This is a genomic window from Pseudomonas sp. GD03842 (assembly GCF_029841165.1).
Classification (GTDB): domain Bacteria; phylum Pseudomonadota; class Gammaproteobacteria; order Pseudomonadales; family Pseudomonadaceae; genus Aquipseudomonas.
The window spans coordinates 1-57,671 of record NZ_JAOCEA010000017.1 but is presented as its reverse complement, the minus strand read 5'-3'; the positions used below and the strand labels follow the sequence as shown (position 1 = coordinate 57,671).

At 60.1% G+C, this 57,671-nt stretch carries 41 protein-coding genes and 1 pseudogene (1 of these 42 running past the window's edge); 20 read left to right on the top strand and 22 right to left on the bottom strand.

Annotated features, from left to right (window positions below):
• Positions 1 to 9,098, bottom strand: the 5' portion of a protein-coding gene (locus tag N5D61_RS21720; RefSeq protein ID WP_279894197.1) for a retention module-containing protein. It extends 7,276 nt beyond the left edge of the window; the window shows 9,098 of its 16,374 coding nt (coding positions 1-9,098); the start codon lies at positions 9,096 to 9,098; its stop codon lies off the left edge, out of view.
• Between the two features lie 403 nt (positions 9,099 to 9,501).
• Between N5D61_RS21720 and N5D61_RS21715 the strand changes: the two genes are divergently transcribed.
• The 3 genes from N5D61_RS21715 (at position 9,502) to N5D61_RS21705 (ending at position 14,435) form a co-directional block, all read left to right on the top strand.
• Positions 9,502 to 10,851, top strand: a complete 1,350-nt coding sequence (locus N5D61_RS21715; protein ID WP_108239926.1) for a TolC family outer membrane protein — start codon at positions 9,502 to 9,504, stop codon at positions 10,849 to 10,851.
• A gap of 67 nt (positions 10,852 to 10,918) precedes the next feature.
• Positions 10,919 to 13,072 carry a type I secretion system permease/ATPase gene (locus N5D61_RS21710; RefSeq protein WP_279894196.1) on the top strand — a complete coding sequence of 718 codons (2,154 nt, stop codon included), beginning with the start codon at positions 10,919 to 10,921 and terminating at the stop codon, positions 13,070 to 13,072.
• Complete coding sequence (locus N5D61_RS21705; RefSeq protein ID WP_108239924.1) at positions 13,062 to 14,435, top strand: HlyD family type I secretion periplasmic adaptor subunit; 1,374 nt, start codon at positions 13,062 to 13,064, stop codon at positions 14,433 to 14,435. The genes N5D61_RS21710 and N5D61_RS21705 overlap by 11 nt, the downstream gene beginning before the upstream one ends.
• 513 nt (positions 14,436 to 14,948) lie before the next feature.
• Here N5D61_RS21705 and N5D61_RS21700 read toward each other — a convergent pair.
• The 3 genes from N5D61_RS21700 to N5D61_RS21690 form a co-directional block, all read right to left on the bottom strand.
• Positions 14,949 to 15,239 (bottom strand): DUF2845 domain-containing protein, encoded by a 291-nt coding sequence (locus N5D61_RS21700; protein WP_256602036.1) that lies wholly within the window; start codon positions 15,237 to 15,239, stop codon positions 14,949 to 14,951.
• A 21-nt stretch (positions 15,240 to 15,260) separates the two neighbouring features.
• On the bottom strand, positions 15,261 to 18,212 hold the full coding sequence (locus tag N5D61_RS21695) for a DUF748 domain-containing protein (protein WP_279894194.1): 2,952 nt from the start codon (positions 18,210 to 18,212) through the stop codon (positions 15,261 to 15,263).
• A 114-nt stretch (positions 18,213 to 18,326) separates the two neighbouring features.
• A complete protein-coding gene (locus tag N5D61_RS21690; protein WP_279894193.1) occupies positions 18,327 to 19,343 on the bottom strand; it encodes a class I SAM-dependent methyltransferase in 1,017 nt (338 codons plus the stop codon).
• Positions 19,344 to 19,921: 578 nt separating this feature from the next.
• Between N5D61_RS21690 and mgtA the strand changes: the two genes are divergently transcribed.
• Positions 19,922 to 22,633: a magnesium-translocating P-type ATPase gene (gene mgtA, locus N5D61_RS21685; RefSeq protein ID WP_279894239.1), complete on the top strand. Its 2,712-nt coding sequence runs from the start codon at positions 19,922 to 19,924 to the stop codon at positions 22,631 to 22,633.
• A gap of 183 nt (positions 22,634 to 22,816) precedes the next feature.
• Here mgtA and N5D61_RS21680 read toward each other — a convergent pair whose 3' ends face one another.
• From N5D61_RS21680 to dksA, 12 genes are all read right to left on the bottom strand, one after another.
• Entirely contained in the window at positions 22,817 to 23,995 is a 1,179-nt protein-coding gene (locus N5D61_RS21680; RefSeq protein ID WP_279894192.1) for an acetyl-CoA C-acetyltransferase, read from the bottom strand.
• A 254-nt stretch (positions 23,996 to 24,249) separates the two neighbouring features.
• Positions 24,250 to 25,914: a glucose-6-phosphate isomerase gene (gene pgi, locus N5D61_RS21675; RefSeq protein WP_279894191.1), complete on the bottom strand. Its 1,665-nt coding sequence runs from the start codon at positions 25,912 to 25,914 to the stop codon at positions 24,250 to 24,252.
• Between the two features lie 306 nt (positions 25,915 to 26,220).
• The gene (gene panC, locus N5D61_RS21670; protein ID WP_279894190.1) at positions 26,221 to 27,081 is read right to left on the bottom strand and encodes a pantoate--beta-alanine ligase; all 861 of its coding nucleotides are present in this window, start codon (positions 27,079 to 27,081) and stop codon (positions 26,221 to 26,223) included.
• The gene (gene panB / locus N5D61_RS21665) at positions 27,078 to 27,878 is read right to left on the bottom strand and encodes a 3-methyl-2-oxobutanoate hydroxymethyltransferase (protein WP_108239917.1); all 801 of its coding nucleotides are present in this window, start codon (positions 27,876 to 27,878) and stop codon (positions 27,078 to 27,080) included. The genes panC and panB overlap by 4 nt, the downstream gene beginning before the upstream one ends.
• A 293-nt stretch (positions 27,879 to 28,171) precedes the next feature.
• A complete protein-coding gene (folK, locus tag N5D61_RS21660; RefSeq protein WP_279894189.1) occupies positions 28,172 to 28,654 on the bottom strand; it encodes a 2-amino-4-hydroxy-6-hydroxymethyldihydropteridine diphosphokinase in 483 nt (160 codons plus the stop codon).
• On the bottom strand, positions 28,654 to 30,048 hold the full coding sequence (locus tag N5D61_RS21655; protein ID WP_177411123.1) for a polynucleotide adenylyltransferase PcnB: 1,395 nt from the start codon (positions 30,046 to 30,048) through the stop codon (positions 28,654 to 28,656). Before N5D61_RS21655 ends, folK begins: the two co-directional genes overlap by 1 nt.
• A gap of 259 nt (positions 30,049 to 30,307) precedes the next feature.
• Positions 30,308 to 30,628, bottom strand: a complete 321-nt coding sequence (locus N5D61_RS21650; protein WP_279894187.1) for a hypothetical protein — start codon at positions 30,626 to 30,628, stop codon at positions 30,308 to 30,310.
• Positions 30,629 to 30,822: 194 nt separating this feature from the next.
• The gene (locus tag N5D61_RS21645; RefSeq protein ID WP_279894186.1) at positions 30,823 to 32,259 is read right to left on the bottom strand and encodes a sigma-54 dependent transcriptional regulator; all 1,437 of its coding nucleotides are present in this window, start codon (positions 32,257 to 32,259) and stop codon (positions 30,823 to 30,825) included.
• Between the two features lie 22 nt (positions 32,260 to 32,281).
• Complete coding sequence (locus N5D61_RS21640) at positions 32,282 to 35,236, bottom strand: sensor histidine kinase (protein WP_177411124.1); 2,955 nt, start codon at positions 35,234 to 35,236, stop codon at positions 32,282 to 32,284.
• Positions 35,220 to 35,396, bottom strand: a complete 177-nt coding sequence (locus N5D61_RS21635) for a hypothetical protein (protein WP_002552060.1) — start codon at positions 35,394 to 35,396, stop codon at positions 35,220 to 35,222. Before N5D61_RS21635 ends, N5D61_RS21640 begins: the two co-directional genes overlap by 17 nt.
• A 126-nt stretch (positions 35,397 to 35,522) precedes the next feature.
• Positions 35,523 to 36,410 carry a tRNA glutamyl-Q(34) synthetase GluQRS gene (gene gluQRS / locus N5D61_RS21630; RefSeq protein WP_279894185.1) on the bottom strand — a complete coding sequence of 296 codons (888 nt, stop codon included), beginning with the start codon at positions 36,408 to 36,410 and terminating at the stop codon, positions 35,523 to 35,525.
• A 209-nt stretch (positions 36,411 to 36,619) separates the two neighbouring features.
• On the bottom strand, positions 36,620 to 37,063 hold the full coding sequence (gene dksA / locus N5D61_RS21625; RefSeq protein ID WP_108239911.1) for an RNA polymerase-binding protein DksA: 444 nt from the start codon (positions 37,061 to 37,063) through the stop codon (positions 36,620 to 36,622).
• Positions 37,064 to 37,404: 341 nt separating this feature from the next.
• Between dksA and N5D61_RS21620 the strand changes: the two genes are divergently transcribed.
• Together N5D61_RS21620 and sfsA are read left to right on the top strand one after the other, a co-directional pair.
• Positions 37,405 to 38,577, top strand: a complete 1,173-nt coding sequence (locus N5D61_RS21620; protein WP_279894184.1) for a pyridoxal phosphate-dependent aminotransferase — start codon at positions 37,405 to 37,407, stop codon at positions 38,575 to 38,577.
• On the top strand, positions 38,577 to 39,305 hold the full coding sequence (gene sfsA / locus N5D61_RS21615) for a DNA/RNA nuclease SfsA (RefSeq protein WP_108239909.1): 729 nt from the start codon (positions 38,577 to 38,579) through the stop codon (positions 39,303 to 39,305). The genes N5D61_RS21620 and sfsA overlap by 1 nt, the downstream gene beginning before the upstream one ends.
• Here the strand turns inward: sfsA and N5D61_RS21610 are convergent.
• Entirely contained in the window at positions 39,295 to 39,612 is a 318-nt protein-coding gene (locus N5D61_RS21610; RefSeq protein WP_108239931.1) for a Rieske 2Fe-2S domain-containing protein, read from the bottom strand. The two genes, sfsA and N5D61_RS21610, sit on opposite strands and share 11 nt — an antisense overlap.
• Before the next feature lie 156 nt (positions 39,613 to 39,768).
• Here N5D61_RS21610 and N5D61_RS21605 point away from each other — a divergent pair, with 156 nt between their 5' ends.
• The 5 genes from N5D61_RS21605 to deoC all read left to right on the top strand — a co-directional run bounded on the left by N5D61_RS21605 (position 39,769) and on the right by deoC (position 44,259).
• A complete protein-coding gene (locus N5D61_RS21605) occupies positions 39,769 to 40,647 on the top strand; it encodes an ABC transporter substrate-binding protein (protein ID WP_108239908.1) in 879 nt (292 codons plus the stop codon).
• Between the two features lie 50 nt (positions 40,648 to 40,697).
• A complete protein-coding gene (locus N5D61_RS21600; protein WP_177411125.1) occupies positions 40,698 to 41,681 on the top strand; it encodes an iron chelate uptake ABC transporter family permease subunit in 984 nt (327 codons plus the stop codon).
• A complete protein-coding gene (locus N5D61_RS21595; protein ID WP_279894183.1) occupies positions 41,681 to 42,448 on the top strand; it encodes a heme ABC transporter ATP-binding protein in 768 nt (255 codons plus the stop codon). Before N5D61_RS21600 ends, N5D61_RS21595 begins: the two co-directional genes overlap by 1 nt.
• A gap of 126 nt (positions 42,449 to 42,574) precedes the next feature.
• A complete protein-coding gene (locus N5D61_RS21590) occupies positions 42,575 to 43,351 on the top strand; it encodes a ChaN family lipoprotein (protein WP_279894182.1) in 777 nt (258 codons plus the stop codon).
• 146 nt (positions 43,352 to 43,497) lie between these two features.
• Positions 43,498 to 44,259, top strand: a complete 762-nt coding sequence (gene deoC, locus N5D61_RS21585) for a deoxyribose-phosphate aldolase (RefSeq protein ID WP_108239904.1) — start codon at positions 43,498 to 43,500, stop codon at positions 44,257 to 44,259.
• A gap of 182 nt (positions 44,260 to 44,441) precedes the next feature.
• On the opposite strand, the gene N5D61_RS21580 is transcribed toward deoC, so the two are convergent.
• The 3 genes from N5D61_RS21580 to N5D61_RS21570 form a co-directional block, all read right to left on the bottom strand.
• Complete coding sequence (locus N5D61_RS21580) at positions 44,442 to 44,738, bottom strand: TfoX/Sxy family protein (protein WP_279894180.1); 297 nt, start codon at positions 44,736 to 44,738, stop codon at positions 44,442 to 44,444.
• A gap of 184 nt (positions 44,739 to 44,922) precedes the next feature.
• The gene (locus N5D61_RS21575) at positions 44,923 to 45,267 is read right to left on the bottom strand and encodes a pentapeptide repeat-containing protein (RefSeq protein ID WP_279894179.1); all 345 of its coding nucleotides are present in this window, start codon (positions 45,265 to 45,267) and stop codon (positions 44,923 to 44,925) included.
• 102 nt (positions 45,268 to 45,369) lie between these two features.
• The gene (locus N5D61_RS21570) at positions 45,370 to 46,905 is read right to left on the bottom strand and encodes a bifunctional aminoglycoside phosphotransferase/ATP-binding protein (RefSeq protein WP_279894178.1); all 1,536 of its coding nucleotides are present in this window, start codon (positions 46,903 to 46,905) and stop codon (positions 45,370 to 45,372) included.
• Between the two features lie 134 nt (positions 46,906 to 47,039).
• On the opposite strand from N5D61_RS21570, the gene mrcB reads away from it, so the two are divergent.
• From mrcB to N5D61_RS21555, 3 genes are read left to right on the top strand one after another with little or no spacing between them, the layout of a single operon-like run.
• Entirely contained in the window at positions 47,040 to 49,361 is a 2,322-nt protein-coding gene (gene mrcB, locus N5D61_RS21565; protein ID WP_279894177.1) for a penicillin-binding protein 1B, read from the top strand.
• A gap of 15 nt (positions 49,362 to 49,376) precedes the next feature.
• Entirely contained in the window at positions 49,377 to 50,126 is a 750-nt protein-coding gene (locus N5D61_RS21560) for a tetratricopeptide repeat protein (protein ID WP_279894176.1), read from the top strand.
• Positions 50,119 to 50,448, top strand: a complete 330-nt coding sequence (locus tag N5D61_RS21555; RefSeq protein ID WP_279894175.1) for a YqcC family protein — start codon at positions 50,119 to 50,121, stop codon at positions 50,446 to 50,448. Before N5D61_RS21560 ends, N5D61_RS21555 begins: the two co-directional genes overlap by 8 nt.
• Positions 50,449 to 50,451: 3 nt before the next feature.
• Here the strand turns inward: N5D61_RS21555 and N5D61_RS21550 are convergent, their stop codons facing one another.
• Positions 50,452 to 50,877, bottom strand: a complete 426-nt coding sequence (locus tag N5D61_RS21550) for a DUF4124 domain-containing protein (protein ID WP_108239897.1) — start codon at positions 50,875 to 50,877, stop codon at positions 50,452 to 50,454.
• 408 nt (positions 50,878 to 51,285) lie between these two features.
• On the opposite strand from N5D61_RS21550, the gene N5D61_RS21545 reads away from it, so the two are divergent.
• The 6 genes from N5D61_RS21545 (at position 51,286) to msrQ (ending at position 57,278) form a co-directional block, all read left to right on the top strand.
• A complete protein-coding gene (locus N5D61_RS21545; protein WP_108239930.1) occupies positions 51,286 to 53,010 on the top strand; it encodes an acetolactate synthase 3 large subunit in 1,725 nt (574 codons plus the stop codon).
• 1 nt (position 53,011) lies between these two features.
• On the top strand, positions 53,012 to 53,503 hold the full coding sequence (gene ilvN / locus N5D61_RS21540; protein ID WP_093469284.1) for an acetolactate synthase small subunit: 492 nt from the start codon (positions 53,012 to 53,014) through the stop codon (positions 53,501 to 53,503).
• 51 nt (positions 53,504 to 53,554) lie between these two features.
• The gene (gene ilvC / locus N5D61_RS21535; protein ID WP_108239896.1) at positions 53,555 to 54,571 is read left to right on the top strand and encodes a ketol-acid reductoisomerase; all 1,017 of its coding nucleotides are present in this window, start codon (positions 53,555 to 53,557) and stop codon (positions 54,569 to 54,571) included.
• Positions 54,572 to 54,722: 151 nt separating this feature from the next.
• Positions 54,723 to 55,571, top strand: coding sequence for a CDP-diacylglycerol--serine O-phosphatidyltransferase (pssA, locus tag N5D61_RS21530; protein ID WP_108239895.1), 849 nt, complete (start codon positions 54,723 to 54,725; stop codon positions 55,569 to 55,571).
• A gap of 73 nt (positions 55,572 to 55,644) precedes the next feature.
• Entirely contained in the window at positions 55,645 to 56,658 is a 1,014-nt protein-coding gene (gene msrP, locus N5D61_RS21525; protein ID WP_279894174.1) for a protein-methionine-sulfoxide reductase catalytic subunit MsrP, read from the top strand.
• Positions 56,658 to 57,278, top strand: a complete 621-nt coding sequence (msrQ, locus tag N5D61_RS21520; protein WP_279894173.1) for a protein-methionine-sulfoxide reductase heme-binding subunit MsrQ — start codon at positions 56,658 to 56,660, stop codon at positions 57,276 to 57,278. The genes msrP and msrQ overlap by 1 nt, the downstream gene beginning before the upstream one ends.
• A gap of 141 nt (positions 57,279 to 57,419) precedes the next feature.
• On the opposite strand, the pseudogene N5D61_RS21515 reads toward msrQ, so the two are convergent.
• Positions 57,420 to 57,671: pseudogene (locus N5D61_RS21515) on the bottom strand (hypothetical protein); the annotation flags it as partial.

Below are 57,671 nucleotides of genomic sequence, written 5' to 3'. Positions count from 1 at the left end.
TGCAGGGTCTGGGTGGTGTCCTCGTCCCCGGTGCTGCTGCCGCCGGTGGCGGTCGGAGCGTCGTTGACCGGAGTGACATTGACTGTCAGCGGCAGCGTCGTGGAAGCGTGGTTGCCGTTGCTCGATTCAGTCGCCGTGGCGATGATGCTCAGCTGAATAGGCGCCGTCGCGTCCTTGGGCGGTGTGATCGTCAGGTTGTTCAGGTCCCAGCCCGTGACGATGACAGCGCCATCGCCGCCCGGAATCGAGGTGTAGCTGTTGTGACCATCGGTCACCACTGCGCCCAGCGGAATACCCGCCACCGTCAGAGTCAGGGTTTCCGAACCGTCGGTGTCGACCAGCGCCCCTGCGATGTCCAGCTTGATGGCGCTGTCTTCGTTGCCGCCATCGGTATGCACGGTCAGGGTCGGGGCGTCCGCGACTGCGATGACCGTTACGTCGAATTTCAGCGACGTGCTCTCAGGCGCTGCGGCGCCATCTTTGGCGGTGGCTGTCAGTTCCAGCCCAACGGTGCCACTGTAGTTCAGCGGTGCCTGGAATTTCAGGCCGCTCAGGTTCCAGTCGCTGACATCCACCGAGGCGTTGTTATCGCCGGCGGTGAAGACGTGATTCGGATTGCCATCGGTAATGACCGAACCTTTCGGCAGACCGCCGAGCGTCAGGGTCAGGCTTTCCGAACCATCGCGGTCGGTGCTGGCGGCGTGAATCGGTGACAGCAGGATAGGTTGATCTTCATAACCCGTGTTGACGTTCTGGATCACCGAAATGTTGTCCAGAATGCCGCCGGTGGAGTTGCTGTCCGCGGCTTTGAATTCCAAGTGCGCAGTGCCGTCCGCGGTGACCGGAACCTGGAAAGCGTAAGTCTTGAGGCCCACTTCGTTGGCGTTCAGCGTGCCGATCAGGGTCGTACCCCAGAAGACGTTGATCGTCGAATTGTCCAGTGCACCGGCCCGTGGCGAATAATCGACGGTCACGGTGTAGGTCTGGCCGGCCTTGGCCGAGAATTCGGTCCACAGGTTGCTGGCGTCGCCAGGGTTGCGCTCAAGCTCGATGACGTGGTTACCAGACGCCTGTTTCGGGTCGTTCACGCCATAGGTGCCGGCGGTGTTGATTTCCACCGCATTGCCGGCGTTATCGGTGTGCCATACGCCGCCGCTGAACTGCCCGACAGCGACGTTGGTGCCGGTCCCGGACCCTTGGAAGTCGATGCCACGGCTGAAACCGCCATCCATGGTCAGCGATGGGATATCGGTGACCGGATTCACGGTAACGCTGCCATTCACGACAGGCGAACTCAACACGTCCTTACCGGACAGGCCATTGTCCACGGCTTTGTAGGTGAAGTCGTTGGTGCCGCTCCAGTCCGCGTCGGGTACGAAGTAGATGGTCGCGCTGTTGGCGGAGGCGGGGATATCCGTGCTGGTGTTGATGGCGATCGTGTGGGCTGCATCGGCATAGAACGTGCCGTGCGCACCCAGATCGACCAAGTTGAAGTGGTCGATCTGACCGTCTACATCGCTGCCGCTGAGGGTGATGGCGATGCCTGGGTTGGTCTGCCCGTCGTCTTCATTGCCGCTGCCCTGAGCGGCATTGGCCGTCGGTGCATCGTTGACCGGAGTGACGTTGATCACCACGCTGGACGCATTGCCCAGGCTCGCGCCGCCGTCGCTCGGCTGGAAGCCGATGGTCGCGTAGTTATTGCCGTTGGCGTCGTCGGCAGGCTTGAAGGTCAGCTTGTCGCCGTCGATGTCGGCCTTGCTGATCAACTGGCCTTGCGCAACGGCCAGGCCATTGAGCAGCAAGGTGCCGTTGGCTGGCAGGCCGGTGATGACCACGCCCAGCGAGCTGGCGGGAGAGTCGACGTCGGAAACGCCGAAGTTGCTCCAGTGCAGGGTCTGGGTGGTGTCTTCGTCACCAGTGCTGCTGCCGCCAGTGGCCGTCGGTGCATCGTTGACCGCAACCACGGAGATTTCCCCGTGGGCCAGGAACGACTCCTTGCCGTTCACGCCGTTACCTTTGGCGCCGGAGTCGGTGACGGTAATGTCGACGCCACGTGTGCCCTCGGTCGGGTTGTCGCCCGGTGCCTGGAACTTGATCGATTCGATCAGCGCCTTGTACTGCTCGATGGTAGCGATGCCGGAAAGGGTAAAGCCGGTAACCTGGCCCGCCGCGTTCTTCACTTCGGTCACAGTGACGCCGTCAGGCTTGGTGCCGGTGAAGGTCAGCAGCTCGCCAGCCTTCATGTCGCTGACACTGACCACGGCCTTGCTGAGGGTGGTGTTGTCCAGATCGTTCAGTTGCAGGTTCTTCACCACCGAAACGGCGTTGTCGTTCTCGGTGAAGGTGACCTTGTCGGTGCCCACGGTCGGCGCATCGTTGACGGTGGTGATCCGGATGGTCGAAACCGTCGTCGCGATGTTGTTCACATCGCCGCCGTCATCGATGGTGATGTTGATGATGCGGTTTTCAGTGCTCGGGTTATGCGACGAGCTGTCGAAGGTAATCGACTGGATTGCCGTCTGGTACTGCGCAGGGGTGCCTGGCCCGAACGTGATGGTTTTGCCGGTCACCACGCCCTGAGCGTTGACCACATCGCTAACGGTGTAGGTCAGGCCTGCGCTCTTGACCACATTCAGGATGTCGCCATCGTGATAGTTGGTCAGGGTGATGGTCGCCGACTTCATGGTGGCGCTGTCCGAATCACTCAGGGTGAAGTCACGCGCGATCTTGCCAGGACCTTTGCCACTGCCCGACGGCGTGCCGTCAGCCAGAGATTCGTTCCAGGTGTTGCCAAACTCGGTACCGGTGCCTGTATGGCCGATGACGGGTGCGTCGTTGACCGGGATGACCGTCACCTGGCTGTTGTGGACCACGGTCTGGTTGTCGGTGCCGTGAGCGTCGACATCGGTGACCGCCACACTCACCCCGCGGGTGGCGGTGCTCGGGTTTTCGCTGCTGTTTTGATAGGTGATCGAGTTGATCAGCTCTTTATAGGTATCGATCGACGCTTTGCCGGACAGCTCGATGACAATGTTGCCGTTGCTGTCGTTACTCAGCTTGTAGCTGATACCCAGATCGGTGGTGCCTTCGGTTCCGCCCTTGTAGTACTTGGAAACGATCACGTCTTCGGCGAGGAAGCCGGTCAGGGTGATCTTTGCGCCGCTCAGTTCGGTGCTGTCGACGTCAGTGACGGTGACGTCCTTCACCAGAGGCGTCGCTGCGCCGTTTTCGGTGTACTCGACGCTGCCGAAGTTGACGACAGGTGCATCGTTCTTCGCATCGATGGCGATTTCGCCCTTCGCCACTACCGACATTTCCGCGCCCACGCCGTCGCCTTTCAGGCCGGTGTCGGTCACGCTGATTTCAACGCCACGCGGCGTGACGTTCGGGTTGTCTTCAGGGGTCGCGAATTTGATCGACTGGATCAGCGCCTGATAGTCAGCCACGCTGGCCTGGCCGGTCAGGGTGATGACCAGCGTGCCGTTGGCCGCCGAACCCTGAACGGTGTAGGTCACGCCCGGAATCGACGTGGTGCCGTCGGCGTTGGCCAGGTTCGAACCGAAGATGTCGGTCGCTTGCAGGTGGGTCAGCGTGATGGTCGCGCCTTGCAAGGTCGAGTTGTCGACATCGCTCAGTTGTACATCTTTAGCGATGGCAACCGGCTCGCCGTTCTCGGTGTACGTGTTGTTGCTGAAGCCGACTTGCGGCGCATCGTTGACCGCGATGACGTTGATGGTCGAGGTCGTGGTGTTCGACGTTCCGTTGATCAGGTGTCCGTCGCTGACGGTCACAGTGATGTTGCGCGGTACCGTGCTCGGGTCATCGCTGGTGTTGCTGTAAGTGATGGCCGCGATGGCTTTCTGATAAGTCTCGGCACTTGCGCTGCCGGTCAGGGTGACGGTGATCTTGTTCTGCGCGAGGTCGTTGTCGATCTTCACGGTCAGGCCGAACTGGTCGGCGATCGACAGCACATCGCCTTTTTGGGCGTTGTTCAGAGTGACGGTTGCGCTCTGCACGCGCGCGTCATCCGGGTCGGTGATGCTGACTTTGCCCGCGATGCTGACGCCTTGCTGGTTTTCGGTGTAGTCGGCGGTGTAACCCGCCGAACCGTTGCCCAGGTCGATGAACGGGGCGTCGTTGACCGGGATGACGGTGACGACGGCCGTGCCTGCCGACGAATTCAACTCGCCGTCGTTGACGGTCACGCTGATCAGGCGAATGCCGCCAACCGGGTCTTCACCCGTGCTGACGAAGGTCGCGGACTTGAGCACCGCTTCGTACTGAGCTTGGGTGGCGCTGCCGGTCAGGGTGTAGACCAACTGGCCATTGACGGTCTGCGTGGTGACCACGATGCCCGTGTTGCCGGTGTCGAAAGCCAGCGCGTCGCCTGGCTTGGCGTTGGTGATGGAGACTTTGGCGCTCTGCAGGTTCGGACTGTCCGGATCGTTGAGCGTAATGCCCGACATCAGTTTGACCGGCGCTGCGTTTTCAATGTACGGCGCGGCGAACGAGATGTTGCCAAAGCCGTGCATGTCCACGGTCGGCGCATCGTTCACGGCCGTCACCTTGATGGTGCTGGTCGCGACGTTGGAGAGGTTGTTCTCCGACTGGCCGTCGTTCACCTGCACAGTGACCTGGCGATCCACGGTGCTCGGGTTATCGCTGGTGTTGCGGTAGGTGATCGACTCGATCATCGCCTCGTACTGGGCTTTGGTCGCCTCGCCAGTCAAGTTGACGGTGATCGTCTTGTTGCCGTTGGCATCGGTGCCGTTGACGATCTGCACGGAGATGCCGAATTTGCTGTTGGCGGCCAGCACGTCGCCGGCTTGCGCGTTGCTCAGGACGACCGTTGCGCTCTTGATCGTGGCGTTGTCGACATCGGTGATCGAGACATTCTTGCCTGCGATGCTGATGCCATTGCCGTTCTCGGTGTAGCTCAGGGTATAGCCGGTTTCGGTCGCGCCATCGGTGGAGTTCAGATCCAGGACCGGAGCGTCGTTGACCGGCGTGACAGTGACAGGCAGCGGCTGAGTGGTGGTCGCGGTCTGGCCATTGCTGGCCTCGGTCGAGGTCGCGGTCACCACCAGATTGATTTGGCCGTTGAAGTCTTTCGGCGGCGTGAGGGTCAGCTTGGACAGGTCCCAGCCATTGATGATGACAGCCCCGTCGCCACCTGGGATCGAGGTGTAGCTGTGAGTGCCATCGGTCAGGACGGCGCCCAGCGGGATGCCTGAAACGGTGGTGGTCAGTGTTTCGGAACCGTCGGTGTCGACCAGCGCCGGAGCGATGGTCAGCTGAATGGCCGAGTCCTCGGGGCCTGTGGCCGACGTGACGGTCAGCGTCGGGGCATCGGCAACCGCTTCGACGTGGACGAGGAAGCTCTGCTCCGAGATGGCCGGGGCGGCATTGCCGTCCTGTGCGGTCGCGGTCACGGTCAACTGGATGTCGCCGCTGACATTCGACGGCGCGGTGAACTTGAGATTGCTCAGGTTCCAGTTGGTGATGTCGGTCGACGTGTTGCCCGCGGTCGCGGTGAAGGTGTTGACGCCGTCACTCAGGGTTGAGCCAACGGGCAAGCCTTTCAGAGCCAGGGTCAGGGTTTCGGAACCGTCGATGTCGGTCGTCTTCGCCTGAATGGTCGACAGCAGAATGGCGTGGTCTTCAAGCCCGCTGTTCAAATGCTCGGTGACGCTGATGTTGTTGATCACGCCGCCCACGGAGTTGCTGTCTACCGCCTTGAACTCCAGCTTGGCAGTCCCGTCCGCAGTGACAGGCACCTCGAAGGTGTAGGTGTGCATGCCGGTCTGGCTCGCATTCAGCGTGCCGATCAGCGTGTTACCCCAGTAGACATTGATGGCCGAGTTGCCCAGCGCGATGTCACGGGGCGAATAATCGACCGAAATCTGATAGGTCGCGCCGTCTTTGACGTCGATGTTGGTGTACAGGTTGCTCGGGTCGCCGCTGTCGCGTTCCAGCTCGATCACCTGCGAGTTACGCGGGTCGGAGCCGACGCCGTAGGTGCCCGGCGCGCCGATTTCCACGGTGCCGCCGCTGTTGTCGGTGTGCCACGTGCCGCTGCCGATATCGCCGATGACGCCGGTCGTGGCGCCGTTGACGCTCAGCGAGGCAACGGTCTTGTCGACGATCAGTGCCAGGAACGGCGTGTCCGTCACCGGTGCAATGGTGATGCTGCCCGTGGCGGGTGTGGCCGCTGGCAGACCCTGATTGTCGGTGGCGGTGTAGCTGAAGCGGGTGTCGCCGCTCCAGTCCTTGTCAGGCTTGAAGTAGATGGTCGCGCTGTTGTTGGCGGCTGCGATGTCGCTGGCGCTGGTCAGCTCCTGAGTACCTGCTGCGTCGGCGTAGAATTTGCCGTGCGCGGCCATGTCCACCAGGTTGAAGTGCGCGATGGTGCCGTCGACATCGCTGCCAGTCAGCTTGATTTCGATGATGCCGTCTTCATTCCCCGAACCGGTGGTCGGCGCGACGACGGGCGCGTCGTTGACGGCAATGACGTCGATTTCGCCACTGTGGGCGCCGGTCTGGTTGTTGGTGCCGTGGGCATCGACGTCAGTCACTTCGATCTTCACGCCGCGTGGCGCGACGCTCGGGTCGTCACTGTTGTTGGCGTAGGTGATCGAGTTGATGAGCGTGGTGTAGTCAGCGATCGAAGCGTTGCCGCTCAGCGTGATGACGATGGCGCCATCCGGCGTGTTGCTCAGCGTGTAGCTGATGCCCAGGTCGGTTGTGCCTGCGGTGCCGCCCTTGTAGTACTGGGAGACGATCAGGTCTTCGGCCTGAATGCCGGTCAGCGTGATCTTCGCGCCGCTGAGCGTATCACCGTCGACGTCAGTGATTTTCAGGTTGTCGACCAGCGCCTGAGGCGCGCCGTTTTCGGTGTAGGTCGGGCTATCGAAGGACACGACGGGCGCATCGTTGACGGCCACCACGTGAACGGTGCTGCTCACTGGTACCGAGTCATTCTGACCGTCGTTGACCGTCACGTTGATGGTTCGGTCGACAACGCTCGGGTTCTCGCTGCTGTTGCTGAAGGTGATCGACTTGATCACAGCTTCGTACTGCGCAGCGGTGGCGTTACCGGTCAGGGTCAGGACGATCTGGCCATTGACGATGGCGGTGGTAACGGTGATGGCCGGATTCGGGCTGCCGACCGCCAGGCTGTCGCCCGCCTGCGCATTGCTCAGGGTGACTTTGGCGCCTTGCAGGGTCGGGCTGTCGACGTCGGTGACGTTGATGTTCGGGGCGATCTGAACGCCAGTTTGGCCTTCGGTGAAGGTGGCTTCGCTATTGGTGCCGTTTGCGCCGCCGTTCATGTCAACCACGGGCAGCGCATCGTTGTCGATGATGGTCGTGGTGACGCTGCCGTTGGTGGCGCTGACGACGACGTTTTCGAAATTGCCGCCCGTGATCCCGCCGATCGAAACGGTGACGTTCTCGACGCCTTCTGGAAGGGTGTCGTTGATAGTGGCCAGGTCGAAGGTGACGCTGCTGGAGCCTGCCGGAATCTTGACGCTCACCACTTGGGTGTAATCGGTGCCGTTGGCAGCGGTGCCGCTGTAGGTCAGGTTGACGGTGACTTCGGTTTGAGCCGGATTGCTCAGCGCGATGGTGTAAGTCGCCGCCTGACCCTCGGTGACCTGGGCAGTGCCAGTGATGGAGGCGGTGGTGGTGTCGATGGTGTCGGTGATCTGCACAACGGCCGGGGTCGGGTTGGCGACCAGGTTTTCGAAATTGCCGCCGGTGGCGCCGGTGATCGTGGTGCTGACGGTGGTGGCCGAGTTGTAGACGTCGTTGGCGGGTGCCGCAACCACGACCGAACCGCTGGACTCGCCAGCGCGGATGGTGATCGTCGAACCGTCCGACAGGGTGACGGTGACTGGCGTTTGCGCCGGGTTGGTCAACGTGGCGGTGTAGGTAATCGAGGTGCCTTCAGCGGTGGTGGCGCTACCGGCGGCCAGGCTGACGGTGGTGGTGTCTGGCGTATCGGTGATCTGCACAACGGCCGGAGTCGGGTTGGCGACCAGGTTCTCGAAATTGCCCCCGGTGGCGCCGGTGATCGTGGTGCTGACGGTGGTGGCCGAGTTGTAGACGTCGTTGGCGGGTGCCGCAACCACGACCGAACCGCTGGACTCGCCAGCACGGATGGTGATGGTCGAACCGTCCGACAGGGTGACGGTCACTGGCGTCTGCGCCGGGTTGGTCAGCGTGGCGGTGTAGGTGATCGAAGTGCCTTCAGCGGTGGTGGCGCTGCCGGCGGCCAGGCTGACGGTGGTGGTGTCGATGGTGTCGGTGACCGTGGTCACCGCAGGAGCCGGGTTGGTCGTCAGGACCAGGCCCGCCCCGCCAGAAGTGCCGGTAATGGTGGTGCTGATGTCGTGTGGGTCGATGTACGGCGTGTTGCCGTTTGGAACCTGAACAACCACGTTGCCCGAGGTCTGGCCCGCCGCGATGACGATGGTCGCGCCGTTCGACAGGGTAATGGTCAGGTCGCTGAGTGGCGCCTGCGTGACGGTGGCGGTGTAGACCAACGCGCCGCCCGTTTCGGTGATGGTCGATGTCGCGCTCAGCGTCAGCGTTGAGTCGCGCTGTGGAACTGCCGCGTCTTGCCGAGTGCCGGCTGCCGCGCTGCTGTCCAGGCCTGCGGTGTTGAAACCAATGTTCGGGTTCACCACGCCAGCCGTTTCGGTCAGCATCACCACGCTGTGACCGCCGCCCGCGTTTCCGCCATCGGAGGATGTGCCAGTGGTCTGGCCGGCTGCGGTGGCTTCCAGATCCTGAGTCGGGTCCGCGCCCGCGGCGATGGCTTGTTGCAGTTCGGCAACCGATGGCGCGGTCTGAGCGGCGGCCTCGGCAACGTTGGTGGTGGATGCCGGGGTGTCAGCGCTCCACTGGCTGTCACGGCCCATGTCCAGCTGACGGCCATCCGGCAATTGCAGTGTGACGGCGCCTTCTGGCCCGGTGAGCACTTGTTCCCCGGCCAGCAGCCGGTCACCTTCGATCAGTACACGGCGAATCCCTTCCGGGGAGACTGCGACAACTTGGCCAACAATGCTTTTGACGATGGCAACAACACTGCTCATGGGGGTGACTCTCCGTGCTTACCGTTCTGTAGGTATCTGTTCTGACCGACCGGGCATCAGGGGCGGCGCTTCATTGATCTGTAATTCAACTATCAAAACTTTGACACCGGGCAACTAACTAACTGATTTGTTTATTGTTAGTTATTTGGCGTCAATTTATTTTCAGTCAGTGTCGGCTTGATGATTAAGTTTGTGCCAAAGTATTGACCTATTACGCGACATCCTAAACAATCGCGTCCGTAATGTCACATTGATATTTTCTGAGATCGCGTATTTCTGTTGTTCGCTCCCAGAGACCCTTCAGAACAGCCTGGCTTAGCCGATCTCTTACACAAAGTCTCTCTTGCAGTGCAGCAGTGACTGCTGCGTTTTCGAACAAGTACGTTCCCGGGAAGTAACCAACATGCGTAAGCAAATTCTCACTGCTGTACCCTTCATCCTCTCGGCTGGCTTCGTGCAGGCACAAACCTTGCCAGAAGCGATGCAGAAGGCCATGGAAGTGCATCCCGAGGTTCAGGCAGGCGTCAACGCCCGTATTGCGCAGGACTACGCGGTTCGTGCAGCGAAGGGCGGTTACCTGCCACGCGTCGACGTGACGGCGGGATATGGCCGTGCGGGTTCGGATACGCCGACTACCCGAGCTCAGAACAATGGTGACCACTGGCAAACACTGAACCGCGGTGAGTCTGCTATTCGTTTGCGTCAGATGCTGTTTGACGGTTTCGCAACAAGTAATGAAGTTGGGCGTCAACAAGCCACCGCCAATTCTCGGGCGTACTCTTTGTTGAATACTTCCGAGCGCACTGCGCTGACAGTTGCCCAGGTATATATCGATGTTTTGACGCAGCGCGAAATGGTGCGTCTGGCTGAAGAAAACCTGAAGAGCCACGAACGTATCTACGACCAGATCAAACTGCGCACCAGCCGTGGCGTTGGTCGCATGGCCGACATGGATCAGGCCGACGCCCGTCTGGCACAGGCTCAGAACAACCTGATCACCGAACAGACCAACCTGGCCGACGCCCAGACCAACTACCTGAGCGCCATCGGCCAACTGCCGGACCAACTGGAAAAGCCTGCACCGTTCGCCATGATGCCGGCCGATCTTCAGGAAGCGCGCCAGCAAATGCTCGACAACAGCCCGGTACTGCGTTCGGCCGAGGCTGACATTGCTGCGGCGGAGAAACAATACGCCGCCGCCAAGTCGACATTCTCGCCGCGTTTCGATCTGGACCTGGGCCGCAACGCCGACAACAACGTCGGGGGTGACGAGGGTCACAACAACGGCTGGGAAGCGATGGTGCGCATGCAGTTCAACCTGTATGCCGGTGGCAGCAACAAGGCCGACCTGACGTCCAAGTCGTACCTGGCTTCCCAGGCGCTGGACATCCGTAACAACGCCCTGCGTCAATTGAACGAAGAACTGGGCCTGGCCTGGAACGCCTACAACAACGCGTCCCAGCAAGTTCCGATCGCCCAGCAGTACGTCGATCGCGCCACCAGTGTCCGCACGTCGTATCAGCAGCAATTCAGCCTGGGAGAGCGTACCCTGCTCGACCTTCTCGACAGTGAGAACGAACTGTTCACGGCTCAACAGCGCCTGGTGCAGCTGCAAAGCCTGAAAACCTATACCCAGTACCGCATTCAGGCGGACATCGGCACCTTGCTGAAAAGTCAGGGCGTCGTCGCGCCGCTGGCATCGGTTGTGCAGAATGATATAAAGCCGTCGGTCAAACTGCCGGGGATGAACTGATTCTTGACGCTTTCCGCTTCCGTCAGGAGCCAGGTGCTTTTAACCGCTAAAGAAAGAGAGTGTCAGCGTGGATTTGGAATTACCTTCGGTTCAATTAGGTCATGATCCCCGCAGCCAGCATGACGATCCCCTGCTGGACGGCTTGCTGACACTCTGCGCCCTGCATCACAAACCGGCGAGCCGTGCGATGCTGAGCACGGGCCTGCCGCTGCCGGATCAGCGTTTCACCCCCGATCTGCTGCCTCGCGCAGCCGCTCGCGCCGGCTTGCAAGGTCGTTTGCTGGTACGCCGACTGGATCAGATTCCCGCCATCGCACTCCCGGCCATGCTGCTGTTGAAGGAAGGGCGGTGCGCGGTGCTTCTGGGCTGGAACGACGACGTTGCACGGCTGCTGATCAGCGAAAGCGACGGCGGCGAAGTGCACGTCGAGCGCGAAGCGTTGGCCAAGGATTACAGCGGCAAGGTGTTTTTCGCACAGCCGCAGCATAAATTTGACGCAACCCGCGGCTCGATCATTCCGCGGGCGCGCTCCTGGTTCAAAGACACCCTCAAGCTGTCGCGCTGGCTTTACGCCGACGCGATCGCTGCCAGTTTCGTCATCAACCTGATTGCGATTGCGGCCCCACTGTTCGTCATGAACGTGTATGACCGAGTCGTGCCCAACCAGGCCACTTCCACCTTATGGGTGCTGGCCGCCGGTATCGTCGGCGCGTATTTGTTCGACCTGGTACTCAAAGGCCTGCGCAGCCTGTGCCTTGATCTGGCGGGCAAAAAGACTGACCTGATCATTTCCGCGACGCTGTTCGAGCGCATCGTCGGCATGGCGATGAAGTTCCGTCCCGCCAGGGTCGGCAGCTACGCGCAGAACATCCACGAATTTCAGGGCATGCGCGACTTTCTCACCTCGCTGACCCTGACGAGCCTCATCGACCTGCCGTTCACTCTGATCATTCTGCTGGTGATTGCGCTGCTAGGCGGGCACCTGGTGTGGATTCCGATCATCGCGTTCCCGCTCGCGCTGGGCATTGGCCACTTGCTGCAAAAACCCCTGACCGCCACCCTCGAACGCACGATGGCGTTGGGCGCCGAGCGTCAATCGAGCCTGATCGAAACCCTCTCCGGGCTCGATGCCGTCAAGGTCAATAACGCTGAAAGCGAGCGCCAGTACCATTGGGAACACACCATCGGCACCCTTAGCCGCCTCGAACTGCGGGTCAAGATCCTGTCCGGCCTGGCGATGAACATCACATTGCTGATTCAGCAACTGGCGGGCGTGGCGATGATCTGCTTCGGCGTGTACATGATCATCGACGGCAACCTGAGCATGGGCGGGCTGGTGGCCTGCTACATGTTGAGCGGTCGGGCATTGGGCCCGCTGGCGCAGTTGTCCGGGCTGCTGACCCGTTACCAGCAGGCCAAGGTCACCATGGTCTCGGTGGACCAGATGATGGAGCTGCCGCAAGAGCGCAACTTCGAAGAACGTCCGATGAGCCGCCAGGTGCTGCAGGGCGCGATGGAGTTTCGCAACGTTGAATTCACCTATCCGAATCAGCAGAACCTGGCGCTGAAGAACATCAACCTGGTGGTCCGGCCCGGCGAGAAGATCGGCATCATCGGCCGTAGCGGCTCGGGCAAGAGCTCGCTGGCCAAGCTGCTGGTCGGCCTCTACCAGCCTGACGAAGGCTCGTTGCTGGTCGATGGCGTGGACATTCGTCAGATCGACGTCAGCGAGTTGCGTCACAACATTGGCTACGTGGCGCAGGACATTCAACTGCTGGCAGGCTCGCTGCGCGACAACCTGGTGTCCGGCGCGCGCTACGTCGACGATGAAATGGTCCTGCAGGCTGCAGAGCTTGCAGGCGTACATGAATTCGCCCGGCTCCACCCACAGGGTTACGAGTTGCAGGTGGGCGAGCGCGGTCAGAACCTGTCAGGCGGTCAGCGGCAGAACGTGGCGTTGGCCCGGGCGCTGCTGCTCAACCCGCCGATTCTGTTGCTGGACGAGCCGACCAGTGCGATGGACAACACCGGCGAGGAGCGTTTGAAACAGCGCTTGCAAGCTGTCGTCGAGAAAAAGACCGTGATTCTTGTCACCCACCGAGCTTCGTTGCTCTCTCTGGTCGATCGCTTGCTGGTGATCGACCGTGGCCAGATCCTTGCCGACGGTCCGAAAGCGGCCGTAATGGACGCATTGAAGAAGGGGCAGATCAGTGTTGCTTAAATCGGGTCAAGACACCGGCGGCGGGCTGTTCGGTTATTTCAAAGGCACGCCGTCCCTTGAAGGGCAACCGATGCCTGAGGTGAAGAAGGCTTTTCTCGATGATGTGCCGCGCATCGTGCGCTACACCATCTGGGGCGTCATTCTGTTCTTCGTGTTTTTGGTGCTGTGGGCCCACTTCGCGGTAATCGACGAAGTGACCAAGGGCGAAGGCAAGGCGATTCCCTCGACCAAGATCCAGAAAATCCAGAACCTGGAAGGCGGCATCGTTGCGCAGATCTATGCCCGCGATGGGGAAATCGTCGACGCCGGTGCGCCCTTGATCCGTCTGGATGACACCCGGTTTGCCTCCAACGTCGGGGAGACCGAAGCCGATCGGGTGGCCATGGAGCTACGGGTCGAGCGCCTGAGCGCCGAGGTGGATGACCGCCCGCTGAACATCAGTGCCGACGCGCGCAAGTCGGCGCCCAAACAGGCGGCGAACGAAGAGTCGTTGTACCAGAGCCGCCGTCAGCAGTTGGTCGATGAGATCGGCGGGCTGCAGCAGCAACTGATACAGCGTCAGCAGGAATTGCGCGAGTTCGGCTCCAAGCAGGAACAGTACCGCAACAGCCTCAACCTGCTGCGCCAGGAAATCGGCATGTCCGAGCCGCTGGTTGCGCAGGGCGCGGTCTCGCCGGTGGACATCCTGCGTCTGAAACGGTCGGAGGTCGAGACGCGCGGTCAACTGGACGGCACGACCTTGGCGATCCCCCGGGCTCAGGCGGCGATTGCCGAAGTGCAGCGCAAGATCGACGAGACCAAGGGCAAATTCCGCAGTGACGCGCTCACCCAGCTCAACGAAGCCCGCACCAACCTGGCCAAGGCGCAGTCCACAGCCAAAGGGTTGGAAGACCGAGTCAACCGCACCATGGTGACCTCGCCGGTGCGCGGTATCGTCAAGCAGATGCTGGTGAACACCGTGGGGGGCGTGATCCAGCCAGGCAGCGACATTGCCGAGATCGTGCCGCTGGACGATACCTTGCTGGTCGAAGCGCGCATCCGCCCGCAGGACATCGCGTTTCTGCACCCGGGTCAGGAAGCGATGATCAAGTTCACGGCCTACGACTACACCATCTACGGCGGGCTCAAAGGCAAGCTGGAGCAGATCGGCGCCGACACCATCCAGGATGAAGAGAAGAAGAACACCTTTTACGTGATCAAGCTGCGGACCGAGCGCAGCCATCTCGGCACCGATGAGCATCCGCTGTTGATCATCCCCGGCATGGTGGCGTCGGTGGACATCATCACCGGCAAGAAGAGCATCCTCAGCTACCTGCTCAAGCCTGTGCTCAAGGCCCGCGCCGAGGCCCTGCACGAACGCTAAGGGCTTTTCGTAGGAGCGCGCTTGCCCGCGATTGCGTCGGTTCAGACACCGCGATGTCTCTGGCCCTCGGTTATCGCGGGCAAGCGCGCTCCTACACGTGGATGGCGCTGCAATCTATTTGCCCTCTTTTTGCCCAAGCCTGTACTCAAAGCGCGCCGAGGCCCTGCACGAACGCTAAGCGGCTTTTTTGTAGGAGCGCGCTTGCCCGCGACTGCGTCGGTTCAGACATCGCCATGGTTCTGACCCTCCGTTATCGCGGGCAAGCGCGCTCCTACAGGTGGATGGCGACGCGATCTATTTGCCCTATTTTGCTCAAGCCTGTGCTCAAGGCCCGCGCCGAGGCCTTGCACGAACGCTAAGGGCTTTTCGTAGGAGCGCGCTTGCCCGCGATTGCGTCAGTTCAGACATCGCGATGACTCTGACCCTCCGTTATCGCGGGCAGGCGTGCTCCTACACGTAGATGGCGCTGCGATCTATATTTGATGGCGGGGGTTCATTCGGCCAGCCAGGGGATCAACGGCCGCGTTTGCTGTCGATCCTCACTAAGCGCCCGCCCTCGAACCGCAGGTATTGATACATCCCGTTATTCGGGCCGTAGATCCACTCTTGGACCTGCACTTGATCGACCTGACGGAAGTGGTTGACGGTTTCCTTGTACCCCACGATGTCCTGGCTGATGGGCTGTCCGCACTTCTGTTGCACCTCGAACATCCGGTCGCCCGCGCTGATCAACTGACTGCCGCAACGCAACGTGTCGGCCTGCGTGGTGGTGCTCAATACCGTAAAGCCGATCGCGGCCGCCATTAACAGGGGTTTCAGCATGCGTTACTCACTGTCCAGATGCAGGGGGCTGATGACGCGGCCGTCTCGTTCCGGTTGGCCGAGGGAGGTGTCGACGAAGTACACGCGATCGTCGGCCAACTGCCCTTTGTCCACGAGGTAATCCTTGATACTGCCCGCGCGCGCCTGACCCAACTGGCGCAACAGCAATGCGCTGGAGCTCCAGGACTTGAGGACGGCCTCGCGCAGTTTGTTCTGTCGTTCTTCCTTGCCCAGCTCTGCCCATTCGGCAGGAGGCTGTTGTTTGAGGCGCGTGCGGTAGATCCCTTCCAGCATCGGCGCTTTTTCATCCTCCGGCACTTTTAGATCGCCCGCCTGCGCGGGGACTTTGTCCCCTCGCCGCTGGAGAATCTTGTAGTAGGTGCTCTGGTATTCGCGCTCCAGCCGTTGCTGGGCGATCAACGGACCGTCGCTGGCTTCCGCGCTGGTGCCCTCGATTTCCAGACGCAGCGCCGGACGTTCTTTCAGCGCAGCGGCCAGTTTGTCGAGCGAGGCCTGCGCGTCGCCGCTCAATTCATCCGAGCCTGGTGCGAAGGCGACTGTTCCCAGATCTTGCGAGCCACCCCCGGCGATCAGCCCACCGATGAACTTGAACGGCGCGGCGGCGGCTTTGACCACCAGGTTGCGCAACGTCTGCCAGACAATCGGCATCACACTGAACTGAGGGTTGTTCAGATCGCCAGACACGGGCAATTCAATGGAAATCTTGCCATCCACGTCCTTGAGCAGGGCGACCGCCAGTTTCAATGGCAGGTTCACCGCATCCGGGCTGTCGACTTTTTCGCCCAGTTGCAACTGCTCGACCACCACCTTGTTTTCGGCCTTGAGCTGGCCTTTCGTGATCAGGTAATGCAAGTCCAGATTCAACCGGCCTTTGCGGATGCGGTAACCGGCGAATTTTCCGGAGTAGGGCGTCAGCGTGGTGAGTTCGACGCGGCGAAAACTGGTCGCGATATCAAGGCTGGCCAGCGGATTGAATGGGTTCAGGGCACCCTTGATGGTGACCGGCGCGTAGCGGTCGACCTTGCCCTTGATATCCACCGGTGCTGGTTTGTCCTGACGGTTGTCCAGCGTGCCGATCTTACCGTTGAGCTGCTGCACAGCCGTCGCGAAATTCGGGGTCAGGCTGAAATCGGCGAAGTTGGCCGAGCCATTGTTGATGTTGACCTCGCCGATGTGGATGCCCATGGGTTTGGTCGCAGGCGTCGTTTTTGCCTGTGCAGGTGCCTTCGGCGCATCCGCGGGCTGCGGGATCAGCAGGTCATCGATGTTGGTGGTGCGGTCGTCGGCAATCACGAATCGAGCGTAGGGTTGTTCGATGTTGATTGTGGCGATGCTCAGGCTGTCACCCAACTGAAAGTTCAGGCCGTCGACATTCAGGCGCTGCCACTTCACGAAGTCGCGAGATTTGAGGGTGTCCAGCGTGTGCAGTTGATCGACCTGCGCCTTGCCGGTAATACCCAGGGCCAAGGGCTCGGTGCTTTTGAGGTCGACCGCCAGGTCGCTGTTCAGCATGCCGCTGCGCACTTCCAGGCGAATGAACGGGGTGACATAGGCTTGGGCCACGCGCAGGTCGATGTCGCGGGTGGTGACATCGAGTCTGGCGCGTACCGGCGCCAAGTTGACCTCGCCCTCGGCCGTCAGCTTGCCCTGTTTGCCCAGCCCGGTGTCGAGCTTGAGGGTGAAAGGCGACGTGTTGAGGCTGTCGAAATGCTTCAGGTCCAGGTTGAGTGGGCCGACCTCCAGCGCGACAGGCTCCTTGGGGACCTTGTCAGCCAAGTGCACGCGGTAGTCGCGCAACTGGGTGTCGAGCAGCAGCACCTGCCACGGTTTGCTGGGTGCGGAGTCCTTCGTGGCGGTGGTTTCAGCGCCGGAAGCCGTGGCAGGTTGCTGTTTCTCGGCCTCGGCTTTCTTTCTTTCGCTCTTCGAGGGTTGGCTGGCGAAAAGCTTCTGCCAGTCAAGCTGACCATCGCTCTCACGTGCGGCCCAGGTTTCCAGGCCCTGGCTACGGATTTTTCCTACAGTGACCAGCTGTTTGGCGAGGTCGACCGTGGTCTCGCTGACTTCCAGATTCTTCAAACGCACCAGCGGACGGCCGTCCGGGGCGTCGATCGCGAACGGCGCTACCTTGATAGACGTCTTGTCCAGCCGCAGTTCGGTTTCCTTGGCGAGGTTGAGTGTGTAATGCGTGTCGAGGTTCAACACGCCATCTTTCAGGACCAGAGGCAATGCGTCGCGCACGTAGGGCCACCACACCTTCATTTTGCCATCGGTGACTTTCAGCGTGCCCTCTGAGGTGATGGGAATCAGACTGACGCGGCCTACCCAGTCGATTTGTCCGCCATCGGGACCCGCGGCCACCAAGGTCATGTCGGCGTTGTCTTCAGGCAGGGTGCTGAGGTTTTTCAGCTCGAAATTCAGGGCGTCGTAAAGGAATTCGATGGGCTCGCTGGGGCGTCGATCCTCGAAGTGCACATAACCGTCGGCGAGCTTGATGTCATCGATGCGCAGCGGAAACGGCTTGCTTGGCGGTTCATCGGGTTTGGCAGGCTCGCTGGGCGGCAATTTGAAGAGACCTGCCAAATTGAGCGTGCCGTCCTTGGCGAACAGCAATTCGGTCTTGGGCTTGTCCAACTTCACAGCCGCCAGGTGCAGCGCTTTTGTCCACAGGCTGTCGATCTGCAGGTTGGCGTACAGTTTCTCGAAGGCGATCTGTTCTTTGCCCGGCGTCCCGATGTTCAGGCCCCACAGCGTCACTTCCAGCGTATAGGGATTGAGTTCGAGGCGGGTCAGGGTGGCGGGGACGGTGGCGTAATTCGCCAGTTGCTGGTTGATCACCCTCAGCGCGATGCCTGGCAGGATGAAGAAACCCAGCAAACTGTAAATAGCGAAGGCGGCCAGCAGGGCAGCGAGGGCGCGTTTCAATCCTTTGGGCATACGGGTCGCCAACTCTCTCTCGACATGAGGTGCCTTTGAGTATGGCACGCCAATCTGGTTCCGAAGTCGATTGCCCCGCCGCTTGTGGGAAAAATCCGTTTAGTCAGCGCTGAGTCAAAGCTGCAAGATCAATGTCTTGAGCGGGGGCTGTTGGTCCAACGACGGAAAATCGGCGGCAGGTGTCAGCACCTGCCAGTCGCGGACTGGCCGTCCGATCTTGGTCGCGCAACGCAGCACTTGGTCTCGCCAGTCCTCCATGTTGACCTTCGCCAGGTTATTGCAACAGATCAGCACGCCGTCCTCGGCGGTCGTCAGCAGGGCCGGCTTGAGCAGGCTTTGATAGTCGCGCAATAGATCGACCGTGCCGAACGCGCTCTTGGCCCAGGCCGGAGGGTCGAGCAGCACGAGGTCGAACTGACGAGGCTCTAGGCGTACATACGCGGGAAGCTTCTGGCCACGGCGGGCCGCGACCGGCAGCCCTGCCCATTGGCGGATCGCAGGGAAATAGTCGGACTGCACGAACTGCATCTCGGGCAGGTGCGGGTTGAGTTTACCGTTCTCCCGGCCCACGGCCAGGTTGCCTTCGGCGAAGTCCAGGTTGCACACCTCGCGCGCGCCGCCGGCGGCGGCACTCAAACCCACGCCACAGGTGTAGGCGAAGAGGTTGAGCACGCGTTTGTCGCGGGCGTGATCCTTCACCCAGCCCCGGGCATTGCGCAGGTCGAGGAACAGCAGCGGATCCTGGCCTGCATGGCGCCCGCGAACCCGATACTTGAGGCCCCATTCGTGCCCGATCATGTCTTCCAAAGCTGCGTCTTCGGCTTCATAGATGGGGTCGGTGCGATCGACACGCGAGTTGCCTTGGGAGCGGTCGTTGTAGACCAGCTTCAGATCCAGGTCCAGACGGGCGTTGATGGCAGCGTGGGCGGCCAGCAGCGAGTCGCGATCCAGCGGGCTGTGGAAACTCTGCATCAGCAGTTGCGGGCCATAGCGGTCGATGGTCAGCCCGCCCACGCCTTCTTGACTGCCATGAAACAGCCGATAGCAATCGGTGCCTTGAGCGTGCAGCTCGGCAATCAGGGCGTGACGATGATCGAGGGCGACGCTGAGCGCCTGATTCAAGGAGGACATGCGCAACGCCTTGGGGCAGGGGTGAAGCGCGGCATTCTAACAGCAAGGCCAGCAGGATGTTGCGGTGGACGCCGCCCTGAGAGATACGTCGCTTTGTCTGATAAATGCAATCGCGGGCAAGCGCGCTCCTACAAGTTGGGTGTCACCGAAGATATCGGCATGTTCTGTAGGAAATCCCCTTCCTGAACCTTCCCTGAATCCTCGCGCAATAGTCTCCGCAGCCCTCGGAATGGCGGTTTACTCTCACAAAACCCGGGCGTATTCTTCGCCCGTTTTCAACCAATGCGGAGACCCTCAGTGGGTACTTGTTCGAGTGACAGTCGTCAGCCGGTATCGATGACCGGCCAACCTTCGGCAAGATAACGCGCAGCCTTTCCACTGCCGTTGTCTCGCTGACAAATGCGAGAAACGGCAGGCCAGTTTTTTCCTGTCCTTTCCCTGACGCTTATCCCACGTGCGCCATTTTCCGGGCGTGCGGGGGCCGTTGTGCGCTGTTTCCTTACGAACGGCACACCGCGCGCTCGGCTGTGCTCCTGACTCTCCATGAGCAGTAGCCCTTCAGTCCAGGGGACACCATGATGAAATTCACCCTCCTGAAAGAATTCTTCGCAGGCTTTCTGCGGACCCGCCACTACGCCCGGCATTTCCGTCGGCGCGCCATGCTCGACAGCGTGACCGACGCCACGGTCAGCCGCGAAGTGCCGCCAACCCTGGCGCAAACCCTGATCCTTGGGGCCAGCAGCAAAGTGCCCGAATTGCTCTCCCGTCTTGGCAGCAATCACGACGGCCTGAGTGAAGACGAGGCCGTCGCATTGCGTCAACAGCACGGGCTCAATGAAGTCGAGCACGAACAACCCCTGCCGTGGTGGGTGCATCTGTGGCATTGCTACAAAAACCCGTTCAACCTGCTGCTGACCCTCCTGGCCCTTATCTCGTGGCTGACCGAGGACATGAAAGCCGCGACCGTGATCTTTTCGATGGTGGTGCTCTCGACCCTCCTGCGTTTCTGGCAGGAAGCCCGCTCCAATCAGGCCGCTGACGCGCTAAAGGCGATGGTCAGCAACACCGCGACCGTGTTGCGGCGTGAAGACGGCAGGGCGCAGCGGATCGAGCTGCCGATCAGGCAGTTGGTGCCGGGCGACCTGATCGTGCTGTCGGCAGGGGACATGATTCCCGCCGATTGCCGCGTACTCAGCGCCAAGGATCTGTTCGTCAGTCAGGCCGCAATGACTGGCGAATCCCTGCCTGTAGAGAAGTTCGCCCGCCGTCAGGAAGTCGATACCGGCAACCCTCTGGATCTGGAAAACATCCTGTTCATGGGCACCAACGTGGTGTCGGGTGCGGCGACCGGAGTCATTCTGACCACCGGCAACAACACCTATTTCGGCGCCCTGGCCCAACGTGTCAGCGCAACCGATCGAGTGCCCACCTCGTTTCAGGCCGGGGTCAACAAAGTCAGCTGGCTGCTGATCCGCTTCATGTTCGTCATGGCACCGCTGGTGCTGTTCATCAACGGCTTCACCAAGGGTGACTGGATGGAAGCGCTGCTGTTTGCGTTGTCCATCGCTGTGGGCCTGACCCCGGAAATGCTGCCGATGATCGTCACCTCGACGCTGGCCAAGGGCGCGGTGTTTCTGTCGCGCAAGAAAGTCATCGTCAAACGGCTGGACGCGATTCAGAACTTCGGCGCGATGGACGTGCTGTGCACCGACAAGACCGGAACGTTGACGCAAGACAAAATCTTCCTCGCTCGTCATGTGGATGTATGGGGCGACGAATCTGACGACGTGCTGGAAATGGCTTACCTGAACAGCTACTACCAGACCGGGCTGAAAAACCTGCTGGACGTGGCCGTGCTGGAACACGTGGAGATCCATCGCGAATTGCAGGTGGGCACTGCCTTCAGCAAGGTCGATGAGGTGCCGTTCGACTTCAATCGTCGGCGGATGTCGGTGGTGGTTCAGGAGCAAGGTCAGCCTCATTTGCTGATCTGCAAAGGCGCGCTGGAGGAAGTGTTAGGCGTTTGCAATCGTGTGCGCCATGGTGAAATCGAAGAAGCGCTGACCCCGGAACTGCTGGAGCGCATTGTGCAAGTGACAGCGGGATTCAACGAAGAAGGGCTGCGCGTCGTGGCCGTCGCGGCTCGTTCGATGGCCGCGGGACGGGACGCTTATGGCTTGGCCGATGAGAGCGACCTGACGCTCATCGGTTATGTGGCTTTCCTCGATCCACCGAAAGAAAGCACCGCGCCTGCGCTGAAGGCGTTGGCCGAGCATGGTGTGGCGGTGAAAGTGCTGACCGGCGACAACGAACGCGTCACCGCGAAAATCTGCCGTGAAGTGGGCCTTGAGCGTCAGGGGCTGTTGTTGGGCGGCGACGTCGAACGGATGAGCGATGCTGAACTGGCCGTGGCGGTGGAAACCACCAACGTATTCGCCAAGCTGACGCCTTCGCATAAGGAGCGCATTGTGCGGCTGCTCAAAGCCAACGGCCATGTCGTCGGTTTCATGGGGGACGGCATCAACGACGCACCCGCGCTGCGCACTGCCGACATCGGCATTTCCGTGGACAGCGCGGTGGACATCGCCAAGGAAGCAGCGGACATCATTCTGTTGGAAAAGAGTCTGATGGTGCTGGAGGAGGGGGTGCTGGAAGGACGTCGCACCTTCGCCAACATGCTCAAGTACATCAAGATGACGGCCAGTTCCAACTTCGGCAATGTGTTCTCGGTGCTGGTGGCGAGCGCGTTCATTCCGTTTCTGCCGATGTTGCCGATGCACCTGCTCGTACAGAACCTGCTGTATGACATTTCACAGATCGCCATCCCGTTCGATAACGTCGACGATGAACTGCTGCAAAAACCGCAACGCTGGCAGCCTGCGGATGTGGGACGCTTCATGGTGTTCTTCGGACCGATCAGCTCGATCTTCGACATCACCACCTTTGCCGTCATGTGGTACGTGTTCGGCGCCAATACGCCTGAACATCAAACCCTGTTTCAGTCGGGCTGGTTTGTGGTGGGGTTGCTGACCCAGACGTTGATCGTGCACATGATACGCACGCCGAAAATCCCGTTCCTGCAAAGCCGTGCGGCGGTGCCGTTGATGGTGATGACCGGTGTGATCATGGCGATCGGGATCTTTCTGCCGATGGGGCCGCTGGCACACTACTTCAAACTGCAAGCGTTGCCACCGCTGTACTTCGTCATTCTGCCGCTGATTCTGCTGGCGTACGTGGGGCTGACGCAGGCGGTGAAGGGCTTCTACGTACGCAGGTTCGGATGGCAGTGATGCCGGGTTGACCACGGTCATTTGTAGGCGCGCGGTTGCTCGCGATTGCTGTGTGTCAGACACATCGCTGACGCGGATCCACCGCTGTCGCGGGCAAGCGCGCTCCTACGGGCGAGGTCAATGACCTGGAGGGGGGTGAGCTGATCATTCCCACGCGGAGCGTGGGAATGATCATTGAAGGGGTTAGCGCGCCAACGCGAGCGCCACGCCCTGCCCACCGCCGATGCACAGCGTGGCGAGGCCTTTCTTGGCATCGCGCTTGATCATTTCATGCAGCAGGGTCACTAACACGCGGCAGCCTGACGCGCCGATCGGGTGGCCGATGGCGATGGCGCCGCCGTTGACGTTGACCTTGCCCATGTCCCAGCCCAGCTCCTTGCCGACCGATAGCGACTGCGCCGCGAAGGCTTCGTTGGCTTCGATCAGGTCCAGCTCATCCAGCGACCAGCCCGCTTTGTCGAGGCAGCGGCGGGTGGCGCTGACCGGACCGATGCCCATGATCGCCGGGTCGACACCCGCATTCGCATAAGCTGCGATACGAGCCAGTACCGGCAGGCCCAGCGCTTCAGCCTTTTTAGCGCTCATCAGGATGACGGCAGCGGCACCATCGTTCAGCGATGACGCGTTACCCGCGGTGACTGTGCCGTCTTTCTTGAAGGCCGGTTTGAGTTTGGCCAGCGTCTCGGCCGTGGTGCCGGCCCGCGGTTGCTCATCGGTCGCGAAAGCAATGGGATCGCCTTTGCGTTGAGGGATCAGAATCGGAGTGATCTCATCGACGAAACGCCCGGCTTCGATGGCGGCGGCGGCTTTTTGCTGCGATGCCGCCGCGAAGGCGTCCTGCGCTTCACGGCTGATGCCGTACTTCTCCGAGAGATTTTCAGCGGTGATGCCCATGTGATAGTCATTGAAGGCGTCCCACAGGCCGTCGCTGATCATGGTATCGACCATTGTCGCGTGGCCCATGCGCAGGCCGGTACGGGCACCCGGCAGCACGTAGTTCGCCAGGCTCATGCTCTCCTGGCCACCTGCAATGATGACGTCAGCGTCGCCACAGCGAATGGCCTGCGTTGCCAGGTGCAAGGCCTTGAGGCCGGAGCCGCAAACCTTGTTCAGGGTCATCGCAGGGACGGCAAAGGGCAGGCCGGCCTTGATCGACGCCTGACGCGCAGGGTTCTGGCCTGCGCCCGCGGTCAGCACCTGGCCCATGATCACCTCATCCACCTGCGCAGGGTCCAGGCCGGTCTGGGCCAGCAACTGGCGAATCACTGCGGCGCCCAGATCAACCGCAGGAATGGTCGCCAGCGAACCTTGGAAACTGCCCACCGCGGTACGGGTAGCGGCAACGATGACAACGTCTTGCATGGTACGAACCTCACTGTTGTTGGTGTGCGCGCCGAGGCCTGATGAAAAACGGTAAAGGACACAGGCCCGAGCAGAGAAATGAAGGGCGCACATGGTGGCATGAATGACGGTGGTAATTTAAGCCCTTTGTCGCTTCGATAAGTGGCGGCATGCTCGGAAAGTCGCCATGCCGCTCCCTGCAATATTTTGCGCGCCCAGAAAAAACCCGCCGCCTCTTGCGAGGGGGCGGGTTTCGGGGCACCACCGAAGGTCGATCAGCCGCGGTGACGGCCGCGGAAGTAATTGATCAGGCCTTGAGTCGAGGGATCCTCAGCGGCTGTTTCTTCTGTGCCAACCAGGCGACTGTAGACGCCTTTGCCCAGCTCTTTACCCAATTCGACACCCCACTGGTCGAAGGCGTTGGTGCCCCAGACCACGCTTTGTACGAACACCTTGTGCTCGTACATCGCCACCAGTGCGCCCAGACGGCGAGGGCTGATGCGTTCGACGACGATGGTGTTGCTCGGACGATTGCCCGGAATGACCTTGTGCGGGGCGACCCGACGCACTTCATCCTCCGGCATGCCCTTGGCGCGCAACTCGGCTTCGGCTTCTTCGCGGGTCTTGCCCAGCATCAGGGCCTGGCTCTGAGACAGGCAGTTGGCATACAGCCACTGGTGGTGGTCGGACACCGGGTTGAAGCTGACGATCGGCACAATGAAATCGGCCGGGATCAGTAGCGTGCCTTGGTGCAGCAACTGGTGGTAGGCGTGCTGGCCGTTGGCGCCGACGCCGCCCCAAATCACCGGACCGGTGTCCGTCTTGACCGGGACGCCGTCCTGTCGAACGCTCTTGCCGTTGGACTCCATGTCCAGTTGCTGCAAGTGCTTGGTGATGTTGCGCAGGTAATGGTCGTACGGCAGGATCGCGTGGCTCTGGGCGTTCCAGAAGTTGCCATACCAAACGCCCAGCAGACCCAACAGCGCCGGCATGTTTTGCTCGAACGGCGCATTCAGGAAATGCTGATCCATGGTGTAGGCACCGGAGAGCAGTTCCTTGAAGTTGGACATGCCGATCGCCAGCGCAATAGGCAGGCCAATGGCGGACCACAGCGAATAGCGCCCGCCGACCCAGTCCCACATCGGGAAGATGTTTTCTTCGCGAATGCCGAACGCCACAGCCGCGGCATTGTTGCTGGACACCGCGATGAAGTGACGATGCAGCTCAGCCTCCGAGCCGCCCTGAGCCAAGTACCAGGCGCGTGCCGCAGTGGCGTTCTTGAGGGTTTCCAGGGTGCTGAAGGTCTTGGACGAAACAATGAACAGCGTGGTTTCCGCGCGCAGTTTGCTGGTCAGTTCGTGCAGTTCAGTGCCGTCGATATTCGCCAGATAATGGCAGCGAACGCCGCGCTGGGCGTAGGACAGCAGTGCCTCAGACACCAGCTCAGGGCCAAGGAACGAGCCACCGATGCCGATGTTGACCACGTCGGTGATCGGCTTCTCGGTGTAACCGCGCCACAAACCATCGTGAATACGGCCCACCAAGTCTGTCATCTGGTTCAGGACCTTGTGCACTTCGGGCATCACGTTGATGCCATTGACCTGCAACTTGTCGCCCACCGGTCGGCGCAATGCGGTGTGCAGAGCGGGCCGGCCTTCGGAGGCGTTCACCAGCTCGCCGTCGTATTGGGCTTTGATGGCGTCCTTCAAGCCGACTTCATTGGCCAGGTCGACCAGCAGCTTGCGCGTCTCGGCAGTGATCAGGTTTTTCGAGTAATCGAGGAACAGGCCGCTGCTGCTCAGGGTGAATTCATCGAAGCGTTGCGGGTTTTCGTTGAACGCGTCGCGCATGCTGAAATTCTGCATCGCTTTGCGGTGTTCGATGAGCGCCTGCCAGGCGGGCAGGGTCGTGACGTCATGAGGGGTGCGGTAGTACGCCATCGCTGCGGGTTTCCTTGTACTTGAACTGCCTTTGGACACTGAAAAGCCAGGCTTGGACACAAATTGGTTAATACGTCAGAGACTAATCCCCGGCAACGCCGATGTCTGCGCCTTGCTTTCCCTTTGCTCGGTACTTTTTCTCACAGTGTGATCTCGCCTTTCGTGGGCGAACAGTATCGATATGGCATTGCGGGTGTGGCTAAGTTCATTGCCCGGGGCCCTGCGAGGCCAGCTTGGCTTCAATTTCATAAGGCCGCTCGGTGGGGTGAGCATAGATGCGAATACAGTCTTGCTCCTTATTCAAGGCTAAGCGCCGTGTTCACTGGTCAGGTGCAGATTGTCGATCAAGCGCGTCTTGCCCAGAAACGCCGCCCCCAGTACGACCCGATCATGATCGTCCGGCGTGGCGGGGCGCAATGTCACGGCATTGCGGATTTCCAGATAGTCGGTCCGCAGGCCTGCGCTGTCGAGGGCTTTTCTGCCGTCGGCCAGAAGCTGCTCGTAATTCTGCTCACCCGCCCTCAGTGCGTCAGCGATGTGTTTGATGACGCGGTACAACGCCGGTGCGGCAGCCCGTTCGTCTTCGGTGAGGTAGCCGTTGCGCGACGACAGCGCCAGGCCGTCCGCCGCGCGCACCGTCGGTTCGCCGATGATCTGGATCGGCATGTTCAAATCTCGCACCAAGGCACGTACCACGGCCAGTTGCTGGAAGTCTTTCTGCCCGAAGATCGCGATATCCGGCTGTGCCATGTTGAACAGCTTGCTGACGACGGTGGACACGCCGTCGAAGTGCCCTGGGCGACTTCCGCCGCACAGGCCTTCAGAGACTACGGGGACGCGCACGAGGGTTTGATCGGCCATGCCGTGGGGGTACATTTCTTCCACCGTGGGCGTGAACAGCAAGTGGCAACCGGCCTGCAGGAGTTTTTCCTGATCGGCAGCCAAAGTGCGTGGGTAGGTGGCCAAATCCTCGTTGGGGCCGAACTGCAACGGGTTGACGAAAATGCTCGCGACGACGAAGTCAGCACGTTGAGCCGCTTTGGTGACCAGTGCAGTGTGGCCGCTGTGCAGATTGCCCATGGTGGGCACGAGGGCGATACGTTTGCCTTCGCTGCGGGCGCGGGCCACGGCGGCGCGCAGCTCGCGCACGGTTTTTACAGTGTTCATGCCGAGAATCCGTGTTCTGGAGCGGGGAAACTGACGTCTTTGACGGCGCTGACATAGGCGGCGATGGCAGATGGAATGTCCGGCTGGCCGACCATGAAGTTCTTCACGAATTTTGGCACTCGACCGCTGATAGAGAGCCCCAGCATGTCGTGCAGCACCAGCACCTGACCATCGGTGGCGCTACCCGCGCCGATACCGATCACTGGAATCTTGACCGCATGGGTGATTTCCTGGGCCAGTTCACTGGGGACGCATTCCAGCAAAATCATGGCGGCGCCGGCCTGCTCGAGCGTGATCGCATCGGCGCGCATCTGACGCGCCTGCGCTTCCTGACGGCCTTGCACCTTATAACCGCCCAATACGTTGACCGCTTGAGGCGTCAGCCCCAAGTGCGCACAAACCGGAATGCCCCGCTCGGCCAGCAGGCGAATGGCATCAGCCAGCCAGGCGGCCCCTTCGAGCTTGACCATGTGCGCCCCCGCCTGCATCAGCATGGCGCTGTTGGCGAAGGTCTGTTCGGCCGTGGCGTAGGACATGAACGGCAGGTCCGCCAGAATCAGTGCGCCCTGATTGCCGCGTTTGACGCTGGCAACGTGGTAGGCCATCTCTTCGGTGGTCACGGGCAACGTGCTGTCGTGCCCTTGAAGCACCATGCCCAGCGAGTCGCCGACTAACAGCACCTCGACACCCGCTTGGCTGGCGGTGTGGGCGAACGTGGCGTCATAGCACGTCAGCATGGTGATTTTCTCACCTTTCTGCTTCAGGCCCAGCAGGGACGTAACGGTGATATCTGGCATGAAAAAAATCCTCATTCAGGCGCTGTGAATACTACGCCGAGCAACGCGTGATTCATTCTGCAAATGCAGGCACATCGTCGTTCCGCGATGTTTGGAAAGGCCTGTCTGGCGCCATGAGGCCGGTGGTCCGGCTTCGGGACGCTTATCTTCGTGAGGAGGGGGCGGGAAGTCAATTCCGGGTGTTACCGGTTTGGGTGGGGCGTTACCGAAGCGTGTCACTGCCCTGTGCCGCAGCCACGTTGGCCGCTATGCGCAAGCCCAGGCAAGCGGCTGCGCCGTATGGCGAGCAAGCATCAAATCCGCTCCAGACCTTCGAACGGGCATGCGGCCAGCAGCTCATCCAGCTTGCGGCCATCGGCCAAGGTGATGCCCGGCGCCAGTTCAGCGAGAGGATAGAGCACGAACGCCCGAGCCTGCATGTGGTAATGCGGCACTTTCAAGCGGGGGAGATCGATAACACGGTCGCCGAACAGCAGGATGTCCAGGTCCAGCGTCCGCGGCCCCCAGCGTTCCAGGCGCTTGCGGCCTTGGTCGTTCTCGATGGCTTGCAGGGCGTCCAGCAGCTCCAGTGGCTCAAGGGTCGTGTCCAGTGCTGCGACCGCATTGGTGTAACGCGGCTGACCGGCGAGGAGCGAGTCGCTCACATAAAAGCAAGACGCACCTGACAGAGAGGTGTGGGGCAATTGCGCCAATGCCTTGAGCGCCTCACGCAATTGCTCGGCAGGGTCAGCCAGATTGCTCCCCATGCCAATGTAGACACGCTCGATCGTCGTCATTATTCGCCAGCGTCCGCACCTGCGCGTTTGCGGCCCCCACCGCTACGGCGACGCTTGCGCGGGGCTTGACCGGCCGATTCGGACTTGCTGCCCAGCTCGCGGATCATGTCACGACGGCCCGACTCGTTGGCATCCTGGTAATCGGTCCACCACTCGCCCAGACCATCGGTTTCTTCACCTGCGGCCTCGCGCAGCAGGAGGAAGTCATAGCCGGCGCGAAACCGCGGATTGTCCAGCAGGAGGTCGGCCCGTTTACCCGAACGACGCGGCAGGCGCTCCTGCATGTCCCAGATTTCACGGATCGGCAAGGTGAACCGTTTTGGAATCGCGATGCGCTGGCATTGCTCGGCGATCAATTCATGAGCGGCTTCCTGCATCGCAGGAATCGGCGGCATCCCGCGTTCCTGGAGACGCAGGACGCGGTAAGGAAGCGCCGGCCACAACAAGGCGGCGAACAGGAAAGCAGGCGTCACGGGTTTGTTCTGCTGCACGCGCAGGTCAGTATTGACCAAGGCCTGGCTGATCAGCGTATGGGTGTAGGTCGGCATATGCTCCAGCGCCTTCGCGCTGGCCGGGAACAGCGGGTCGAACAGTTCCAGGTCCACCAGCATTTCGAAGGTGGGCGCGGCGTGACCGGACAGGAACAGCTTCAGCACCTCTTCGAACAGACGCGCAGCCGGGATGTCACGTAGCATCGGTGCCAGCGGGCGAATCGGAAGGGCAGTGTGTTTTTCAATGCCGAAATCCAGCTTGGCGGCGAAGCGGACGGCGCGAAGCATGCGCACCGGGTCTTCCTTGTAGCGCTGTTCGGGGTCGCCGATCAGACGGACCAAGCGGTTGCGAATGTCATGGACACCATGGGCGTAATCCAGCACCCGCTCGGTCACTGGATCGTAATACAGCGCGTTGATCGTGAAGTCGCGGCGTTGTGCGTCCTCTTCGAGCGTGCCATAGACGTTGTCTCGCAAAATACGGCCGCTTTCGTTGCGCGAGGATTGGTGGCTGTCTTCTTGCTCGTCGTCTTGCGGGTGGTTGGCACGGAACGTGGCCACCTCGATGATTTCGCGCCCGAAATGGATGTGAACGAGCTTGAAGCGACGGCCAATGATGCGCGCGTTACGAAACTCGGCACGTACCTGTTCAGGGGTGGCGCTGGTGGCAACGTCGAAGTCTTTGGGTGTGATGCCCAGCATCAGATCCCGCACACAGCCGCCTACCAGGTAGGCCTGATAGCCCGCGCTTTGCAAGCGTTCGACGATGTTCACGGCGTAACGGCTGAATTGATTGCGCTGCAACGAATGCTGGTTGCTACTGAGCACTTCAGGCGTCGTACGCACATGTTGCTGCGGCTTGCGCAGGGGAGAACGGAATGACTGGAACAGCTTTTTCAGCATGGGATGCACTGTGTGAAGGGAATTTCGGCCAATGATGAGGAATGACCGCACGATGGGCGGGGATTCTAGCATTTAGTAGAGGAATGGTGTAGGACGCAGCGATAACGCCGCTTGAAGGCGAGGTAGGCTTTGCGAATAAGGCCGAGCCGGGATTGGCCTGGCTGGCGGGTCGAGCGTTCTGTGGAAGCTACTGGGGGAGCCGAAGCTCCCCCAAAGTGTGTGCTCTTATTTTTATTGTCTGTTGGGCTTTTTGTTTTTGTTAAGCGCCCAATTCACGGCTTTTCGCCAGTGAAACCTCCCAATCGGGAGTCAAGAGCAAACGGATTGCTTTGGTCGCTGTGCTGCAATGATCAATCGATCCAACCAGTTCAGGCTCTACCTTGAGGGTAGTTTTTTGTTGTTCTCGGCCTGGTTGCGGAACAAGTCCTAAATGCAACGCCTCTCCAAAAGAATCAGTTAGCTGCGCCTCCGCCGTGTTGTTTTTGTTATGCGTGAGTCGATTCGTCTTGTTTTTATTGTGTTGTTTTTGCGGGTGACTGATTTTTGTTGTTCTTGTACGGCTAGAGATAGCAGGAGGCATGCCAACTTTTACGAAACGCCGCGCAGCCCTTTAAATACGAGGGTGTGGCAAATCGACGCGATTTTTTGTAGTCAGAAAAAACCGGGGCTACGTTACCGTACGCCCCGGTTGTTGTTACGCCTTGCCAGTGAGGTAACAGTTTTTTCACAATGCCCTGGATGCCGCGTGCCAGAGCCATGCGCGAAGGGATGACCTCAGGTTTCGCTGGCCACACCCGTCTTGCGACGAGGGATGCCGAGCCGCTGACGACGCTCCCACAGGCACTTGCGGCTCACGCCGAGCTTGCGGGCCAGTTCGGTCTCGGTCATGTGATCCTGATGCTCGAGTACGAAGTGCTGGAAGTAGTCCTCCAGGGACAGGTCTTCCGTCGGCTCCTGAGCGGTCGAGCTTGTCGAGGGCTGCTGTGGCGCCAGACCAATGAACTCATCGACGTCCAGTTCGCCCAACTCGATGTCGATGCCCAGCAGGTCCGCGGAAATTTCCGGGTTCTCGCACAGAATGACCGCTCGCTCGACTGCATTCTCCAGTTCGCGCACATTGCCCGGCCAGGAATACTGACGTATGGCCTGTTCTGCATCCGGGCCGAAGCGCAGGTCGTTGCGGCCGGCCTTCGCACTTTGGCGGGCGAGGAAGGCGTTGGCGATTTCATTGACATCCGCGCCGCGCTCGCGCAGGGCAGGCAGTTTCAGCGCGATGACGTGCAGGCGGTAATAAAGGTCTTCACGGAACTGGCCGACTTTGGCCAGACTCTTAAGGTCCCGGTGCGTCGCTGCGATCAGGCGCACATCGACTTTTTGCGATTGCACCGAGCCAACCCGGCGAATTTCGCCTTCCTGAAGCACGCGCAGTAGCCGCGCTTGCGCTTCGAGGGGCAGTTCGCCAATTTCATCGAGGAACAGGGTGCCCCCGTCCGCCGCTTCCACCAGGCCTGCGCGACCCGCACTGGCGCCGGTGAATGCGCCTTTCTCGTGGCCGAACAGCTCGGATTCGATCAGCGTTTCGGGAATGGCCGCGCAGTTGACCGAAATCATCGGCGCCTTGGCGCGACGGGACAGGTTGTGCAAAGCCCGCGCGACCAATTCCTTGCCCGTGCCGGACTCGCCCTGAATCAGCACGTTGGAGTCCGTAGGCGCGACCTTGCGTATCTTGCCGTACAAGTCCTGCATCGGTGGGCAGGAGCCAATGATGCCAATTTCGCCGTTGCTATTGTTCGGCCCCTTATCGGGCGCGCCGACTTTGCCGGGGGCGGCAGCGCGTTCCGGCTGGACGCCTTGGGTGGTCTGTCGGTCGCGCAGGATGCGGGATACGGCCTGAAGCATTTCGTCGTGGTCGAACGGCTTGGCGATGTAGTCCACCGCGCCCATCTTCATCGAGTCCACGGCAGAGCGCAGGCTGGCGTAGCTGGTCATGATCAATACGGGCTTGCCTTGACCCAGCCTGATCAGTTCAGTGCCTGGCGCACCGGGCAGGCGCAAGTCGCTGACGATGAGGTCAAAGGAGGGAATACTGAAACGTTCCTGAGCTTCCTGCACGGATCCGGCTTCACTGACCTGGTACTGATTACGTTCCAGCAGACGACGCAAGGCAGAGCGGATAATGGTTTCGTCTTCGACGATCAAAATGTGCGGCATTGATTCGGTACTCTCGACGGTCTCAGTTCACAGCGGACGTCGCTTCGACATGTCGCGGTAACGTCACCCGAATGCGGGTTCCGCGCTGCTGCTCGGCATCGGCCGGGCTGTCGATGGTGATTTGTCCATAATGCTCTTCAACGATGGAATAGACCAGTGCGAGCCCCAGTCCAGTCCCTTCACCCGGATCCTTGGTGGTGAAGAACGGTTCGAACAAGCGGTCCATGATCGCTTTGGGAATTCCAGTGCCTTCGTCTTCGACGATCAAATCGACCGTATGTTCGGAGGCTTCGCTCTTGACCCGCACGGCACTGCCCGCAGGCGAGGCATCGCGGGCGTTGGAAAGCAGGTTGATCAGTACCTGTGCCAGGCGCTGCGGATCGCCATCGACCCAATGGTTCGGGTTGCACAGGTTATAGAATTGCACCTCGAAATTGCGCCGGTTAAGCGCCAGCAGACCAATGGCATCCTGGGCGACCTCGGCCAGGCATACCGCTTCGTCGGAACGCTGATGCCCACCGGCATGGGCGAAACTCATCAGCGACTGCACGATGCGCGAAACCCGTTTGGTCTGTTCGAGGATCTGGCTGCTGATTTCCGTGAGTTCACCATCTTCTTCGCGCTCCTCGCGCAGATTCTGCGCGAGGCATGCGATACCGGTGATCGGGTTGCCGATCTCATGGGCGACGCCAGCGGCCAGCCGACCGATGCTCGCCAGGCGCTCGGAATGCACGAGTTTGTCTTCGAGCATCTGCGTGTCGGTCAGGTCTTCGACCAGAATCACCAGCCCGCTGTTGCCCGGCGCCAGCGGCTCGTCGATGGCGGCCTTGTGCAGGTTCAACCAGCGCGTTTGCCCGTCCAGGGCCAGGCGTTGCTTGTGCAGGTGCTCGTCAGGCACATTGATGAACCCCAGCAGCAATTGTCGCCATGGGTCGACGATGGTCTCTAGGCGTGAGCCGACTACCCTTTGCGCAGCGATGCCGGTCAATTCTTCCATCGCCTTGTTCCACATCAGGATTTCCTGATCCTTGGCCAGTGAGCAGACGCCCATCGGCAGTTCTTGCAAGGTCTGACGATGGTAGCGGCGCAATGCGTCAAGCTCGGCGGCGAGGCCGGTGAGGCGCGAATGGTAATCTTCCAGGCGGCTTTCGATGAAATGGATGTCTTCGGTGACATAGTTTTCGCCGCCGGACTTGTACGGCAGAAACGTTTCGACCATGTCCTGGGCGACGCTCGGCCCCATCAGCCCGGACAGGTTGGCTTCGATTCGATCCCGCAAACGACGCAGTGCATAAGGGCGGCGCTCGTCGAAGGGGAGGTACAGGTCACGCAGCGCCTGTTCGACTTCCTTTTGAGCGGCCTTGGCCCCCAACGGCTTGGCCAGCTGCGTCGCGAATTCCTGGGGAGACGCGGCGTACAGCTCTCGTCTTTGTGGGCGCCGGACGTTGTCCACCGTGCAGGCTTCGGCTGCGCTGGCCTCCTCAGGGCTGGGGTTGCTGAACAATGAGATCAGGGTGAACACCAGCACGTTGGCGGCCAGTGAAGCGATGGCCGCCATGTGCCAACTGGTGTCATCCAGCACGTAAATCATGTTCAACAGGGGGATGTAGAAGCCTTGGAAGTCGCCAATCAAGGGCAACAGCATGCTCACCATCCAAACGACCACTCCAGCGATCAGCCCCGCCATGAAGCCGCGTCGGTTGGCGGCTGGCCAGTACAGAACCGACAGCACGCCTGGCAGGAACTGCAAAGTGGCGACGAAAGCGACGATGCCGAGATTGGCAAGGTCCTGACGGGCCCCGAGCAATAGATAGAACGCGTAGCCGGCCATGATGATGGCAACGATCAGGCCGCGACGGGTCCACTTCAGCCAGCGATAGATATTGCCCTCGGCCGGCGGTTGATAGAGCGGCAGCACCAGGTGGTTCAATGCCATGCCAGACAACGCGAGGGTCGTGACGATGATGAGCCCGCTCGCGGCCGAAAGGCCACCGACATAGGCCAACAATGCCAGCAGCGGATTGTGAGCGGCGATGCCGATGCCCAGTGTGAAGTATTCAGGACTGGTGGTAGCACCCAGTTTCAGGCCCGCCCACAGCACAAGCGGTACCGCTAGACTCATCAGCAGCAGAAAAAGCGGCAGCCCCCAACTGGCGCTGACCAGCGAGCGCGGGTTGAGGTTTTCGGTGAACGTCATGTGATACATGTGCGGCATCACGATCGCCGATGCGAAAAACACCAGCAGCAGGGTGCGCCATGGACCCTCCTGCAGCGGCGTGTGCAGTGCGGCCAAGGCGCTCTGATTCTGCAATAGCCACTGTTCCAGGCTTTGCGGACCGTCAAATACCCCGTAAAGCGCGTAGATCCCGATGCCACCGATGGCGACCAGCTTGATCACCGATTCGAATGCGATGGCGAACACCAGCCCTTCGTGCTTTTCCCGCGTGGCAATGTGCCGTGAGCCAAAAAAAATGGTGAACAGGATGATCAGCACGCAAAAAGCGAGCGCGACGTAATTGCGGACGGGCTCGCGGGTCAGAATGCCGATGGAATCGGCGACCGCCTGAATCTGCAGCGCCAGCAGTGGCAATACGCCGATCAGCATGAAGACGGTCGTCAGCGCCCCGGCCCAGGTGCTGCGAAAACGAAAGGCGAACAAATCGGCGAGCGACGAGAGTTGATAGGTCCGGGTGATCTTGAGGATCGGGTAGAGCAGTACTGGCGCCAGCAGAAAGGCGCCTGACACCCCCAGGTAACTGGACAGGAAACCGTAGCCGTATTCGTAAGCCAGGCCGACGGTCCCGTAGAACGCCCAGGCACTGGCGTATACGCCCAAGGACAGCGTGTACGTCAGCGGGTGGCGAATGATCCAGCGAGGGATCAGACCGCGCTCGCTGATCCAGGCTACGCCGAACAACACCAGCAGGTAGGCTGCGCTGACCAGAATCATCTGGGTCAGGCTAAAGCTCATCGGCATCTCGTTGGCTCTGCAGAATGAATGTCACCACGATCAGAATCAGCCACAGCATGTAGGGCCGATACCAGGCGCCTGTCGCGTCGATCCACCAGTCCATGATGGCCGGGGAGAAGAGGTAGATGCCTACTACCAGGAGCAGGACCAGCCGGTAAATGTACATGTGGCCTCCCAGGTGGTGCGTGACCAGGACATGAGCCCGAAGGAGCGGCATGGTAACGGATGGCGATCAGGCTGCAAGCGACGTTTCGGCCAGCTTTGTGCTGCACGCCGAGGCAACCGCTCTGGATCAGTCTATTCGAGCTTCTTCGATACAGGTGACGCGCGGGATCGAATCGGCATTCCAGTGAGTGATTCCCCAAGCCAGCACTTCCTGTGGACTGCCGAACGACAGCTCGTCGGGTGCTGGCTGCCCTAAGGCTCGCAATGCCCGAAGCAGCAACGGTGTCGCCTGATCGACCGGCAGTGGCGGGGAACGGTAGGACTTGCCGAGTTTGTGCCCGTTCGGCTGGGTGATCAGCGGCACGTGCAGATATCGCGGCTGCGGCAGCCCCAGCAATTCCTGCAGGTACAGCTGACGCGGTGTGGAGTCCAGCAGGTCGGCGCCTCGAACGATGTCGGTCACGCCTTGCCAGCCATCGTCGAGGACCACGGCCAACTGATACGCATACAGCCCATCACGGCGTCGAATCACGAAATCGCCGACATCGCGGCCTAGATGCTGGCGAAAATCGCCTTGTACGCGGTCTTCCAGGCGATATTCCAGCTCGGGCACGCGAATGCGGATGGCCGCGTCGACGGGCGAGTGCCCCATGTTGCGGCAAATCCCCGGATAAATACCGTGAAAATCCTCCAACTGCTTGCGTGAACAGGTGCACGCATAGGCCAGCCCCTGACTGAACCAGCGGTCGATGATCGCTTGATAGGCGTCATGACGATCACTCTGCCTGACCAACTCGCCGTCCCATTCGAAACCGTAGGTTTCCAGTGTGTCGAGAATGGCGGCTTGTGCGCCGGGTTCTTCTCGAGGCGGGTCGAGGTCTTCCATGCGCATCAGCCATTTGCCACCGGCGGCTCGGGCATCGAGATAGGACGCCAGCGCCGCGACCAGCGAGCCAAAGTGCAGATAACCGCTGGGGGTCGGCGCGAAGCGCCCTATATAAGAAGGGGATTTCATGGGCGACGATGGTACTGGAAATCAAATGAGGGAAAAACAGGACAACGCTCCAGTGCGCGTAGGACCTTGCCCGGGTCGATCGAGCGTCTGCACTCGTCGTTGATTCTCTTCAGCAAAGGGTTGGACATCAAGGAGAGCCAGGGAAAGACCCTTCGGCTCCCGAAAACAACAAAGGACGCCGAAGCGTCCTTTGTCTTGCAGGGAACAGATCAGGATTTCCCGACCTGCTTTTCCTTGATTTCAGCCAGTGTCTTGCAGTCGATGCACAGGTCGGCAGTCGGGCGGGCTTCCAGACGGCGCAGGCCGATCTCGATACCGCACGACTCGCACCACCCATATTCCTCGTCTTCGATCAGTTGCAGCGTCTTGTCGATCTTCTTGATCAACTTGCGCTCACGGTCACGAGCGCGCAGTTCCAGAGCGAATTCTTCTTCCTGGCTGGCACGGTCGGCCGGGTCGGGAAAGTTGGCTGCCTCGTCCTTCATGTGATCAACGGTGCGGTCGACTTCCTGCATCAGCTCCTGTTTCCACTTGTTCAGGATCTTGGTGAAGTGAGCTCGCATGGGCGCGCCCATGTACTCCTCGTCCTTCGCCGGAACATAGGGTTCGAAACCGCTGATTTGATTGCTCTTTTGCTTTTCTTCGGTGGGCATGAACGGACCGCCTCTCACTCTTCTAAGCCATTGCGCAGGGTAATGATCCATCGCCGGCGCCCGCCGGCCCTGCGGCTGCAAGCGGGCGAACTTACCAGATCGAATCGGAGCGCGCCACTCCCGGTTGTCGAGCTTGGCTCTACAACGCGCCCGTGAACTATGACCGCGGCCAAAGCGCCCGGTTTTATATTATTTTGCAGTGCCATCAGTCTAGTCCTTCGCACAACCCCGTTGGCATTTATGGATCATCGGCGCACTGAGGCGCGGATAGTTCTGTCGGTCGCAAGACGGTTGAGTAGAATTGTCCTCCTGTTTCGACACTCGTCATAAAAGGAAGACCGATGTCCCAGCCTTACAGTGCGCGCAGTCGCGCCATCGAACCTTTTCATGTCATGGCCCTGCTGGCGCGGGCCAATGAATTGCAGGCAGCTGGGCACGATGTGATTCATCTGGAAATCGGCGAGCCGGACTTCACCACTGCCGAGCCCATCATCAAAGCCGGGCAAGCGGCATTGGCTGCAGGAAAAACCCGCTATACGGCTGCCCGAGGCCTGCCGGAGTTGCGCGAAGCCATCTCCGGCTTTTACCAGCAGCGCTACAGCGTCGACATCGACCCGGGCCGTATTCTGATTACACCAGGAGGCTCCGGTGCCCTGTTGCTGGCTTCAAGCTTGCTGGTCGATCCAGGCAAACACTGGCTGTTGGCTGACCCGGGTTACCCGTGTAACCGGCATTTCCTCCGTCTGGTCGAGGGCGCGGCGCAACTGGTGCCTGTCGGGCCGGAAATGCGCTACCAGTTGACGCCGAACCTTGTCGCCCAGCACTGGAATCAAGACAGCGTGGGCGCGCTGGTCGCCTCGCCGGCCAACCCGACCGGCACACTGCTGCACCGTGATGAGCTGGCCGCACTGTCGGCGTCGCTCTCTGCCCGCAAAGGCCATCTGGTGGTGGACGAGATTTACCACGGCCTGACCTACGGCACTGACGCTGCCAGCGTGCTGGAAGTGGATGATGAGGCATTCGTGCTGAATAGTTTTTCGAAGTATTTCGGCATGACCGGTTGGCGGCTGGGCTGGCTGGTAGCGCCTGAGGCGGCGATCGGCGATCTGGAGAAACTCGCGCAAAACCTGTACATCAGTGCGCCGAGCATGGCGCAAAGCGCGGCGTTGGCGTGCTTCGAGCCTGAGACCCTGGAAATACTCGAACAGCGCCGTGCCGAATTCGGCAAACGCCGGGATTTTCTACTCCCGGCCCTTCGTGAGTTGGGTTTCAACATTGCGGTCGAGCCGCAGGGCGCTTTTTATCTGTATGCCGACATTCGCGCGTTCGGCGGCGATGCGTTTGCGTTCTGTCGCCACTTTCTTGAGACGGAACATGTTGCCTTCACACCCGGCCTGGATTTTGGGCGTCATCAGTCCAGCCATCATGTGCGTTTTGCCTATACCCAAAACATCGAGCGCTTGCAGCAGGCGGTGGAGCGGATCGTACGTGGACTGCGGAGCTGGCAAGGCTGATGCATTTCTCTCCTGAACTTGAAGAGGCGCGCCTGCTCCAGCGCTACAAGCGGTTTCTGGCTGATGTCGAAACACCCGCTGGCGAACGGCTGACCATCCACTGTCCCAATACCGGCTCGATGTTGAACTGCATGATGCCCGGAGGGCGTATCTGGTTCAGCCGCTCCAGCGATCCCAAGCGCAAGCTGCCCGGCACCTGGGAAATCAGCGAAACGCCACAGGGGCGCTTTGCCTGTGTCAACACGGGGCGTGCCAATAAGCTGGTCGAGGAAGCGCTGCTGGCCGGCGTGATCACCGAACTGAACGGCTTCACCGGGTTGCGGCGCGAAGTGGCGTACGGTCAGGAAAACAGCCGTGTGGATTTTCGGCTGGACTACCCGGATGGCCCGCTCTTTCTCGAAGTCAAAAGCGTCACGCTGGGGTTCGACGCCGATGACGTGGCGGCATTTCCTGACGCCGTGACGCAGCGCGGCGCCAAGCACCTGCGAGAACTCGCTGCGCTGGCGAGGGACGGCGTGCGCGCCGTGTTGCTGTACTGCGTCAACCTCACGGGTGTCGAGGCCGTGCGCCCGGCGGAAGAAATCGACGCCGCTTATGTCGTGGCGTTACGCGAAGCGGTCGCGGCAGGCGTCGAGGTGATGGCCTATGGGGTTCAACTGACGCCACAAACAGTGCGCGTGGATCGCAGGCTTGCCATTCATTTGACCGACGCCGTGCTTACAGATTGACCCAGATGCCGTGGGCGTCTTCTCCACAGTCGATGGCGCTCAAGGATTCTCCAGCGCAAGGCCCGGCGATGCATTCACCGTTCTCGATCAGAAACAACGCGCCGTGTGTTGCGCATTCGATCAAGCTGGCGCTGGCGTCGAGAAACCGGTTCGGCTGCCATTCCAATTTCACGCCACGGTGAGGGCAGCGGTTTCGATAGACGTACACGCGCCCGGCACGCCGCACCGCCAGTAATGAATCTCCATCGATTTCAAAACCTCGACTCGTGCCTTCCCGCAGTTCGCTTCTTTTGCAGAGGTATTTCAGCGGAATCTCCTTCGCGCTTGACGTGTAAATGCAAGTCATTATCAAATAGGCCGGCTGTCATGTGACTGAGTCTGACAGCTCTTCCAATTTCGCGTCGATGCCGTCCCTCTCGCTGGCACTTCATCGTCGAGCCGCACCCTGTATAAGGACGTTTTCATGCGCTTCATCGTCGGGCTCGCCGCGCTGCTGATCGCACTTTCACTTTCCCCTGGTGTGCTGGCCGAGTCGCAACCTCCCCAACGCTGGGTCAGTGCCGGAGGGGCGCTGACGGAGTGGGTCGTGGCACTAGGCGGTCAATCGCGTCTGGTGGGTATCGACACCACCAGCCAGCATCCTGCCACGCTTAAAGCGCTGCCGAGCATCGGTTATCAACGCCAGTTGTCGTCGGAAGGGATACTGAGCCTGCGTCCGGATATTCTTGTTGGCACCGAAGAAATGGGGCCTCCCCCCGTGCTGGAGCAGTTGCGCGCGGCGGGCGTGCGCGTTGAGGTTCTTTCGGCGACCGCTGACACTTCGGCGCTTCGCAGCAATTTGCACACCCTAGGGAGATTGCTCGGTGAGGAAAACCAAGCGCGAGAACTGAGTGAGCATTATGCCCAGCAGTTGGATGAGCAGCACCGGTGGGTGGAGCAGGCCCAGCATCGGCAACCCGCTCCCGGCGTCCTGTTGCTGGTCAGTCACGCCGGTTCGCGGCCGATGGTCGCCGGGCTTGGCACGGTAGGCGATTGGTTGATCAAGCAGGCGGGCGGACGCAATCTGGCGACCCACACGGGCTACAAAATTCTCTCCACGGAGGTGATGGCGGGTTTGGAGCCTGAAGTCCTGGTGATCACTGATCGCATGCAAGGCAACGCTTCGCCCCCGACTGCTTTATTCAAGGAGAACCCGCTATTGGCCGCTACCCCTGCAGCGCGCAATAAACGTGTGGTCGAGGTCGATCCGACATTGCTGGTGGGCGGGCTCGGGCCTCGGTTGCCTGATGCCATGAAAACGCTGTCCGAAGCTTTCTATACCAAGGGCACTCAGGCCCAATGAAGAAGGTTCTTTCGCCGCCCACGCTGATCACTTTTCTGATAGGGGCATGCCTGTTGGCGGTCTGGATGTCCTTGGCGCTCGGTCCTGTCACTCTGCCGCCAGGCGATACGCTGCGCGCCGGCCTGCACTTGCTGGGCCTGCCGGTGGCCGAGGATGGTCTGCAACAGGCTGAGCTGATTCTCGGCCAGATCCGCCTTCCCCGAACGTTGCTGGGGCTGGCTGTGGGCGCTATCTTGGCGCTCTCTGGCGTGGCGATGCAGGGGCTTTTCCGGAATCCGCTTGCCGATCCGGGACTGGTGGGCGTTTCCAGTGGCGCAGCGCTGGGGGCGGCGGTGGCGATTGTCTCCAGTGCCTGGCTGGGCGGGTTACCTGAGTGGCTGGCGCCTTACCTGCTGTCGATCGCAGCGTTCGGTGGCGGTTTGATCGTGACAGGCATTGTTTACCGGCTGGGGCAGCGCGACGGGCAGACCAGCGTCGGTGTCATGCTCTTGGCGGGGGTGGCGATGACGGCGCTGGCCGGTTCTATCATCGGCTTGTTTTCGTATCTGGCGGACGATGCCACGTTGCGTACGCTGACCTTCTGGAACCTCGGTACGCTCAACGGCGCCAGCTACGCGAGGGTCTGGCCACTGTTAGTGGTCTGCTTGCTGGTTGTTCTGTGGCTACCACGCCGCGCCAAGGCGTTGAACGCGCTGCTGCTCGGCGAATCGGAAGCTCGCCATTTAGGCATCGAGGTCGAGAGGCTCAAGGGCGAACTGGTGTTATGCATCGCGTTGGGGGTAGGCGCCGCTGTGGCGGCGGCGGGTTTGATCGGCTTCGTGGGCTTGATCGTCCCCCACCTGATTCGTCTGGTGGTCGGCCCTGACCATAGGGTGCTACTGCCCGCTTCGGCGCTGGCGGGCGCAAGCCTGCTGTTGTTGGCAGACGTCTTCGCCCGGCTGGTGCTGGCCCCGGCAGAACTACCGATCGGCATCGTGACAGCCTTCATCGGCGCGCCGTTTTTCCTTTTCTTGCTGGTGCGAGGTCGTCCGTGATGATGCAAGTCGATGCACTCAGCATTCACCGTAATGGCACCTGTGTGTTGAGCGATATCAGCCTGACACTTCAACCACGGCAGGTGCTGGGTGTTTTAGGACCGAACGGTGCTGGCAAGAGCACGCTGCTAGGCGCATTGTGTGGGGAATTGAAAGCGACGCACGGGCAGCCTTGGCTGGATGGGCAGCCGCTTTCATCCTGGTCGGCCCAGGCCAGGGCGACACGTTTGGCGGTCTTGCCGCAGAGTTCATCCTTGAGTTTCGGTTTTGACGTCAGAGAAATCGTGGCGATGGGCCGGTTGCCCCATGGCAGCGGTCGCGATCGTGACGCTGAAATCGTTCAGGCTGCCCTTGAAGCGGCTGACGCGTCGCACCTTCAAGGACGCAGCTACCTCGCGCTGTCGGGCGGGGAACGTCAGCGCGTGCATCTGGCCAGGGTGTTGGCGCAAGTGTGGTCAGGGGAGGGCGGGCAGACGCTGCTGTTGGATGAACCCACTTCGATGCTCGACCCCCTGCATCAGCACACGTTGTTGCAAGCGGTACGCGGGTTTGCTGACCGAGGCGGGGCGGTGATGGTGATTCTGCATGATCTGAACCTGGCTGCCCGGTATTGTGACCGACTGATGCTGCTCCAGGCCGGGCGCATCTACGTGTCCGGTACCCCGGATGACGTGCTGACCCCAGACGCACTGCAAGCGGTATTTGGCCTCGAAGTGTTGGTACGGCCCCACCCCGAGCGGGGGTATCCGTTGATCATTGCGCGCTGACCAAGGCGCGTGTGACGTTATCTGCTGATCGGGTAGCCGTTGTGGTTTTCGCCGCCAGCCGCCTCAGATGTTGCCACTTCTACCATCCTGGCAACGCCCAAAAGGTCATAAGCATGTAGGGCTTGCATGATTCAGGATTTGAGCAACGGAAAGACACTGACAACCCAACAGCTGATCAGCCGCCTGGTCATTGCCCCGCGCGTTCTGGTGGGTGAGCAACACGAAAACCCCGACCACCCTGCTCTGGCGCTGTGGCTGCTGCAGGCGTTGAGTGACCAGCGACCTCAGGGCAGTCTGTTGCTTGAAATGCTGACCCCGGAACAGCAATCGAAGGTCGACTCCATTCAGCGTCAGATCCGACAAGGTCGATACCCAACCGATGTGCAGGCCGAGCTGGACTGGCAAATCGGCTGGGACTGGACTTTTTACGGGCCGATAATGCGCTTCGCCCTGGCTCAGCCCTACCCGGTGCTGGCAGCCAATCTGGCTGCCCATGAGGTGGCGGCGATCTATCATCAGCGCCTGGCTCTCGGTGGCGTTCTCTCTACGTCCGCTTCCGAAGATGCCGCATTGCTGGCGCAGGTGCGTGAACCCAATGGTGGCTTGTTGCAGGATGCTTTCCCCGCCATCTTGGCCATTCACCTACAACGGAACCGGCGAATGGCGCAGCGCGTGTTCGAAGCTCCCACACCCGTGCTCTTGCTCGCTGGCAGTGATCAGGTGAGAAAGGATTCGGGAGTGCCTTTGCACATCGCAGATTTGAGCGTTGCCGAAAAGCCTGTTGTGTTGTTGTTCGCCCGGGCGGGGACTGTGATCGAGCCTGGCAGCACCGATTTCGTCTGGTATACGCCGGCATCGCCCGAGCATGACGGCTGCGCGCCTATGCGAATGCCTTCTCGCTGATAATCCCGGACTTGTCGCAGGCAAAGTCCGACAGACCTCTCTGATAGTCGCGTAAGTTCGCTCTCGGACGTCTTTATGAGGCCCCGCACGGTCTCGCCCTGCCTTATTGTCGCTCCCCGACATCGCCGGGTATCGAGGAGCTGGATATGAGCAGGGTGTTCGAAAGCAATGAAGAGGTGGCGCAGAAGGCGCTTGGACTCCTGGAGCTGACGTCATTGAACGCCGACGACAGCGATGACCGCATCATCGCACTGTGTGAGCGAGCGTTGACTCCCCTTGGAAATGTCGCCGGTGTCTGCGTGTCGTCGCGCTTTTCCGGTTTGGCGCGCAGAACGCTCGATGCGCTGCAGGCCCGAGAAGTGAAGGTCGTTGCTGCGGTGAATTTTCCAACGGCCGGCGCGTCGATCTCGACAGCTGAGTCGGAAATTCAGTCGGTGCTGCAAATGGGGGTCGATGAGGTCGATCTGCTGTATCCCTTTCATGCACAACTCGCGGGAAATAAGCAGATCGGGGGCGAAATGATTGCCGCCGCGAAGGCTCTGTGCGAACAGCGCGCGACGTTGACGGTGACACTGGAAACCGGGGTCTTGCGTGATCCGCAAATCATCCATGATGTCTGCCGCATGGCGATTCGGGCGGGGGCGGACTTTCTCAAGACCACTGCGGGTAAGCAGATAGCGGGCACAACGCCCCAGGCTGCGCGAATACTCATCGAAGCCGTTGCGGAAATGGGTTCACACGTGGGCGTGAAGGCTTCCGGAAATGTCCGTACTTTGGATGAAGCCCGCATTTACCTGAGCATGGCCGAGGCGCGTTTTGGCCCCGCCTGGTTGCAGCCGGAGCGGATGCGATTGGGTGGCAACAGTCTGCTGGACGACCTGCTCGCCCATTTGGGTGTTCGCTCGTAAGCGGATCGAAAATCTTCGGCCAAAAAAAGACCCGGCAAAAGCCGGGTCAAAAACCGTGATTAGCCTGATGAGGAGATAATCTGAGAGTCCGAACCAAGGAGCCTTTCAGGTTACCAGCCAGTCTCGCGACCGGATGTGATAATCATAGTGATTCTCATTTGTAAGTCAACAGGCTGCTTGGACTATTTTGCAGCGTTGTCGATCTGCGGTTCTTCGCGCTCGCGGTCCAGGCTGAGCAGTTCCTGATTGAGCGTGTGTTTCAGCTCCGGGGGGAGTTCACACCAATGTCGCCCGCGAAGTGCACCCTCCAGCGCATACAGAAGCGTTCGTGACGCGTGGAAACCGCGGCTTTTCACCGCGTTGTAGGCACGGATTGCGCCCAGCCGTCGCAGATCGGCGGTGCTGTGAATACCGGCGGCGTGAAGCCATTGGGTCGATGTCTTACCCAGGTTTTTCAAGCTCAACAGTTCGTCTTCCATGGCGCCTCCTGGCGGGTCGTTCTCCTGATGTCAAACCTCCTGAGCTGATCGGAACTGCGGATTCAACCCCACTTAACAAGCGTAGTTGCACGTCAGCCCGCCCCGCGGGCAATTGCAGGAAAGCGGCCGACGGCCTGCCGGACGGTAGCTTCGAACGAGGGGCTTCGAATGGCGCCCTGTCAGATCAACGGGTGCGGTAACGCAGGCGCGTGCCGAAATTGACCGACATGAGAATTTCGTCGGCACTCAAATCAGGTGGGAAATAGGCGCCGGATATCTGCGCATGGGCAATGCTGGCACCTTCGAGGGAAGCGTTGCGGAAGTCGACGCCGCGCAGGTCCGCCGACCGGAAATAGGCGTCGGTGAAATCCACTTCATCGGCGTTCAGGTCACGCAGGTCCAACCCTCGGAAGTCGCCACCTGCCAGGTCGATTGGGCCGTTCTTTGGCCGCTGGAGGTTGAAGGCGGTCACGTCATCTTTTCGCAGCAAGGCGAAGAGCGGCGAGTCGAGCTGCTTGGGCTGGTTCATTATGGCGTCACCTTGTTGGAATTCTGACGCCATTATAATGCCACCATCATCGGGTCGTGAAGTGATTCTCTTCACGATCCGATGAAAGCGATTCTGAGCCCGTTACAGGCCCGGTAGGTACTGGCGGATGTCTGTGACCAGTTTGTCCAGGTCACCACTGATGTTGGTTTCGACATGACGACTGAACCGGGCTTCGTCGTCGGTCAGCGGTTCGCGGTTGGCCAATTGCGCTTCGATTACGGCCATGGTCGCGTCGGAAGGATCTTCGTTTTTCGTCTGACGCTGCGCCAGCCAGCCTTCGATAACAGCCTTGGGCGCTGCGCAATCGAGAATCAGGAACGGGGCGCCTAGGGCCTCGGCGACCTCCCAGGTTGCCTTACGCTGCTCGTGTTTCAAGTAGGTGGCATCGACCACGACCGGGAAGCCGGCACGGAGCACGGTAGCGGCCAGTTCGTTCAGGCGCTGGTAGGTCTTTGTGCTGCTTTCAGCCGAGTACAGGTCCTGATTCGCACCGAACAGGCGTTTGCGCTCCACGTCCGAACGCAGGCGGACAGCCCCCAACGCTTCTACCAGGCGCATGGCCACGTGGCTTTTGCCAACGGCGGATACACCGTGCGTGATCGCCAGAAAATTCGAAGGGATCGCGCTGTAACTCTCCGCCAGATTGGCGTAATTGCGGTACTGGCGAAGGGTGGTCGCACGTTGAACATGGTCGGCATCGGGAGACAGGCTGAACAGTGCAACCTTGGCGCGCACCAGTGCACGATACGCCTTGTAGAAATTAAGCAGTTCCAGGCCCGCGTAATCGCCGGTGTGCTCCAGATACTGGCTGATCAAACGACGCGAAAGGCTCTTCAGGCCACGGTCTTCCAGGTCCATCGCGAGAAAGCCGATGTCCGCGTACACGTCGGTCATGCGAAATGGCTCGTTGAACTCGATGCAGTCGAAAATGACCACTTTGCCTTCGATCAGGGTGATGTTGCCAAGGTGAATATCACCGTGACACTCACGGATGAAGCCATCCTGTTTGCGCTGTGCCAGTAGCGGCTTGAGACGTTCGAAACTGGTATTGGCCCAGGCTTCCAAGGCCTGCAACTGAACCAGGTCGGCCTTCTCGGTGAGAAATGGCAAGATCTGCTCGAAGTTCTGGGTGACGGGTGCCATGACGCTATCAGGCGAGCCCAGCACATTTTCCGCCATCACCCGTGGAGCATTAAGGTGGAATTCGGCGATCTGGCGGGCCATGTCATCGATGTGCGCGGTGGTCAATTCACCCTTGGCTTGCAGCGTGCTGAGCAATCCGTCCTGAGAGAACTGACGCATTTTCAACGCATACTCGATCGGTTCGCCCGCCCCGCCCAGTTGCGGCGCTTCAGCGGTACCGGTAACGGGCAACACCTCCAGATACAAATTATCGGTGAGGCGCTGATTGAGCTTCAATTCCTGCTCGCAGAAGTGCCCGCGTGCGGCTAGCGTAGTGAAGTCGAGGAAGCCGAAATTCATCGGCTTCTTGATTTTGTAGACGTAAGGGCCTGTGAGCAACACCCAGGAAATATGCGTCTCGATGACCTGAAACTGGTCCACGGGATGGTCGAACAGGGCAGGATTTTGAAGCGCTGCTATCAGAGTCTGGCTCACGGACGATCCTTGAAAAGGTGATAAGTCGATATCGATATGACTAAAGGTGGCCATTATGGCCGCTCGGCGCATTGCTGAAAACCGCCAGGAGGGTGGTCTGCCGATGGCTTTGAAAGTGCGTATAATCCGCCGCCATGACTCGATCCCGCACTTCCCGAAAAGCCCCCAAACCCACCAACAGTCGCCTGCGCAGCCTGTTGGGCTGGGCCCTCAAACTCAGCCTGGTCGGGCTGGTGGTACTGGCCTGCTTCGCCGCTTATCTGGATTCCATCGTCCAGGAAAAATTTTCTGGCAAGCGCTGGACCATTCCGGCGAAGGTCTACGCCCGTCCGCTGGAACTGTTCGTTGGCCAGAAGCTGTCGCGCGATGATTTTCTCATCGAACTCGATGCGCTGGGCTACCGTCGCGAAAGTGTGGCCAATGGCCCCGGCGCGGCATCGGTGAATGGTAACAGCGTCGACCTCAATACTCGCGGCTTTCAGTTCTATGAAGGTGCCGACCCCGCTCAGCAGATCCATGTGCGCTTTTCAGGGGATTATGTCGCTGACCTGACCGCGGCCAACGGCGCCAAATTGGCTGTGGCGCGCCTAGAGCCATTGCTGATTGGCGGTTTGTATCCGAAAAACCTGGAAGACCGAATTCTCATCAAGTTGGATCAGGCCCCACCTTACCTGCTCGATACTCTGGTCACTGTCGAAGACCGGGACTTTTACCACCACTTCGGCGTCTCGCCGAAGTCGATTGCGCGCGCTTTCTGGGTCAACGCCTCGGCGGGTCAGATGCGGCAGGGCGGGTCTACCCTGACCCAGCAGTTGGTCAAGAACTTCTATTTAACCAACGAGCGCAGCATCACGCGCAAACTGACCGAAGCCATGATGGCAATCCTGCTGGAGATTCATTACAGCAAGCAGGAAATCCTGGAGGCCTACCTCAACGAGGTCTTCGTGGGGCAGGACGGACAGCGCGCCGTGCACGGCTTTGGTCTGGCGAGTCAGTACTTTTTCAGTCAACCCTTGTCCGAGTTGAAACTTCATCAGGTGGCGCTGTTGGTGGGGCTGGTCAAAGGTCCGTCCTACTACAACCCCCGCCGCAATCCTGACCGGGCCCTGGAGCGCCGCAATCTGGTGCTCGACCTGCTCGAACAGCAAGGTGTCGCGTCGCCTGAGGCAGTGGCTGCCGCGAAGAAAATGCCGCTGGGCGTGACCAAGACCGGTTCGCTGGCCGACAGCTCGTTCCCGGACTTCCTCGATCTGGTCAAGCGTCAGTTGCGTCAGGACTACCGGGATGAAGACTTGACCGAAGAAGGGCTGCGCATCTTCACCAGCTTCGATCCGATTCTGCAGATGAAGTCCGAAGCCGCGGTTCGCGAGAGTTTCGCCAAGATTGCGGGGCGCAAGGGCGCGGACGAAATGGAGACGGCGATGGTCGTCACCAATCCGGAAACCGGGGAAGTGCAGGCGTTGATCGGCAGCCGACAGGCCGGCTTCGCCGGTTTCAACCGAGCCCTGGATGCGGTACGTCCCATCGGCTCGCTGGTCAAACCGGCCATTTACCTGACGGCCCTCGAGCGCCCTCAGCAATACACCCTGACCAGTTGGATCCCGGACGAGCCGTTTCAAGTCAAAGGTGCCGACGGCCAGATCTGGAAGCCGCAGAATTTCGACCACAAGGCGCACGGCAATATCTTCCTTTACCAAGGGCTCGCGCATTCTTACAACCTGTCCAGCGCCAAGCTGGGGCTCGACCTGGGGGTGCCGAACGTCTTCAAGACCCTCACCAAACTGGGTGTAACCCGTGACTGGCCGACCTTTCCTTCGATGCTTCTGGGGGCGGGGGCCTTGAGCCCGATCGAGGTCGCCACCATGTACCAGACCATTGCCAGCGGCGGCTTCAACACGCCGTTGCGCGGCATTCGTAGCGTGTTGACGGCTGAGGGCGAGCCGCTCAAGCGTTATCCGTTCCAGATTCAACAGCGCTTCGATCCAGGCTCTATCTATCTACTGCAGAACGCGATGCAGCGGGTGATGCGCGAAGGCACCGGCAAATCCGTCTACAGCGTCCTGCCGAGTACGTTGAATCTGGCAGGTAAGTCCGGCACCACCAACGATTCCCGAGACAGCTGGTTCGCGGGCTTCAGTCAGGATCTGCTGGCAATCGTCTGGATGGGCCGAGACGACAACGGCAAGACGCCGTTTACCGGGGCCACGGGTGCGTTGCAGATCTGGACCAATTTCATGAAGAAGGCCGACCCACTACCATTGGATATGGCGATGCCCGACAACGTCGTGATGGCGTGGGTCAACGCAGCGACCGGGCAGGGCACCGACGCGAGCTGCCCAGGTGCCGTGCAGATGCCGTATATTCGCGGCAGTGAGCCGCAACCCGGGCCGGCTTGCGGTGGGCCGTCGGCCCCCGCCGAATCGGTGATGGACTGGGTCAAAGGCTGGTTGAATTAAGCGAGAGGGTGTGAAGTGAACAAGTGGTGGATTCCGGCTCTAACGGCCCTGGCTTTGCTCAACGGCTGCGCGACACAAACGCGCGGCAACATTCCTGTCGTTGACTCCGGTTCGCGGGTGTCGAACGGCGAGCGTGTTTCGGCCAATCGTAACGCGGCCTACCGTGCACCTGTGCAGCAGAACCAGGCTCCGCAAGCGATCGATCAGGATTCGGGCGTCACGGTGATGGTTCCAGGAGGGGCGGGCGCCGCGCCGATCTCGACCTTCGTGCCGCCCACTTCGGCGCCGATCAGCACGGCGCCTGTCGACTCGGCACCGGTCAATCAGGCTCCGGTAGACAACGGCTATACACCGCCCTCGGCGTCGACCAGTACCTATACCCTGCCTTCTTCGGCCCCGACCGGTATTCCGCCCGCATCGGGCGGTGGACTGTCCGCCGATGAACAACTCGATGGTCCGGTGCTCGCATTGCTCACGACCGCCCAACAACAGCAGGGCAGTGGCGACCTCAATGGCGCTTCATCCAGCCTTGAGCGTGCCCAACGCGTCGCACCTCGCGAGCCCCAGGTGCTTTATCGTCTGGCCCAAGTACGCCTGGCTCAAGGGGATGCGCCTCAAGCCGAGCAGTTGGCGCGCCGCGGCCTGACGTATGCCAATGGCCGTCCTAGCCTGCAAGCCAGCCTGTGGGGGCTGATCGCTCAGGCTCGCGAAAAACAGGGTGATGCGGCGGGCGCTGCGCTGGCGCGGCAGAAGGCCAATGGATAAGCGGCTGCCACAAGTGGCCGATCAACTGTTGTTGATCGAGCGCGAGCTGCGTGTCTTGGGCTGGTGGAGCGATGAGCCACCCAGTGACGATGCGTTGGCGAGCCGTGAGCCGTTTTGCGTCGACACGCTGGACTTCGAGCAGTGGCTGCAATGGATTTTCCTGCCCCGGATGAAAATCATTCTGGAGCAGGATCTGGCGCTGCCCAATGCATCGGGTATTCTCGAAATGGCGCAGATGGCCTACGCGGGCAATGCCCGGGACACCCGGCATCTGCAGGCGCTGCTGGCGCAGTTCGATCAATTGATCACTGACGCCACTTGATCGTCAATTGCACGTTTCGTCGATGGACTGTTTGACCTCGGCGATGCGTGCCTGACGCTCTTCCTCCGTAAAACGGCGGTATTCCCCGTTCACTTCTTCACGCACCCGTGGATTATTCTCTAATTGGGCGAGATTGGTGCGCTGACGTTCGCAGTACTCCTTGCGTTTCGCTTCTTGAGCCGCCACTTGGCGCTTGACCTTGGCGTCGATGGCTTGCTGCTCCTGGTTCGTGTCCGTCTGCACGGGCGGTGCGGGGGAGGTCGTAACCGGTTGCCGGGATTCGATTGCCTCAGCAGGCCGCCCGACTGGGGGCTGGGCATCGAAATGGGTCACCCCTTGGGGATCGACCCATTTATAGATTTGTGCCGCCTGGCCCGTGACGGAAATGGCCGCCAGTGTCAGCGGCGCAGCGAGCATCATCCAGCGCATACGCTTTCCTTATATTTCGTTCGCAGAACAGTTGAAACCTATCACAAGGACACCGCTACGACCTCATTCGGTGCTTTTTCGTTGCCTGTGGGTGAAGAAAGCGCATGGACGACTTGACTTGAGGGGGTTGAATCAGAACAATCCAAAGTCCGCTGTAGAGGGACTGCCAGAAGCAGACCGTCTCGGCAGATCATGAGGCGCACACCCGCGTCGACCTGTTACACCCGCAACGCGTTACCTCGCGCTGGGTGGGAAGACTCCGAAACACTCAGGGGCGATCCCAATACTTGCTCAGTCAGTGCTGACGTAGTCGGCGACCACCGTCGCTCATGCTCTGCTGGCAGTAAACCTATTAAGACCCGTCTCCTCTTCTGTGGACGGTATTCTGGCGTTTTAGAGGTGAACAACGTGGAGCTTTTATCTGGCGCTGAAATGGTCGTCCGCTTTTTGCGTGACGAAGGCGTTGAGCATATCTATGGGTACCCAGGCGGGGCCCTCCTGCATATATACGATGCGCTGTTCAAAGAACCTGCTGTGAGCCACATCCTCGTTCGCCATGAACAGGCTGCCACTCACATGGCGGATGGTTACGCTCGCGCCACCGGTAAAGCCGGTGTCGTGCTCGTGACTTCCGGCCCTGGCGCCACCAACGCCATCACGGGGATCGCGACCGCATACATGGACTCGATCCCCATGGTCGTGCTGTCGGGGCAAGTGCCCAGCACGATGGTTGGCACCGACGCGTTCCAGGAAACCGACATGATCGGTATCTCCCGTCCGATCGTGAAGCACAGCTTCATGATCAAACATCCGTCGGAAATTCCGGAAGTGCTGAAAAAGGCCTTCTACCTCGCGCAATCCGGCCGCCCAGGTCCTGTCGTTGTCGATATTCCGAAAGACATGACCAACCCGGCCGAGAAATTCGAGTACGTTTTCCCCAAAAAAGCCAAGCTGCGTTCCTACAGCCCGGCGGTTCGCGGGCACTCGGGGCAGATCCGCAAGGCTGTCGAAATGCTCCTGGCCGCCAAGCGCCCGGTCATTTACTCCGGCGGCGGCGTGGTGATGGGCAACGGCTCCGCACCGCTGACCGAACTGGCACAGCTGTTGAACGCTCCGGTCACCAACACCTTGATGGGGTTGGGCGCGTACCCGGGCACCGATCGTCAGTTCGTTGGCATGCTGGGTATGCATGGCAGTTACACCGCCAACCTGACGATGCACCACTCGGACGTGATCCTGGCCGTAGGCGCACGTTTCGATGACCGCGTCATCAATGGTGCGGCGCGTTTCTGCCCGGGTGCCAAGATCATCCATATCGATATCGACCCGGCGTCGATCTCCAAGACCATCAAGGCAGACGTGCCGATCGTTGGCCCTGTGGAGAGCGTGCTGACCGAAATGGTCGCGACCCTCAAGGAAATCGGCGAGACCCCAAACAAGGAGTCCGTCGCCAGTTGGTGGAAGCAGATCGATGAGTGGCGTGCGGGCGGCGACTTGTTCCCGTACAACCGTGGCGATGGCAGCTTGATCAAGCCTCAGACCGTGATCGAAACCCTGTGCGAAGTCACCCAAGGCGACGCCTACGTGACGTCCGACGTCGGTCAGCACCAGATGTTTGCTGCGCAGTACTACCGCTTCAACAAGCCTAATCGTTGGATCAACTCTGGCGGTCTGGGCACCATGGGCTTCGGTCTCCCGGCTGCCATGGGTGTCGCGCTGAGCTTCCCGGATGCTCACGTCGCTTGCGTCACGGGCGAAGGCAGCATTCAGATGAACATCCAGGAGCTGTCGACCTGCCTGCAGTACAACCTGCCGGTGAAGATCATTCTGCTCAACAACGGCGTGCTGGGCATGGTTCGGCAATGGCAAGACATGAGCTACAGCGGCCGCCACTCGCACTCCTACATGGAGTCGCTGCCTGACTTCGTGAAACTGGTCGAAGCCTACGGGCACGTCGGTATGCGTATTACCGACCTGAAAGACTTGAAACCGAAGATGGAAGAAGCGTTCGCGATGAAAGACCGTCTGGTGTTCCTCGACATCCAGGTCGACGTTGCCGAGCACGTCTATCCGATGCAGATCAGAGACGGCTCGATGCGCGACATGTGGCTGAGCAAGACGGAGCGTACCTAACATGCGGCACATCATTTCGCTTTTGCTGGAAAACGAACCGGGTGCTCTGTCTCGTGTCGTCGGTCTGTTTTCGCAGCGCAACTACAACATCGAAAGCCTGACCGTGGCACCCACCGAGGATCCGACCCTGTCGCGTCTGACGTTGACCACCGTGGGGCATGATGAGGTGATCGAACAGATCACCAAGAACCTCAACAAACTGGTTGAAGTGGTCAAGCTGGTCGATCTGTCGGAGAGTGCTCACATCGAACGTGAGCTGATGCTGATCAAGGTCAAGGCCACTGGCGCCCAGCGCGCTGAGATCAAGCGCACCACGGACATCTTCCGCGGCCAGATCGTTGATGTTTCCAGCAGTGTCTACACCGTGCAGCTGACAGGGACGAGCGACAAACTGGATAGCTTTATTCAGGCCATTGGCACCACCGCCATCCTGGAAACCGTACGCAGCGGCGTCACGGGCATCGCCCGCGGCGACAAAGTGCTGAGCATCTAATTTCATTCATTTAGCGAATGGCCTGATGGGCCGAGATAACAGGGGAATTCCATGAAAGTTTATTACGACAAAGACTGCGACCTTTCGATCATCCAGGGCAAAAAAGTGGCGATCATTGGTTACGGCTCTCAAGGCCATGCGCAAGCGTGCAACCTCAAAGACTCCGGCGTCGATGTCACCGTAGGTCTGCGTAAAGGCTCCGCCACTGTCGCCAAAGCCGAGGCCCATGGCCTGAAAGTGACCGACGTCGCGACTGCCGTTGCTGGCGCCGACCTGGTCATGATCCTGACCCCAGACGAATTCCAGTCCCAGCTGTACAAGAACGAAATCGAACCGAACATCAAGAAGGGCGCTACGCTGGCCTTCTCGCATGGCTTCGCGATTCACTACAACCAGGTCGTGCCACGCGCCGACCTCGACGTGATCATGATCGCGCCAAAAGCACCGGGTCACACCGTGCGTACCGAATTCGTCAAGGGCGGCGGTATCCCTGACCTGATCGCCGTTTACCAAGACGCTTCCGGCAACGCCAAGAACGTTGCGCTGTCCTACGCTTCGGGCGTAGGCGGTGGCCGTACCGGCATCATCGAAACCACCTTCAAGGATGAAACCGAAACTGACCTGTTCGGCGAACAAGCCGTACTGTGCGGTGGCACCGTAGAACTGGTCAAAGCCGGTTTCGAAACCCTGGTTGAAGCCGGTTACGCGCCGGAAATGGCCTATTTCGAGTGCCTGCACGAGCTGAAACTGATCGTTGACCTCATGTACGAAGGCGGTATCGCCAACATGAACTACTCGATCTCCAACAACGCCGAGTACGGCGAATACGTGACTGGCCCTGAGGTCATCAACGCCGAATCCCGTCAAGCTATGCGCAACGCCCTGAAGCGCATCCAGGACGGCGAATACGCCAAGATGTTCATTGCCGAAGGTGCGAGCAACTACGCGTCGATGACCGCCAAGCGCCGCAACAACAAGGCACACGGCATCGAAATCATCGGTGAGCAACTGCGCTCGATGATGCCCTGGATCGCGAAAAACAAGATCGTCGACCAAACCAAAAACTAAGATTCCCCGAATCTGTTTCTGGTGAAGAAAAACGCGGCCTTCGGGTCGCGTTTTTTCGTTATGGGGCCTCATCTGGTATAAAGCTGCATCGTTCGCTGGCGGATGACGCGGCGGACCCTGTTCGAAAATTCATAGCTGCAAGGTAATGTCCATGAGCGAACGTCCTGAAGAGCCAAACAAGGCCTCTGACGCTGAAAGCCTGCTACCGATCGATGAGCATATAGAAGAAGGCCACGATGCCGAAGGCCGCAAGGTCCGCCATCGGGGCATCTATTTGCTGCCGAACCTGTTCACAACGGCGAACCTCTTTGCAGGTTTCTACGCCATCATCAGTGCGATGAGCGCTCAAAGCGCGATGAGTGCCGGCGATGCCGCCGGTGCGAGCAAATATTTCGCCTTTTCAGCCATCGCCATTTTCGTGGCCATGGTTCTGGACGGCCTCGACGGTCGTGTAGCACGCATGACCAACACCCAAAGCGCATTTGGCGCCGAATACGACTCCTTGTCCGATATGGTTGCGTTTGGGGTTGCTCCCGCGCTGCTTGCATTTGGTTGGGCTTTGGGTGACATGGGCAAGGTGGGCTGGATGGTCGCCTTCATTTATGTAGCGGGTGCCGCGTTGCGCCTGGCTCGCTTCAACACTCAGGTGGGTAAGGCGGACAAGCGGTACTTCATTGGATTGGCAAGTCCCGCAGCGGCAGGCGTGGTGGCGGGCACCGTCTGGGCGTTTAGCGACTACGGCATTCAGGGCTCAAAGCTGTCCTTCCTGGTTGCGCTGCTGGTGGCCGCGGCGGGCATGCTGATGGTCAGTAATATCAAGTACAACAGCTTCAAGGAGCTCGATCTCAAGGGTCGGGTCCCCTTCGTCGCCATCCTGGCTGTCGTGTTGGTGTTTGCTGTGGTTTTCAGCGATCCGCCACGCATCCTGCTGCTGATCTTCCTCGCCTACGCCGCATCAGGGCCAATTCAGTACCTGCTCCGTCTGCGCCGTCGTAAATAGCGAGACAGATTCATTTCACACCGCACTTCGCAGCCTATAAGGTGGAGCCAGTCCATCAGGTTGCGGAGTCGCCATGCTGATCAAGATCCCTACTGCGTCCGCTTGCAAAGAGTCGGATGTCACACCCGAATCCCTCTACCTTTCTCGGCGTGCCGTTCTAGGCGCCTCGCTGGCCGGCTTCGCCGTTGGCGCGCTGCCATCTTGGGCAACTGCTGCGGATGCCTCGCGCTACGACGCCGTAGACCCGGGAAACGCCCCCGGATGGTTTAATGAAAAGCTGCCTTCGACCAAATGGCAGGCGGTGACCGTTCAGAACGAAGCCATCACCCCGTTCAAGGACGCAACTCATTACAACAACTTCTATGAGTTTGGCACCGACAAGGGTGACCCTGCACAGAATGCAGGTTCCTTGAGGACAGCCCCATGGACGGTTGTGGTCGATGGGGAAGTGGCCAAGCCAGGTCGGTACGCGCTGGAAGATTTCATGAAGCCTTACCTGTTGGAGGAGCGTATCTATCGGCTGCGCTGTGTGGAGGCATGGTCGATGGTCATTCCGTGGTTGGGCTTCCCGATCTCCCAGTTGCTTAAACAGGTCGAGCCAACGGCAAACGCCAAGTACATCAGGTTCGAGACGCTGCAGGATCCTAAAACGATGCCTGGCCAACGATCAGGGTTCGCGTTGATCGACTGGCCCTATGTCGAAGGGTTGCGGCTGGATGAGGCGATGAATCCACTGGCGATCCTGGCGGTGGGAATGTATGGGCGTGAGCTGCCTAACCAGAATGGGGCGCCTTTACGCCTGGTGGTGCCATGGAAATACGGCTTCAAGAGCGTGAAGTCCATCGTGCGTATCAGTTTGGTGAGTGAGCAGCCGAAGACCACGTGGCAGAGCATCGCTGCCAACGAGTACGGTTTCTACGCCAATGTGAACCCGACTGTCGACCATCCGCGCTGGACTCAAGCTCACGAGCGTCGTCTGCCCAGCGGGCTGTTCAGCCCCAACATTCGGCAAACGGAAATGTTCAATGGATACGCAGAGCAGGTGGCCTCGCTCTATGCCGGTATGGACCTACGGAAGAATTACTGATGCGTTATCTGCCATGGCGGCTGAGTGTTTTCATCGCGGCGTGCGTTGCTCCGGTGATGTGGTTGTATAAAGCATGGATTTTCGATCTGGGACCGGATCCCGGGAAGGCGCTGGTGGACCTGTTCGGTTTGGGCACCTTGGTCCTATTGCTGATCACCTTGTCACTGACGCCATTGCAACGCATCTCTGGATGGGCAGGGTGGGTGATCGTCCGGCGTCAGTTGGGGCTCTGGTGTTTCACCTATGCCACGTTGCATTTGCTGGGGTACGGTTTTTTCATTCTTGGATTCGACTGGGCTCAGTTGGGTGTGGAGTTGGTCAAACGCCCTTACATCATCGTCGGCAGCATTGCCTTTCTCTGCCTGCTGGCGCTGGCCGTCACATCCAATCGTTACAGCCAGCGACGCCTTGGTGCACGCTGGAAAAAGCTGCATCGGCTGGCTTACTTGATTCTGGGGCTGGGTTTGCTGCATATGCTGTGGATTGTCAGAGCTGATCTTAAAGAGTGGGCTATTTATGCGGCGGTGGGTGGTTTGTTGTTGTTCGTGCGAGTGCCTGTCATTGCAATGCGCTTGCCTCGAATGCCCAGGAAGAAAGCACGCGCAAGCGTTGAGTCTTGAATAGTGCGAAGTCGTAGGGCCATCTTGCCGGCTCAAATATAAAACTTTCTTCTTTTCTGAAATTAGTGCTTGACGGGCCTTCAGATGTCTCTATAATTCGCCCCACTTCCGGCGCAGTCGGAACCGAAAACTCCTTGAAGATCAACGAGTTGCAGGTTTCAGATAGGCAGGAAGTGCTTCGGTTTTCAGCGTCAGGCTCGAATCGAAAGCGGTGAAAAAAGGTGGTTGACAGCCGGTTGTAACGCTGTAGAATTCGCCTCCCGCTGACGTGAGATGCCAGATCGAACGAAGCGCAAGTGGTTGAAGTTGCAAAGGAAACTTTGAAAGCTTCGGAAAATAACCGCTTGACACCACGAGACGCTGCTGTAGAATGCGCGCCTCGGTTGAGACGAA

Bases quoted from the DNA above. Each gene is read 5' to 3' on its own strand.
- N5D61_RS21715 (WP_108239926.1), top strand. From the start codon at position 9,502: ATGCGTAAGCAAATTCTCACTGCTGTACCCTTCATCCTCTCGGCTGGC.
- N5D61_RS21700 (WP_256602036.1), bottom strand. From the start codon at position 15,239: ATGGCGGCCGCGATCGGCTTTACGGTATTGAGCACCACCACGCAGGCC.
- N5D61_RS21695 (WP_279894194.1), bottom strand. From the start codon at position 18,212: ATGCCCAAAGGATTGAAACGCGCCCTCGCTGCCCTGCTGGCCGCCTTC.
- N5D61_RS21690 (WP_279894193.1), bottom strand. From the start codon at position 19,343: ATGTCCTCCTTGAATCAGGCGCTCAGCGTCGCCCTCGATCATCGTCAC.
- mgtA (WP_279894239.1), top strand. From the start codon at position 19,922: ATGAAATTCACCCTCCTGAAAGAATTCTTCGCAGGCTTTCTGCGGACC.
- N5D61_RS21680 (WP_279894192.1), bottom strand. From the start codon at position 23,995: ATGCAAGACGTTGTCATCGTTGCCGCTACCCGTACCGCGGTGGGCAGT.
- pgi (WP_279894191.1), bottom strand. From the start codon at position 25,914: ATGGCGTACTACCGCACCCCTCATGACGTCACGACCCTGCCCGCCTGG.
- panC (WP_279894190.1), bottom strand. From the start codon at position 27,081: ATGAACACTGTAAAAACCGTGCGCGAGCTGCGCGCCGCCGTGGCCCGC.
- panB (WP_108239917.1), bottom strand. From the start codon at position 27,878: ATGCCAGATATCACCGTTACGTCCCTGCTGGGCCTGAAGCAGAAAGGT.
- folK (WP_279894189.1), bottom strand. From the start codon at position 28,654: ATGACGACGATCGAGCGTGTCTACATTGGCATGGGGAGCAATCTGGCT.
- N5D61_RS21655 (WP_177411123.1), bottom strand. From the start codon at position 30,048: ATGCTGAAAAAGCTGTTCCAGTCATTCCGTTCTCCCCTGCGCAAGCCG.
- N5D61_RS21650 (WP_279894187.1), bottom strand. From the start codon at position 30,628: ATGCCTCCTGCTATCTCTAGCCGTACAAGAACAACAAAAATCAGTCAC.
- N5D61_RS21645 (WP_279894186.1), bottom strand. From the start codon at position 32,259: ATGCCGCACATTTTGATCGTCGAAGACGAAACCATTATCCGCTCTGCC.
- N5D61_RS21640 (WP_177411124.1), bottom strand. From the start codon at position 35,236: ATGCCGATGAGCTTTAGCCTGACCCAGATGATTCTGGTCAGCGCAGCC.
- N5D61_RS21635 (WP_002552060.1), bottom strand. From the start codon at position 35,396: ATGTACATTTACCGGCTGGTCCTGCTCCTGGTAGTAGGCATCTACCTC.
- gluQRS (WP_279894185.1), bottom strand. From the start codon at position 36,410: ATGAAATCCCCTTCTTATATAGGGCGCTTCGCGCCGACCCCCAGCGGT.
- dksA (WP_108239911.1), bottom strand. From the start codon at position 37,063: ATGCCCACCGAAGAAAAGCAAAAGAGCAATCAAATCAGCGGTTTCGAA.
- N5D61_RS21620 (WP_279894184.1), top strand. From the start codon at position 37,405: ATGTCCCAGCCTTACAGTGCGCGCAGTCGCGCCATCGAACCTTTTCAT.
- sfsA (WP_108239909.1), top strand. From the start codon at position 38,577: ATGCATTTCTCTCCTGAACTTGAAGAGGCGCGCCTGCTCCAGCGCTAC.
- N5D61_RS21605 (WP_108239908.1), top strand. From the start codon at position 39,769: ATGCGCTTCATCGTCGGGCTCGCCGCGCTGCTGATCGCACTTTCACTT.
- N5D61_RS21595 (WP_279894183.1), top strand. From the start codon at position 41,681: ATGATGCAAGTCGATGCACTCAGCATTCACCGTAATGGCACCTGTGTG.
- N5D61_RS21590 (WP_279894182.1), top strand. From the start codon at position 42,575: ATGATTCAGGATTTGAGCAACGGAAAGACACTGACAACCCAACAGCTG.
- deoC (WP_108239904.1), top strand. From the start codon at position 43,498: ATGAGCAGGGTGTTCGAAAGCAATGAAGAGGTGGCGCAGAAGGCGCTT.
- N5D61_RS21580 (WP_279894180.1), bottom strand. From the start codon at position 44,738: ATGGAAGACGAACTGTTGAGCTTGAAAAACCTGGGTAAGACATCGACC.
- N5D61_RS21575 (WP_279894179.1), bottom strand. From the start codon at position 45,267: ATGAACCAGCCCAAGCAGCTCGACTCGCCGCTCTTCGCCTTGCTGCGA.
- mrcB (WP_279894177.1), top strand. From the start codon at position 47,040: ATGACTCGATCCCGCACTTCCCGAAAAGCCCCCAAACCCACCAACAGT.
- N5D61_RS21555 (WP_279894175.1), top strand. From the start codon at position 50,119: ATGGATAAGCGGCTGCCACAAGTGGCCGATCAACTGTTGTTGATCGAG.
- N5D61_RS21550 (WP_108239897.1), bottom strand. From the start codon at position 50,877: ATGCGCTGGATGATGCTCGCTGCGCCGCTGACACTGGCGGCCATTTCC.
- ilvN (WP_093469284.1), top strand. From the start codon at position 53,012: ATGCGGCACATCATTTCGCTTTTGCTGGAAAACGAACCGGGTGCTCTG.
- ilvC (WP_108239896.1), top strand. From the start codon at position 53,555: ATGAAAGTTTATTACGACAAAGACTGCGACCTTTCGATCATCCAGGGC.
- pssA (WP_108239895.1), top strand. From the start codon at position 54,723: ATGAGCGAACGTCCTGAAGAGCCAAACAAGGCCTCTGACGCTGAAAGC.
- msrP (WP_279894174.1), top strand. From the start codon at position 55,645: ATGCTGATCAAGATCCCTACTGCGTCCGCTTGCAAAGAGTCGGATGTC.
- msrQ (WP_279894173.1), top strand. From the start codon at position 56,658: ATGCGTTATCTGCCATGGCGGCTGAGTGTTTTCATCGCGGCGTGCGTT.